The following is a 57,671-nucleotide window of genomic DNA, read 5'->3' as shown; positions in this document are numbered from 1 at the left end:
TCATTTTCAACCTCGTTAGTATCCCAAGCTCAGAAAATCACATAAATACGCAGACCTTCTGGACTACCTGATACAGCTTCCCAGTAATCACTGCCACCGTTCGCTGGGTCATTAATTAATAAACAGTCTTCCCCACTATCATAGAAAACCCAATATCCAGCACAAGCTCGGCAATGATTTGAAGTGGAACTAGCAAAAGGTCTATTATAGTCAATTTCACTCATCGCTTTAGTAAAAGATAAAGTAGTAGTTTTGTATGACCTCGTTGCCCCTAATCCTCCATTACTACTAGACAATTTATACCAAGATAATGCCGCAGTAGGACCAATTCCAGTAGTGTTACCATTTGTCCCACCCATTTTTTTGGTATATGTAATCTTGGGTAAAAGAATAGCCATGCCATGCCGCAATCATTTTAGCAGTTGCCGGAACACAGTAAAATCTTTTTTCTTGACCATCTATGGGAACATCAAGTAGTACTTGTGTTGAGGTATCTGTAGCACGAAGTAATGCTTCTGTTGAGGTATTTGTTGTGAGCATTACTGTTGAGTTTTGTGGTGATGATATCACTTTTGAAATGGTGTTTAGTTTGTTACTTAATTTTTTTATATTTTCTTCAGTAATTGGCTCACTGATATCAATTCCTATTTCATTTACTTCCTGTTCTAATTTATTAGTAAACTGTTCACTCTTTTACCAATCTTTTATATTCTCGTTTATTTCATCCTTCGATACATGTTCATACATCGACCAAACTCCAAGTTCGGATTCAGTTGCAGGTTTGTCTTGTATCTCTTCAAGGGTGTATGTATCTATAAATATCCGGTGTTCAACTCCAGTAGTCTTATCTTTTACTAAGGTCATTGCCCCTACGCTAGGATAGTCATATACAACCATATTCGTTGATACGATTTCTCCGGTTGGATATTTTGTTTTGGCGATTTCTATTGACTTCTCCATGGTTTCAGCCATGTTATAGGGTTCAGGATTAATTTCGATTAGTCTGAGTGCACTTCCCAGCGTTTTATTAGCACCAATGTCGATTCTGCTTATCAGGGTATTTTCTTTATACACTGAAAATTCGTAATACAATTTTTGACCGTTTATATCATAAAGCTCCGATGGTTCGGGATCAATAGATGCTCCTTCCCATTTCTCAGAGTCGTTTTCGGTTGCTATTAACACCATCATGCGCGTATTTGCATGTTTAAACGCTTCCTCAGAAGTTACAGAATATTTATCCTCTTCCTCTGCATTCACAGCTGGTATCAACACCATCCCGACCAGCATTACTAAAAGAAGTATACTTATTGTAATTTTGTTTCTACTCATTTGTCTAACTCCTAGTTATTTTTTCCCAGGAGGAAAAATCAGGCAAGCTTAAATACACGCAAAGCTAACATAATCACTGCCTCTTAGGGCGTGTTTATGGAGTTCGGGTGACATTGGGAAACTACATTTGAACTCCATAAATTCCTCTTACCTAACTCCTTATAAGTTTTCTGTCCATTCCATCAAACTATCTGTTTTTCACGCTTGTTATGAATCTAAAATTAATTCTTAATATGTGATTGTTTGATGGTCTGGAGAGAGACTATATATATGAGCATATTGACCCACTCATATTCAAAGGTTTATATAATAGCTCAAGTGTAACACAAGAAAAAAATATAAGTCGATTTTTATGTTAGTCTTATTAAGTTTAGACCTGATTGCTGTAAAAACACTTAATAAAGCACAATTAACATTCAACAAAGCATTATTGAATGAAGAACTCAAAAAACCATTAAGGAATGGTTGAAATATGACTTCAAGTTTTCACTTTGGTAATGGCCCTATAATTGCACTCCCCAATATCGTTAATGGCAATATAGGGCATAAGTGTTTGAAATTAAATTTTCACCATTACTAAATTGTATTCAACAGCGTGCTATTTTTATATTATTTTTAGATGAGAGTTTATCCCATCCTTCTGCTTGAGGCCACTTTTTCGGAGGAATTATGTCTACAGACAGGATCATGTCTTGAAGCATCTCTGGAATTGCAATGCTTACCAGAGATTTCATCGGGCCATGTTCCATTCTAAAGGAAGTGGTCAGCACCCCTATCCCTGAACTGGTTTTGCTCTTCTTAACCAGGTTTTGCCTGATGCCGTCTCTAAAATTGAGGACTGCTCTTCCTTTTTCATGCACCCAGGGCTGGTAATAACCTTTTGCAGGCTCTATATTTATCATGAACGAATAATCTCTGTATTTTTCGGGGACAGAGATTTTTACGATGCAATTCATTCTTTAAACAAGATCCAAAATAAGTTCATAAAAAGATAAGGAATAGCAAAAATTTCTTTTAGTGTGAGACTTCACTTAGTGTGAGACGCAGTTTTTTCATTACTGTAGTATTGTCTCTACTCTTAAACAAAAATCCCATCTCAAAAGTATAAATAGAATCTCGTACAAAAGTTGTATAAAAGGTTAAGACATAATATAATAATACCCAAAGAAATACCTGAAGTGGAGAATAAACTACATAGAGAACAACAGAGGAGAAAATGATGACAAAAAACGCTGAAAAACCAGATACTCTGACAGCCGGACTATACGTACTGGGCTATATAGTAGCCGGATACTTTATTGTAAAAGCCGTTCTGGCATTATAATTTTACTTTTTTAGATACAGATTAATTCTCTGGAGCCCTCTGTGCCTGAGTGTAGAATCCGGAGCAGATTCAAAAATTCAATTATCTGAGGTCCTGGATTTTTACTTAAATCAGGGTTCTTCTTTTACAATTTCGCCTGAGCTCTTCTTTTCCAATCTTTTTTTAGACCAGTATAACACCAGAAAAATTCCTGTTAAGACCCCTGTTACCACTACCATAATTTCTGTAATATGGCTTGAGAAGAACTCAATGTGGAAAGATTTCACAAACATTTTCATTAAATGTTCCATTCCAACGTAATCCCTTGAGCCTCTGGGAAAACTCCATCCAAACAGGGGCCAGAAGAAAATCCGGGGATAAGATGGAATCAGGTCCTCAAAAAGGTGTAAAAAGGAACCCGATGTAAGGGAAAAACCCCGGATATCTCTTTTTCTTTCATACATGTACAAACTTATCGCAAAGAGAAGAAGGGAAAAAATCAGAGTATGAGCTATAATTCGCCCATTTGCAAAAGTTGAAGCAAAGATAACTTCACCTATTGGTTTGTCTATAAAATCAGGCAGAAGAGCTCCAACTGCAAGATATCGTGGATCTATAACTTTCTTTAATCGGGGTACAAAAATCCCAAGCCCAAAAAATATCCCGAGCGTAATGCCCAGATGTCCAAAGAGAAGCATTGAAAACTAAACTGTCCTTTTATATTAAAATATTATCGGATACTATATAAACTTTATTTTAAAGACTCGCAAATATATGCCTCACAAAATAAAAGAAAAATCAGAACTCAAACATATTTCAGTTCCGGATTGATAGGTTGAAACTGTTCAGATTCAGAATATCCCTGACGGAAAATATATCTCAGAGAATGCTGTTTTTGAGTTCAGAAATCCTATTTGAATTCACACGTACATACAGGATGCTCCAGCCGGCCGATTGGATTACTTTTGAAAAATAGAGGGAAAATAAGGCTGAAAGGAAAATGTTGAAGATAAATACTTTTCTAAAAAATTTAGCAGACCGTTTACCCTTTGAATAATTCAACATTTACTTTCTGGTTTTTCAGTGGTATTTCATGTTGCTATATCATCCTTTTCTCTTCATTTTTAGAAAAAGCCACTCTTCTTCGTTTAGCATGAAAAAAAGGTAAAAATAAGAATAAAGGTGAATAGGGGTGTTTATTTAAAAAGGGATTCCCCAGAGAGGATACCATTTTTCTACATTCTTTTCGACAGGCATTTCCTTTTCCATTTCTGCCCTTAACCTGAATTCAAATGGGCTGTCCCTCTGCCTGCCAGAAAGAGGAATAAAGGGATAATAAGTTCCCTGCTTAAAGTTGTAGATCCAGTAAACTGCTACTCCACCAGCCGCCTTCCCCCGGGCTTTCTCTTTGGCTACCCGTGCTTCGGGTTCGCTGTCAAACCTGTAAATGGCACAGAGGATCTGCTCGCCAAAGCCCCTGTCTTCAAGGGTCTGGCTTACAAGATGAATGTTTGCAACGAGATCTTCGAAATTTGGATCTTTAAAAATAGCCCAGAGAAAATTGAATTCGTCTTTTTCCATTCTGAATTCGGTCTCCGTCTCCTTTGAGCTGAATTCCAGAAGCTCTTCTATCTCCTTTTGGGCAGATTCGTAAGATGTTGCCCCTAAAGGCTTAAAACAAATTCCTGCAGATCCTGAAGGTTTCAGGCCAAGGCTGCCTTCCAGAGTAATGCTTGCCGTAGATATTGCAAACAGCCTGTCACTTTTTGCCTTTGGAAGCCTGCTCCTTCCGAGAACTGCGTCCATAAAATTCCGGAAACCCATTCAGCCTATCTCCTTGGTTATCACGTTTTTTAACCTGCCGTTCTTATTAACTCACTTCTTTAACTCATTTCCTGCTGCATCTTCTCAAGTTTGGCTATTCTTTTTTCCACTGACGGATGGGTGGAAAAGATATCCATTATCGAAGAGCCTGAGAGTGCAGGTATAATGAAAAAGGCGTTCATCCCTTCTACTTTTCGGAGGTCATCGCGTGGCACTCTATCCATAATTCCACTTATTTTCATAAGGGCAGATGCAAGATTTGCAGGCTGCCCGGTGATAATGGCCGCTCCCCTGTCCGCAGAGAATTCCCTGTAGCGGGAAAGGGCACGGATCAGCAGAAAGCTGACAATCCATACCACAATGGAAACAAGCCAGACAAGCATAATACCTCCGCCTTCTCTCCTCCGGTCTCCTCCCATATTCCCAAAGTAAAGGCTGTAGCGGACAATGTAGAAAGCCACTGTTGAGAGAAAACTTGCAATCGTCAGGACTGCCATATCTCTGTTCTTGACATGAGTCAGTTCATGGGCAAGTACTGCTTCAAGTTCGGCAGGAGAGAGTTTGTCCATAATCCCTGTCGTAACCGCAACAACAGCTTTATTCTGGCTCCTGCCTGTTGCAAAGGCGTTTGGGACCTGCGTCCTTACAATTGCAACCTGAGGTTTAGGGAGGTCAGCTATTGCACAGAGCCTTGTAACCATACCGTGCAGCTGCGGTGCCTCACTTTCTGAAACAATCTGTGCCCCTGTTGTCCAGAGCACCATTTTATCTGAATAAAAATACTGGACGGCCATGAAAAGACCGATAAACAAAATCATGAAAATCTGAGATGTCCCATAGTACGAAAGGAATGCCAGGAAAGAAAGGTAAACTACTGCCAGAAGAAACATCGTGAAAAGCATTCGTCCTTGAAGTCCCAGGTCTCGTTCCCATTTTCTATTCATATCTTATTGCTCCCGCGTGTAATATATGAAGTTATATTGCAGGTTGATGACAAGTTGGCTTTTTGTTAGTAGACGGTTTTTGACAGATTGAACTGAATACAGAGAAAGAATTGATGAATCAACTAATAGTGTCACAGGTAAGGCATAAGCAATTGAACTCTGGTAAATTCATAAGTGTCCCTGTGATTATAAACACCTGTTATGTCTTATATAGACCATAAACTAAACGATAAATATCTGCTGGATTCCCGAGTAATGTAAACAGGCCCTGAATCAAACAAACAAGTTCAGAGAAATAATATTCAAATATCAATGAATAGCAGTGGAAAGGCTCTGGTCGCGGTCTTTAAAACCTGAAAGCCAGCCTCTATCGTATTCAATAAAACATTTATTCCAGGATTTAAATCCTTTCCTTCTTAAAAAACAAAAGTGAGTTCAGAAAAAGGTATTAAAAACAGAATATAGCAGAAACTATCGAGGTAATGTCAAAAAATTGTATATGAACAGATTATTTGGATAACAGATTGTTTGGATTGCAGGTTATTTATATATATGGCTCGGGAACTGATGTGTTATTAAGATAACAGAGTTTATAAACAATGTCTTCATTTCAGTAGCAGAAAGATATATTCTTTGTAATTATTGTTCTTTATAAATATTCGATTTAGCTGCTCAGTCAATAAGGAGCAGGATATTTTTAACTTGAAATACTTAAACTAATTTTCCCTTATTGAAAAAAAAGAATTTCAGGTCCTCTCATGCAAAACATACTCTCAGTTAAATCTCTAACAAAAAAATTCGAGAATTTTACCGCAGTAAAAGGAATCAGTTTTGATGTAGAAACAGGTTCCATCTTTGCTTTCCTCGGGCCTAATGGGGCAGGCAAGTCCACAACTATCAAAATGCTTACAACAGTCCTGAAACCCACATCGGGAGAAATCTGGATTAATGGCTTCAACGCTCTTAAAGAACAGGACGAAGCAAGGGCTTCTTTTGGAATAGTGTTTCAGGACCCCAGCCTTGATGAAGAGCTTACCGCCTACGAAAATATGGTATACCATGCCGTGATCTATAAGGTTCCCAGAAAGGAAAGGGAGGACAGGATCCGGCAGGCCCTTGAGATTGTGGGGCTCTGGGACAGGCGGAAAGATTACGTAAAGAAGTATTCAGGCGGGATGAAGCGCAGGCTTGAGATTGCAAGGGCTCTTGTCCACTACCCTAAAATCCTTTTCCTGGATGAGCCCACTGTAGGGCTTGACCCACAGACGCGAAAGTCCATCTGGACCCATATAAAGAACCTGAACGAAGAAAGAGGCATGACGATTTTTCTGACGACTCACTACATGGACGAAGCTGAAGAGATAGCAGACGAAATAGCAATTATTGACCACGGAAAAATCATAGAATCCGGCACCCTGGAAAAAATAAAAGCAAATACAGGCACCGATTCCTTAGAAGAAGCCTTCCTCAAACTGACCGGGAGGGATATAAGGGACGAAAATGGTGGAGGAGGCAAATTGAAGTTCATGAGAGGTATGGGAAGGAGGAGAAGGAATTGATAGAAGTAATCTACATCCGCTGGCTCAGGCAGCTCAAACACTACTGGCGTTCAAAATCTCGACTTATAGGGTCTTTAGGGCAGCCGCTTCTTTTCATGGTCGCCTTCGGCTTCGGATTCGGGCCAATGTATACGAAAGCGAGCGGAGGAGCAAACTATATGGACTTTCTCGCACCCGGGATTGTATCGATGTCAATTCTCTTTACAGCCATTTTTTCAGGACTGGAAGTTATCTGGGACAGGCAGTTTGGTTTTCTCAAAGAAACCCTTGTGGCACCTATTTCAAGGACGGAAATAATGGTCGGAAAAACACTTGGAGGAGCAACCATAGCAATGATCCAGGGCCTGATCGTGCTGTGCCTGACCTATCTTCTCGGGTTCAGAGTTCCGGGCCTTGAAAGCCTTGCCCTCGGGCTTGTATTCATGCTCTTGATCGCGATTTTCTTCTCAGGCCTGGGGCTTGCCATAGCCTCAAAGATGAAAGATATGCAGGGTTTCCAGTTGATCATGAACTTCCTTATCATGCCTACCTTCTTCCTCTCAGGAGCCCTTTTCCCTCTGGAAAACCTTCCTCCTGCAATCTATTTCATAAGCAGGATCGACCCTCTCACATATGGTGTGGACGGCATGAGAGGAGCCCTTGCAGGCATGAGCGTGTTTGGAGTTTATAGCGACTTTGCAACACTGTTTACATTATCTGTCCTTGTCTGTTTAATAGGGGCATTTCTATTTTCGAAAGTAGAGGCGTAAATGCCTCATTTTTTTCAAAATTGTATTGTTTACTGCTTTGAAGTAGTGAACTATAGCATTATTGTATAGTTATATACAATTAGTTTCATGTCAATTACGTAAAAAATGAGGCATCATATATGTCAGGTCTTATTGAATATTTAGCTATGGGAGCTTTTCTTGGCCTTGCTGCCGGTACATCTCCGGGTCCTCTCCTTGCTGTAACCATTTCTGAAACCCTGTAGCACGGAAAGTGGGAAGGAATAAAGGTTGCAGTATCTCCTCTTATAACAGACCTCCCGATAATTTTTGTCGTACTGTTTGTTCTGTCACACCTGACAAGTTCCGATCTTTTTGTCGGAATTATTGCTTTTTTGGGAGCCTCATATCTGATATATTCAGGAATCGAATCTTTAAAAATCAAAAAGGATAGCATTGAATTAAATGCAGGAAAGAAAGACGCCCTAAAAAAAGGAGTGATTGTAAATTTCGGAAATCCACACCCATATGTATTCTGGTTATCGATAGGCGGACCAATAATCTTTAAGAGCTTTAGCGTTCATATCTGGGCTACAATACTGTTCATAACAGGTTTCTATCTACTACTTGTGGGGTCAAAGGTAATTGTTGCGTTAATTGTAGAAAAGTCAAAGTATTTCATCAACAGTAAATATTATTTTTCGATCATTCGCACTCTCGGAATTGCCCAGATTTTGTTTGGGTTGACTTTTATTAAGGTGGGTCTGGATTCACTGTACTGAACCTTTCTTGTCCCGCTCGACGAAGAAGTGCCCGAAAATAGTTTTAGATTATATTTTTTAAGTCTTTTTTCTTGATCCTTTCTGCTTTCTGGGCAGGGCCGCCAGAAAAGCTGGCGGAGGCTATGATACAGTGTGAATTTGACATTCCTGCCCGTTATCCGTAAAGGCTGAAGCTACAAAACCACATCAGATGTCACCTGATGGATATGCTTAGCGTAGCCCCAGCTACTTTGAGAAATAGGTAAAAATCAAAGCTATGTCTGTCTTAAAGAGCCAGACACTGGAAATATTCAGATACCTGGAATATTCCGGGCATCATGGCGTAAAGTGAAAAATAAAAGGGACAGAAGAATAAAGCCAATGATTACCAGGGTAAGGAAGCATCCAAAAGCCGCATCCTGAGAGATTTGTTCACTAATTGCTTCAGCGTTACCAACCAGTGAAGACATACTATATTATTAATATTCAAGATATAAATAAATTTCCAAATCATTGGAAAATAAAAATAAAAGCTTTTTCAGGCTTTTTTCAAAACAGACCGGACCCAGAGATAAAGGTAAATGTGAACCTTAATAGAGCCAGAATCCTGTTATATGATCAGGATTAACAAGGATGGACAAAAAAGGTAATATTTCAAACATTAGCTTAGAAGTGATGGCAGAGGCCGAGTCCCTATTCTCAGTCTCTACCTGCGATCCAACCCAAAGATTAAGAGTAAACCCTGTTGCTCTTAATCTGCACATCTATAAAGATCAGGTAATATATATTATATTTGATAGAAAAAATAGTTTATATTTTTAAATATTAATATAATTATTTAAAAATATTTCTTTAAAATTATTAATGTTAATGAAACTAATAAAAACTGTATAATCGAAACAGTGTAATAAAAACTGTATGATAAAAAAGATATAGTAAATTTGAAATATTTTGCGCCAAATTATTTTTCCTTTGAAAACAATTTTTTGTATAAATAATTTAAAATAATTTAGCTTCAAATTATATATAGGAGTTTGGGAGTTAGGCGGGGTAACGTCTACCAAATAAAAAAATCACCTGGGGGCCGCGATCCTTTCTTCGAATCAATTTGTCTGCAGGAGGCATAGACAAGATTTGAAGAAGCTGTATTGGGGGATACAGTACGGATCAAACGCCTCTGAGTTTCTTCTTAACCAATTCTTTCTGATTTTTCCTGTTACTCTCCTTTTTATTTTTCCTTTAACTTTTCGTGCTTTCTTTAACTTTTTTCCCGTTTTTTGGAAAAGACGCCAGACAAGCTGGCGGGATTTCCAATACCAGAGGAATTTAAAAGCTCTTTTTGGACACAGGATATATTTTCTAACTTGCAAAACCTTATTTTTGCTGAATCATCCTCATCAAACTCAATAAAAGAGAGCAGCCTGTCCCTGAATACAAAAGAAGAAAAACAAGAATATGAAAACAAAAATAAGCCGCAAAAAACTGCAAAGTAAATGGGGAAGGCTTAAAAATTTTTCGTTCAAGCCTCAAGGTTCTTTTTAAAGCTTTTATGAAAATTATCACTTCAAATGGCATATTATGTCTGCTAATTATGGAGTTAATTATATATATTTTAAGGATTCTAAAAACTGCGGGGGGAAGACCGATTATCTTTCTTCCTTAATAAACATGGGGATGAGACATGGAATTAATACTCTGAATAAAATGACAGAAATCTCAGAGAAGTTGAATTTCATAAATTTCATAAGTTTCATAAATAATAGTCTTACATATCATAAATGTAAGTTTTCAAATCTGCTTTTGATAATTGGAGAAGGGTGGAATGGGAAAAATATTGAGAAATTCTGGTATTGATATTATTGGAAAGGTTCCATGGGGAGCTCACTTCTGCCAATTTTACCGGACAAAAGAAGACTTGATGGGTATTCTTGTCCCTTATTTTAAAGCAGGGCTGGAAAATAACGAATTTTGCATATGGGTTACTTCACAGACTCTGGAAGTAGAGGAAGCAAAAGAAGGCCTGAAAAAGGCTGTTCCTGGTTTTGAGACTTATCTGGAGAGAGGACAGATAGAAATTGTTCCTGAAACCCACTGCTGCATAAATGAGGGTATTTTAGACTCTGAAATCGCTGGATGGGGGGAAAAACTAAATCGGGCTCTTGAAAGTGGCTATGAAGGTCTGAGGATAACAGGAAATACCGGCTGGCTGGATAAAGAAGGCTTGAATGGATTTGTTACTTATGAGAATAAAATAGATTCTTTTATTGAAAAACGCCAGATAATGGCTCTGTGCCCGTATAATCTTGAGATATGCAGTGCAGCTGAAATTCTTGAAATAGCTTTTAGCCATCAGTTTTCCCTTATCAAAAAGGCAGGAAACTGGGAGCTAATAGAAAATTCCGGGAGGAAAAAAGTAGAAAATGCTGTTTTTAAGGCTGTAAATGATTGGAAACAAGCTTTTAACAGTTTGCCAGACCTCGTAGCCATAATTGACAATGAATACAGGATTGTTCATGCAAACAGAGCCATGGCAGCAAAGCTGGGAACAACACCAGAAGAGTGCGCGGGATTAAAATGTTATAATGTTATGCACGGGACGAATGAACCGCACTCATCCTGCCCTCACAGGCATGCGATTGAGAATAGACATGAATACATTACAGAAGTTCACGAAGATATTCTGGGTGAGGATTTCGAATTAAGTATCTCACCGGTATACGATTCGGATGGAAAAGTTGCCGGGTGCGTACACGTTGCCCGCGACATCACAGAACGCAAAAAAGTTGAAGAGGCATTGCAGGAGAGTGAAGAAAAGTACCGTACTATTGTAGAGACTGCAAATGAAGGAATCTGCGTTGTAGACTCCGAAGCCAGAATTACTTACGTTAATAAAAAAATTGCTGAGATGTTAGGATATGAAAGAGAAGAATTTGCTGGCAGATTTGCATGGGACTTCGCTGATGAAGAAAATAAAGACATCTTAAAAAAGAATATAATAAAGAGACCGCTGAGCACCAGTGAAAGCTACGAAATGAAGCTGAAATGTAAGGACGGATCACCGTTATGGGCATTCATAAGTGCTAAAGCATTTTTTAATAAGGAAAAAAGGTTTACGGGCTCCATAAGCATGCTCACTGATATCACCAGGCGCAAAGAAGCAGAAGAAGCACTTATCAGGAGCGAAAATGAATTCCGTACACTGGCTGAAAATTCTCCAGATTTGATTTCCCGCTTTGATAGGCAGGATCGCCATATATACGTTAATCCTGCAACTGCGGAAATTTACGGTTATTCTTATAAAGAAATCATTGGCAAAACTCATGCCGAACTTGGTCTGGACCCTGAAAAGGCAAAGTTCTGGAACGAATACGGCCAGAAAGTTTTTAACACAGGAAAACCCGAAACAATAGAATTCAGTTATGTAATACCTCAGGGAAAAAAACACTATTTTAACACACGAATTGTACCGGAGTTCGTAAATGGCAAAGTTGTCTCTGTTCTTGCCATTTCCCGTGATATTACGGATATAAAAGAAACAGAATTCAAGCTTAAAGAAATACTCGATAATTTAGAAGAACTGGTTGAAGAACGCACTGCAGAACTTGAAAACGCCTATAAATCTTTGAAAGAAAGCGAAAGAAAACTTTCCGAAGCTCAAAGTATGGCCCACATTGGAAACTGGGAGTGGGATCTTGCTACCAAAAAAACATACCTGTCTGATGAAATGTATCATATTTTCGGACTTGATCCTCAAAAATCCAATGTACCTTACGATGAAATTCTAAACTATATACACCCAGATGATAGAGACTATGTTAAAAATGCCGTTAAAAAAGCTTTAAAGGAGGGGTCTGGCAGCATTGGCGGCAGGATTATCTCAGCTAATGGAGAAGAGCGAGCGTTCCATGCGCAAACTGAAATTGTTTATGATGTAAAGAATAATCCTGTTCGAATGAGAGGAACATTTCAGGACATTACTGATCTTAAGAGGGCTGAAGAAAAAATCCTGACCCTGGCAAATGCTGTAGAATCATCTAATGATGCTATTGTAACCGAATCTCTTGACGGTATTATTACCAGCTGGAATAAGGCAGCAGAGCAGATTTACGGTTATTCAGCTGAGGAAATTGTGGGAAAAAACGTATCGATACTTGAACCGGATAACATTAAAGGGGAAATAAAATATTTTTCTGAAATGATCAAAAAGGGAAAAAAGGTCCATCATTATGAAACTTTGCGGCTAAAAAAAGATGGCAGTATTATAAATATTTCAGTAACTCTTTCCCCGATACTTAACTCATATGGAGAGCTTGTAGCGATCTCAGCTATTGTAAGGGATGTTACTGAGCGTAAACGCGAGGAGAAAACATTAAGGGAAAGCGAGGCGCGCCTGCGCCGTTTTTATGAGTCAGATATGTTCGGCGTTATTTATTACAATCTGGACGGTTCGATTACCGACGCCAATGATAAGTTTCTGGAAATAGTCGGTTACACGCGCGAAGACCTGCAGGCCGGACAGGTTAACTGGGACAGGATTACTCCACCTGAGTACCGTTTTCTGGACGAGCAAAGCATCAAGGAACTGAAAACCACAGGAGGTTTGACTGAACCCCGTGAGAAGGAATACATACGCAAAGATGGTTCACGAGTACCTGTCATGATTGGAGCAGCTACCTTCGACCGCGATCGCTGTGAAGGCATAGCTTTTGCAATAGATATTACTGAAAGAAAAAAAGCAGAAAAAGCCCTGGCTGAAATTGAAAAGATCCGCATAAAAGAAATTCACCACAGAATAAAAAACAATCTGCAGGTAATATATTCTCTGCTGGATCTGCAGGCTGAAAAGTTCAGGGATAAAGATGTACTTGAAGCTTTCAAAGAAAGCCAGAACCGCGTAATCTCAATGTCTCTTATCCATGAAGAACTCTATAAAGGAGGTGGAGCAGATACCCTGAACTTTTCTGCATACCTTCAAAAGCTAGCTGAGAGACTTTTTAAGACTTACAGTCTGAGTAGAAGAAATATACGTCTGTCTATGGATCTGGAAAAAAGTGCATTTTTTGATATGGACACTGCAGTTCCGCTTGGTATAATTGTCAATGAGCTTGTTTCCAATTCTCTCAAACACGCATTTCCTGACCTGGAAGGAGAAATTAGAATCCAGCTTCGAAAGGAAAAGGAGCAAAATGAAGCAAATACATCCCTTTTCAGCCTGATAGTTTCAGATAATGGAATAGGAATTCCGAAAGACGTAGAATTAAGAAATTTTGAATCGCTGGGAATGAACCTGGTAAACACTCTTGTTGATCAGCTTAATGGAAAAATAGAGCTTATACGGGAGCATGGAACGGAATTCAGAATCACCTTCAGCGTAGAAGAAAGGTTACAAATCTCAAGGGTCGAGTAAAGGAAGTTAAAAAACAAAATTTTGACTCCTAAAACGATATTAACCTCTTAAGAGGTATGTTTAGATGCACTCCGAGGATGAAACGTGATAAAAGCGGAAACAATTATCATAAAATGCCCTGCCATATAAAGAAAAAGAAAAATAACAGTATTATGATCAAAAAAGCAAAATTAAAAGTTATTAAACAGATACGGATCTTTCAGTTACCTTTTAGCCACCTTTTCCTCTTTCAGTACCTTTTTGGCGATCAAAAAGACCACAAATGCAATAATGATGAAATTTATCAGTTCACCAAGAAAAGCACCCCATCCGAGTACAATCGGCCCTATTTCAAGCGTCGCTGTCTTCCATGCCCCTCCAGGAATAAAAGGTGTTATGATAGGCATAACGATATTGTCCACAAAAGATTTTATGAAAGCTGTGGATGCGATACCCATAATCAAAGCAATTGCCAGTGGAATTACCTTGTATTCATAAAGAAATTCTTTAAATTCGCCAATAAGACCCAATATAATTCCTCCCATACTTTTTAAGACTTAAATTTACAAAGATCAATTAATTAGTTTATTATGTAGATTAAATTAATTACATTATTATCTTATTAAGATAAATACTCTTTGTACATCTCTTTTAACCCTCAAAACCTTATTTTAACAAGGGATTATACTCTGAAAACCTGTTATTGGAGTTTAAATCTTAAATATAGAATATTAATGCCTTAAAAATAAAAATAGAGAGAAATTATCCCGAGATCTCTCATAAAAATTTAGATAAATAGCTTATTTTATTTCCGGAAAAAATCATGTTAAAGCCGTGGGAAAAAGAATACTCACAATAATAATCAAAAGTTGAAGATTTAAGCTCATATGAAACTTTAATCCGAAAAAAGAAAAAAAACTGAGAAGGAATCACGAGTTCCGAAAGACCTGATTGTCTATATTTTTTAAGAGCTTTAGAAGGAAAGAAACAGGGCAAAAGCTCAGGGAGTGTGAGGAAGTTCAGGCATAAAAAGACATCGATCGGGGCGCATCCAAAGATGACAAGTAATAGGGGTGAGAATAATAATTAATGGGGGAATTGATACAGATGCAGACCAGAGTTCTTGTGGCTTATGCTTCCAAATATGGTTCAACGCAGGAAGTAGCGGAGGCAATTGCAGATACTTTGCGCGAAAATGGGCTTTCGGCAGATCTTGAGCCCATGAGGGAATTAAAATCCCTGGAAGAATACACCGCTGTTGTTCTTGGTGCACCACTCTACATGGTCCACTGGCACAAAGACGCACATAAATTTCTTTCCTGGCACCGTGAAGCCCTTACAAATCTGCCAGTTGCAGTTTTTGCTCTCGGCCCGCTGGATGATAAAGAAGAAGAATGGAAGGAGGTACGCTCCCAGCTTGAGAAAGAGCTTGCGAAGTTTTCCTGGCTCAAACCTGTTCTGCGATGAAAAATAGAGAGACGAAAGAGAGCGGCCTGTCTCGAAAAAAAGAAGATACAGGTCCTGACCCTCTTCCGACTTACCCATGGAATTCATTACTGCTCCTTTTTGCAGCAGGACCCGGCACAGGATGTCCGTCCTCTTTGCTTTTTCCGCCATTCTTTCGGCTTTATCAAGTTTTTCGAGGGTTTTTTGTACCTCTCCTTTTCAAATAGAGAAGATGCATCCTTTAAAGTCCTAACCAGTAAATCCTCAGCTTGTCTGGACATGGAAACAAATTGGAACTCAGACTATTTGGAATTAAGTGATAATGGAAAAACAGGCTCTCGATTTACTCTAATTACTCGAATTACCTGATAGTAACTTTGCACAACATTTAACTGTAAGCGGCTTAACTTTGTCGCTGAAAATCAGATTCTTGTGTCTAGAAAATTTAGTTCTGAGTCCTCAGAATTAAGAAAGAGACTACGGATGAAGTATTGTATAAGTATTAACGCCCATTAATTAAATTTTCATGACACTAGCTATATATTTATTTTTTTACCTGGAAATTGTAAGTAAGCAATTGTTTTCATCCCACTCGAAACAGCGACGAGCCGTCTTCTTCATTTATATCGCCGGTATATTCGCGGTATACTACGTATTTGCCGTTTGCTTTCTTTACGCATCTGGCTCCTAGCCCGCTCTTTTTTATCATGGCTTTTCTTTTCTCGGCATCTGGTTTATCAAGCCCGAAATAGCTCATCTCGTCGAGCATATACATTTTGCCGTTAAATTCTCTGAAGGTTTTGTGCATGACATCACAGTTTATTGTGTTCTAAAATCTCATTTTTTATTTATGGGGTAATTTGAAGGATTTGTTAAACAGTGAACTTAAAATTCAAGCTCAAGCCCTACCGGACAGTGGTCCGAACCCATAATGTCAGGATAAATAAGGGCAGACTTCAAGTTTTCCCTGAGGTTTTCGCTGACGAAGAAGTAATCCAGACGCCAGCCAACATTTCTTTCTCGAGCCCGGGTTCGCATCGACCACCACGAATAATTTCCGCCTTCCTGATTGAACATGCGGAAAGTATCAAGGTATCCGGCTGCAAGGAATTTGTCCATCCACGCCCTCTCTTCAGGGAGAAATCCGGATATTGTTTCATTTTGCTTTGGGTGGGCAAGGTCAATCTCTTTATGGGCAGTATTCACATCCCCGCAGATGACAAGCTTTTTGCCTTCGGCTTTCAGGGCGTTTGCGTAATCCAGAAAAGCGTCATAAAAAGCCATTTTATATTCCAGGCGTTCCTGCGAGGCTTTGCCGTTAGGGAAGTAGATGTTCATCAGGATGAAATCTTCGAAGTCGGCTCTGAGAAAGCGGCCTTCTCTGTCAAAGGTCTCGATACCCATACCTTTTTCGAGGTTCAGGGGTTTTTTCTTTGAGAATGTTCCGACCCCGCTGTAGCCATTCCGCTCTGCAGAAACAAAATAATTATAGTAACCCTGAATATTCTTGACTTCACGCGGGAGCTTATCCTGAGAAGCTTTTGTCTCCTGCACACAAACGATATCAAAATCATACCCAAGCAAAAGGTCAAGAAAGCCTTTTTTGACAGCAGCCCTGAGGCCGTTTACGTTCCAGGAAATAAGGTTATAATGCTCCGGCATTTTTACCCCTTTTTGCATCCTTTGTTTCTTATTTACTTTATCCAGTTTTCCCGGGATTTTCAGGACAAAATCGATATAAAGTTATTCAGGTTCGAATATAGGGTTTAGAGTTTAAAAAGTAATGGATTTATAAAGAAGTTATTGGTTCGTAAACCATACGTATACAAGACATCCGAATTCAAAAAAACATCAGGAGTTTGGGAAATATAAGTTTCTTAAAACAACTTCCGGCATGAACATAGTGAAAAAATAAAATAATACTTCGCATAATTATTACAACTATATATTTCAGGATATTCTGACAATAGCTCTTCAAACATCGAATAATAATCCAATAAAATAAGGAAGTCATATGGATTTAATAAAAATTATATGTGGAATGCTTGCAGTTGCCCTTTTTCTGGGCATCCTTACCTGCGGAGCCCAGGACGACAGGGCACCCCTTGCAGAAGAACCCGATGATAAAACAGTAAGGGACTCTGCTTCAGGAGTTACCGGAGAAGCTATGGCTGAAGTAGAAAATGAAGAAGCTATGGCTGAAGTAGAAAATGAAGAAGCTATGGCTGAAGTAGAAAATGAAGAAGCTATGGCGGAAGTAAAAAATACAACCACAGAACAGGTTGCCCTGAAACCTGCACCTCCGAACTCCACGGTTCTTGCAAAAGGGGGGAGTGAAATGGCAACTGAAAGGAGAGAGATCGAAAATAAGGTAAGAGCTACAGTCAGGCTGCTTGAAGCACAGGGAGAAGGGTATTTTCCCAAATTAGTAGAACCGGAATCTCCCTGGAATAGCAGTGACTTCAATGTTTTTGTCTGGACAATAAACGGGACTCAACTGGTCTGCCCTCAGGACAGGAAGAATGAGGGAAAGGACATGAAAGGACTTCTGGACGCTGACGGCAAACCCATAGGGGAGCTCTTCATAGAAGCAGCTAAAAGTGTAAGCGGAGAGGGCTGGATAGACTACAACTGGCAGGAATCAGGAAGTTCCGAACCCTCCCGCATGCTTACTTTCGTCAGGAAAGCCACTTATGGAGAAAAGTCTTACATCGTAGGGTCAAGCTTCTATGTGGATGATCACATAATATGCAGGAAGCTCAGCGACTGTACTTCTTCCGAAGAATCTGGAAATATCCTTGTTGCGGAACTGCTGAATCCTGAGAACATTGATAGAGGCATTGACCTGAACTACAGTGTAACCCACTCAATTATAGAGCCCGGAGAAAATATTGCCCCTCACATGATGAAAAACCCCGAAGTGCAATATATCCTTGAAGGGGAAGGTATCCTATATATCGACGGGATCCCGGTCGAACTGCGTCAGGACCAGATAGTATACATCCCTGCAGGCGCTATTCAAACCACATACAACACCGGAAACAGGACCCTCAAATTCCTTGCCATAAACCAGCCTGGATGGTCAAAGGAAAATACTGAAGTCTTTGAATAAAAGGCAGGAAACATCTGAATAAAAATTATGGATTATAGAAGTGAGCTGGGCTCAAGAGTACTCACTTTACTGAGTCTATCCTTAAAGAAATTCCGGATCGCTCTCGTATATAATACCTAGCCCCCAGCTGTTCAGGCTTCCTTCATCACCTTCTTCCAGGTCTGCAACCTTCAGGGTCCAGATCCCTCTCATTTCTTTGTTTAAAACAGGATGCAGGAGTTCGTCAGATTCGGTGCTGAACGTTTTTATGAGATCCTGCGTATCATAGCCACCCCTGTCATGAAGTACCAGTTCTTCTCCGGAAGGAATTATGAGTGTAACTTTCAGGTCACCTGTTGAAGGGTGGGAAATCTCCACGGATAAGCTTAAACCTGCGATTTTTCCGCATCTTTCGATATCTATCTGGCTTTCTAAGCCTGAAGGATTGTTATCCGGAATTGCAAGCAAGGGAAAAAGCTCCCTTTTAATTTCCTCTTTTTCGGCAGCCTGTACCAGAAACTTAACTCCCCAGCTGAGAAGAGAACCCACATTCTCCTTTGAAAGATCGAAAACTGCAAGAGTCCATTTTCCCCATACTCTTTCTCCAATGCAGTCTTTGAGGTCCGGAACGGAACCGGGGTTATATGTCCTGATAAGGCTCCTGTCTTTTCGGCCAAGCCGGTCATGCAAAACTACACTCTTTCCCGCAGGTGTAAACAGGATAACCCTGAGATCCCTTAGATAGGAGTGCTCAATATTTACACTTACCCTGATGTTCTTTATAAGCCCGTCTTCCTCGACATAAATGGAACTCAGGACTCCTTCAGGATATATATCAGGGATAAGGATTTCGGGAGAGACTTTCTTTTCAACCAGAAACAGGCCTTCCGGGCTTTCTGCCGGTTTTCCGAGGCCTACTGAAGCCCAGGCATTTTTGATTGCAGTGTACTCAGGTCCTATATCTCCATACAGCTGGCGGCAGGCGTTCAGGAGGGCATATCTGGCTTCCCGAAAAGTCCACCTGCAAAGGGTTGCACTGTAGAGGTATGCTGTAAGGGCAAGGTAATAGATCTTTTCAGCTTTTGTTCTGGAAATCCCTCTGACCTTTATTCCATAATGGGTCCCGCCCTCAACGGTCAGGTAAGCAGCCTTGTTAGGGATTCCGCTGTTCTGATGGATATACCCTGCCTGATTTTTTTGCAGGTCAGGGAGCTCTCCTGGAGCAAGCCGAATGTAATTGTCGATGTGGTCAGGCTGCCCGAACCTGGGAGGGTCGGAAAGGTCTCGCAGGGCGTCACCAGCATGGTAGGGGGTGTAAACTCCTTCTCCTATTTCCCAGCTTGTTATCCTTTCTTTATTTGAGATAAAAATAGAGAAAATATCGGCAAAGGACTCATCAAGAGCTCCTGCTTCTTCGCTGTAAACAAACCTGGCTGTATGGGCTGCAATTGCATGGGTCAGTTCATGAGCTACAATATCGAGCGCAAAAGCCATTGGTTTCCAGCGATAACCGTCTCCGTCCCCGAAAACAAGCTGTTTGTGGTAGTCGCTCCAGAAGGAATTGTTATAGTTCTGCAGAAAGTGAACCGTAGATACGAGAGGAGCACCCCTGTTGTCATAGCTATCCCTCCCAAAATTGTTTTTGAAATAGTCGTACACTATGCCCATATTCTCATGGGCTGCCAGAGCTACCTTATCCTCAGAAGTCTGATTGTTTTCAAGCACAAGTTCCCCTGGAAGGATGGATTTGGTTTTAGCAGTGTATGTCCTTCTGGAAAGTATGGACCTGATCTGGTAAAATTTGTAAAGCTGCTCGCCTGTATGGGCATCAATGAAACTGAATTTTCCTGCAAAACCCTCGGAATATACAGACTCAATCTGCCAGACAAGGCGAATTCTTTTCCTTCTGTCTCGATAAAGCATTAATTGTGATCCAGGAATTGTAACAGCCTGATCTGGACCTATGTCCTGAAGGACAATTTCAATAGCTTCTTCCTTTTTAATTTTTGGTTCAGGGGAAACAGAAAGCTCTGCTATGCGGAAGTCCCTGTATGCGACAACCTCCCCGGCAGGGTTTATATGGATCTGGACAGAACCTTCAAACACCGGGATGCCTTTTATGTGCTGGAGAAAAATAACGTGGTGAAACCCGGAAAAATCGGTTTCTGCAGTGCAAAGCTCAAGGTCTTCATCAAGCCTTGGCTGCATGTCCAGAAGTTCCCTGCAGTCTTCCAGAAATTTTCTTGCTATTGCCTCAGGGCCCTCAGTTGAGGGCTTCGAAAGGATGCCTTTGATGAATTCGGGAATCCTCATCCCGGAATCCCAGAAAATTTCAGATTCAGGATCTATTTCCTTTAATCTCTGGACAGCTTTTGCCTGCTTTTCACTGAGTCCCCTCATTTTTGCCACATATCTTAATTTTCCTTCTCAATATATTTTCTTTTCATCCTGAACTTATTCGTAAGCTAATCCCGAAATTCACAAAAAGTGTTGAGGAAGATTAACAAATTATGACCGCAGCATTTCAGATATTTTATAAATGTTGGGCACATAAAGGTTACAAATGGAATTGATGAACTGCGATAAAAACGATTTTGATCAGATAGTTACAAACATCAAGGAATTCTGGGGCAGTGACCGAACCTTACACCTGCATCATCCCATCCTGATAAATGAATTTGGCAATACGGCTTTTGTTTTTAAAGAAACTGATACGGTTTGCGCTTATCTATTCGGTTTTTACTCCCAGACCGAGCCCGCAGCTTATGTGCATTTGATTGCAGTAAGGAATAATTACAGGAGGCTTGGACTCGGCAGAAAGCTGTACGAGCATTTCATTAACTGTGCCAGGGAAAAAAATTGCTCAAAGGTAAAAGCCATAACAAAACCAGTAAACCTTGAATCTATAGCATTTCATAAAAGCATAGGCATGGAATTGATTGGAAACGGCATCATTGACGGAATACCTGTTGTTTTCGATTACAGCGGGCCGGGAGAGCACAGGGTTGTTTTTATGAAAGAGATTTGAGGGCTCTGCGGTATTTTACAAATTCAATAATATATTTTAAAAGTTAGACAGCAAAAAAGTAACTTATTATGCCCCAGGAGGTTATATCCCTCAATTTCATCTGATGATCTGAGCTTGCTATGGAGATGGATTTTTCAGCAACTCCTCCAGTATCAAGGAGCTTAGAATCAAAACATAAAGCAAAAACTAGAAGTGGCAGTTTTTAGAATTTTTTAAAGATGTAGCTTTTAGAATTTTTTAAGGATTTTCTTTCTTACAGCTCAACATTTAAACGCTGTCGGGTATTTCAAATTCTGCAATCACAGGTGCATGGTCAGATTCCGGAAATTTGTCCTCTGTCGCAAAGGCAATCGATTCGTCGTGTATTAATTCATTGTGCACCTCAGAACTCTTATAGTGTGCCAGCATATTCCTGCACACAAGCAGGTGATCCAGCATATTTCCTTTTCCCTGATGGTAAAGAGAAAAACGTGCAGATTCAGGGATGCTAATCTCACAGGGCTGCATGACATATTTTGCCAGTCCGCCGAATAATCCACAGTAAAGATAATAATCAGGCTAATCAGGAATATGAAAAATTCAGCTATATTTTACACCCTGCAGTTTATTTTTCTGCAGAACTTAAAAAATACAGGGCAACTATTCAAAGAATAAAAATATGCTTTAAGATCCACAGCCTAAACTGGTCATAGGAGTTTTCATCGCCCTGTTGCTCGCTCCAGACAGCCAGATATTCTATGTCCCCATAAAGGATACTTCACAGACTGAATTATGTGCACACTCTGACTATTTATGTTTTATTATTTGTTTTTATTTTTAATATGTAAATGGCACTTTGTTCCAGATATTTTTATTTTAGCCGGCAGATAAGCTACAGAAGATTTCAACGCAAAACATTAATCCCATGCACGCTATCCATCATTCCAATGTATAGAGCAATCCGGATTCCGCCTGAAAAAGGAGAAGAAATCAGAGAAAAAGCAATTGTTGGTAAATTTCTGGACACTACAAGAAAAATCAGAAAAGTTCAGACAAAAAAAGGTGCTTTTCTCGAAATCCCAGTAACCTGGGATGCAGGCGAAACGATTGAAGGGTTTCCTGTAATTGAACAGGAAGATATCGAATTCTTGAAGCCTCCACAGCCTCTCAAAGAATACCTGAAAGGCTCGCTCTCCGAAACCGAACTTGCCCTGGTCCCTTCGGGCTGGCATGTACTCGGAGACATAATAATAGTTAGAATCCCTGATGAACTGGATAAGAAAAAAAACCTGATAGCCAGAGCTCTCCTTTCCATGTACCCTAAGTGCAGAAGCATTGTCCGGGACTTCGGAATCGAAGGGCAGTTCCGTCAGCCAAAAAGGGAGCTCCTTCTGGGCAGCGGTACCGAAACCATCCATAAAGAGCACGGCTGCCTTTTCAAGCAGGACGTAACCAAAGTGATGTATTCCAGGGGCAACCTTGAAGAGAGGAAAAGAATGAGCAGGCTCGGGAAAGGGGAAGTCGTGGTGGATATGTTTGCGGGAATAGGATACTTTTCAATTCCCATGGCTGCCCATGGAAAGCCGGAAAAAATAATCTCGATCGAAATAAATCCTGAATCCTTTGCCTACCTGAAGGAAAATATCAGGCTGAACCATGTGGAGGATATTGTTACCCCGGTTCTGGGAGACTGCTCACAGTCTGCTCCTGAAGGCGAGGCAGACAGGGTTATTATGGGCTATGTGGGAACAACACACCATTATCTGAAACCGGCTATAAAAGCTCTGAAAAAAAGCGGAGGAATCCTGCATTACCACGAAACAGTGCCCGAAAGTCTCGCAAAAACGAGGCCTGAAGAAAGAATAAAGAAAGCTGCCGGATCCCTTGGAAAAAAAGTTGAGGTTCTGGAAACCCGAAGGATTAAGAAGTATTCTCCTGGTGTCCTTCATGTCGTTGTGGATGCGCGGATCTTCGAATGAAAGGCTACTGGAAAAATTCCGGATCATCAGTCCTCAGCTGGCTTTTTTTCGGCAGGAAACGGGGGTCTGTCAGTTTTACCTTGCTGGGGGAGCCGGCTATGATATTTATGTCCATGCTGAGAATTTTCCTGTAAATCTTTCTTTTTTGCACAATAGGCCACCAGCCATAGAGGAAAACGTTAATAGGTTCCCACATAGCAACCCAGCCAATGATAGTAAACCCTTCGGAAAGCATGGTATTTATCAGCCCTCCTTTAAGGGTTGATAGAAGCTGGATTATCAGCAGGCAGAAAAAAAGGAAGACGGTTGCAATAGTCATATTTCTTCTTCCGCGCTGAAGAAGCCTTCTCAGCTCTATGTCCATGAGAACTTTTTTGTAAGAAAAATGATTCCTGATTGCTTCTTTAAGAGTGCGTTCCGTTTCGCTATCAACTTCGGAAGGAGGAATGTATATAATAATTCCAAGCGGCTTTTTTAGAGGGAACTCTCCAACGGTATTATAAATATACTCTTCCGCTTCTGGATCAAGTTCTTTTTCATGAAAAGGGGCGGGGTCAAAGGAATTGAAAATCTGCATTGCAGTGCGCAGCTCAAGTTCAATCATGAGTTTTCCATTCAGTTTCCTGTAAAGACCATCTGTGCCCTTAGGGAAAATATCTATCCCCCAGACCATTTTTTATCTACCTTCTCTGGAACTGTTTTTAAGATCATTATTACATACTTTAAACTGTTAGTATGTTCTATATAAGGCTTTACTTCAGGTTTGGAATATCGTCCTATTCAGGGCTCTTCTGGCGTAAAGCGGTGTTCTGAAGCTTTTTCCCCTGCTGGAGTCACGATCCCGATGCACACATCCATCTTTACAATTTTTTCGTAAATATTGCGTTTGTGGACAATCGGCCACCAGCCGTAAAGGAAAATATGTACAGGCTCCCACATAGCGACCCAGCCGATAATAAGGAGCCCCTCAGAAAGGAGAGTGTTCAGGAGGCTTTCTTCAAAAGTCGAAAGCAGCCGGATCATGAGCAGGCAGAGAAAAAGGAAGGTAAGGGCTATTATAAAGTTTCTTCTTCCCTGGTGAAGCAGCCTTTTAAGTTCTATATCGGTAAGAAGCTTTTTGTAAGAAAAGTGGTTCTTTATAGCTTCTTTAAGGTCAGCTTCGATTTCTGCACTGACCTCGGAAGGAGGAAGATGTATCATAATTTCAAGGGGCTTTCTAAGAGGGAATTCATCTACAGCGTTATAGAGGTATTCTTCTGCATCCAGATTAAGCTCTTTTTCGTGAAAAGGGGCAGGGTCAAAAGAGTCAAAGAGCTGCAGCAGGCTTTTGAGTTCGAGTTCGATCACAGGCTTTCCTGCGTGCTCTCTGTAAAGAGCTTCCGTACCTTCACCTGCAATACTTTTCTTTATGCCTGCCCTGGCGCCTGCTTTGATGCACTTCCCCCCATATCGATATTGCGAAGCATGTATTTTCTTGAAAAAAAGCATGTATTTTCATTGAAAAAAAAACAGCATCTTCCTGAAAGCTTCCCCTTATTATCTGCCCGAAATTACAGATTAATATAGAGCTGGCAGGATATAAACCCTGAGATATTCAGGAGAAAATTTTTGGAAAAAATTGTTATGATAAAGAAATCAGGAGCCTGCTACGGCAGACATAATTGCCTGATGCAGTTCATCAGGATTCTTAGAGCTGATTACCACTTTTTTCCCTGTTATGAGCTTCAGGATTACAACGAAATTCGCTCTCCTTGACGGAGGCTTATCCAGATAATCCTTCCCGGTGAAGGGTTCATAAGCTTGAATTTTGCATTCTTCAACAACATAAATAGGGATTTTCTTGAATGAAGGATTCAGAGGTACCAGGCGTATATAGATACCATCTTTTCGAACTTCTGTGATATGTTTGGTACAGTAGAATAAAAGGGGAAAAAATACTCCGAAAACAAACCAGAGAGCGAGTAAATAAAGGTCAGGAACGTTTTGAACTCCTGCGGGTTTTCCTAAAACAAGGCTGTGGATTTCTACGTACCAGAGCAGAAGGGCAGGATAAAGGATCGAGACAAGAAAAACATTGCTGTGCAGATCCTGTACTTCTCTAAAAATCAAACCGGTTTCCGGGTGTTCCGTTATAATCTCTCCCTTATCAAATGGTCTGGACATTCACCCTGATCAACAGATCTTTACAATCCTTATCAGGCAAATGCCTTTATTACTCAAGGCACTTATATTTCCCTGAAAGGCTTCACAATAAGTGCGTGTTATGCCTCATTTATAATGCCTTTTAAAGAAAATGATGAATAAGTTAGTGCCTGCTTCTGAAAACGACTTAACTTGAAAGGTAAGTTAGTTGAAAATCTGTCTATTTTTCTCTATTAGAACAGGGTAGATAAATATTCCGAAAAAAAATGAAAATTATATATTACATTTAATTTAAAAATCCAGGTGTATTCTGGAAAATGAACTGTAGTAATTAAAACAGATACGAAAATACAGAAAAAAATATAGAGCATAAATCAGGCATGGATCATTGTAGAAAAATTAATAAATAAGAAAAATTAGGCAGTTTTGCTGCAGACTGAACTTGAGGAAAATATATTGAAAATAAATATAAAAATAGATGTTTGAAAATCAGGCAGAATAAAAAATTATCTTCAACAAGTAGCTGCATATAGGCGCCATACCATAAGAATACCACCGGAACCCCGATAACGAGCCTGAACCACAGATGATCCTTCTTCTGGAATTATAAAAAATAGCTGATTTAAACAAATATTACAAAAAGGTAGAGAGGAAAGGCTTTTTAATAGCCCATTCTCTCCATTTCTTTCAGTACTGCTGCACTGAAATCCGTAAAATTCTGAATACCTCCAGTCCATGCAGCCATCATCATTGCGTCTGAAATTTCGGCTTTTGTGGCTCCGAATTTATGAAGCCTTTCCAGGATCTTGACTGCACTTTCTATATTGTTGTTGGAGCAGGCAATAGCAAAAACCATCAGGTGCTTGTGCTTCATGGAAAGCCCGCCTTCCCTTTCAGCCCAGATGGACTTATAAAAACCTGCAAGCCCTTCGCCAAAATCCTCATTAATCTTTTCAGCGTACACAACAGACCTGGGCAAAAAGCCCTTAACTTCTTTAATTTCTTGGATATTCTTCCCCATAATTATCGATATGTTATAGGCAAGGATCAAATATAACAGTATCTCTTGACATTATCCCTTAAGTCGATGAAATCAATGAGGCAAAAAGATGCTATACCGCAAATTGGGAAAGACGGGCGAGAAGGTTTCCATCCTTGGTTACGGCTGCATGAGGCTTCCGACTCTTGAAGGGGCACCCGAAAAGATAGACGAAAAAAAAGCAATAGAGCTGCTTCGCTATGCCATTGACCACGGGATAAATTATGTTGACTCGGCATATTCCTATCACGGCGGAATGGGCGAAATTTTTCTGGGAAAAGCCCTTTCAGACGGCTACCGGAAAAAAGTCCTTCTGGCAACAAAGCTTTCCTGCAAGCGAGTAAACTGCAAAGAAGACATGGACCGCTTCTTAAACGAACAGCTAGAAAAACTCCGGACGGACTGCATAGACTTCTACCTCCTGCACGCCGTTAAAAAAAGTTACTGGGAGAAAATGAAGAAATTTGGGGTTATAGACTTTCTGGATAGAGCTCGAGCAGCCGGAAAAATAAGATACACAGGTTTTTCTTTCCACGACGAACCTGACGTTTTTAAGGAAGTCATTGACGCCTACCCCTGGGACCTCTGCCAGATCCAGTTCAATTATCTGGACGAAAACTTCCAGGCAGGAATCGAAGGTCTGAAATACGCGGCTGAAAAGGGGCTTGCAGTCGTTATCATGGAGCCGCTGCGCGGTGGAAACCTGGCAAAGGTCCCGGAAGAAGCCGGGAAGGTATGGGACCGAGCGAATATTAAAAGAACCCCTGCAGAATGGGCTTTCCGCTACCTCTGGAACTATCCCGAAATCAGTGTTGTCCTGAGCGGCATGTCAGAAATGGTGCACCTGAAAGAAAACCTGAGATTTGCAGAAGAAGGGCAACCCAATTCACTTTCAGCCGACGAAAAAAGCCTGATCTTTGAAGTGAGTGAAATCTACAGGTCCAGGATAAAAGTCAACTGCACAAACTGCAAGTACTGTATGCCCTGCCCAATGGGTGTAAATATTCCTCGTAATCTCAGTTATCTGAATGATGTTTTTATGCTTGACGACGTGGAGAATGCAAAGTTCCAGTATGGGGTTCTTCTGTTGCCGGAAGAAAAGGCAGGGAACTGTGTTGAGTGCGGGAAGTGTGAGGATGTCTGCCCGCAGAATATTAAGATAAGGGAGATGCTGAAAGAAGTAAGGGAAAACTTCGAGTGACTTTGACGTTTAGGAGTTTATGTTGTATCCTGAAATGATTCCGCAGATTCAAAACCATTCGAAAGTTCGATGCCCAATAAAACAGCATGCGACTCAAAAGGTGAAAAGTATCACAGCAGGACAAATTTTCAAAGAATACCCTGAGATAAAGAAACAGTTATGGGGTGGTGAATTCTGGATTGATGGGGGTTACACTGGAACTGTAGGAGATGGAACAACTTCTGATGTTATAAAAAATCATGTTTAAAATCAGGGAAACAAGGAAGAAATAGAAGAATATAAGCAAATGAAATATTCGATTTTTAATAACCATTAAAACGATTTTAAGTCCAAAGTGAAGAGAATTATCGAGTAAAATCCAAAAAGCAAAAACGTCCGATGAAACCAGGATAAACTAATAGAAAAAGAGAAAAACAGAAACCGTAAAATAAAGATTTTAAGAATGAAAAGAGCGCAAATAAAAAAAGTGTCCTGCCTGAAAAATACTCTTTCATCTTCTTTAAGTTCTTTTTCAGCTCATTTTTTGAATAACCAGTTTTCTCACAACTTTTTTCTTTTCTCCTTCCTCAGAAGTTCCTTTTTCCATAGTTTCGAAAAGCTCAGTCCATACCTTGAAACAGTAATCGTTTCCAGCTCCAAGATCCCTGATCCTTATCTCAAAGGGCTTTTCTCTCGTAGCTTCTTTATTCCCAGCGAATTTCTGATGAAATGTTTTTGCTGCAGCTTTTTCCGGGGACGGGGCTGAGACAATTCCGATCATTCCCCCATTTTCATTTGTGGCAATGAAGGTTTTTTCCTTCTTCTCCTGCCCTGCCTGAGATTCCTGTTTTATGGTTTCCCGCCTGAGCTGCCTTCTGACCCTGTCAAGGGCACTTCTCTCATCCTTTTTTTGTTGCGGACACGGCTGGAGAGCTCTGGCTTCAGAAAGATGCTTTTCTTTCTTTTCGGGAGGGATGTAAGGATCCTTTCCCAGAAGTTCATGCAGGAGCATGATTGCCGCATGTTTGTCAAGAGGCTCGTTGTTGTTCCCGCACTTGGGGGACTGGATGCAGCCAGGGCAGCCGCTTTCGCAGGGGCAGCTTTCGATAGCTTTCAGGGTGCCTTCCAGGACTTCTTCTATCAGGTCATAGCCTTTTTCGGCATACCCAACTCCTCCCCTGTGCCCGTCGTAGATGAAAATCCCGCTTTTGCCCCCAAGGTCGGGATGGGATGGAGTTGAAACCCCCCCCACATCACTCCTGTCCACAAGCAGGTGCAGAGGATACATGGAAATCATTGCATGCTCAACAGCATGGATCCCGCCTGCAAAATCCAGCTTATGGTCCCCGATCAGCTCCTGCAGCCTGTCAGGAAGTTTAAGCCAGAGCGCAACCGTCTGGAGGGTTATAGGAGGCATTTCAATATCATGAGCACTCATTGTCTCGTCGCTGTGTGTCCGGATTTTTCTGTAGCCTACTATCCTGTCCGTCACCTCTACTTCCCCAAGCCCCACCTCCACCTCTGGAGCATGAAGCAGGGGTTTCACTGCATAAGACTCCTGCACCACGACTGACGAATCTATCATGGGTTTTGTGTAATAGCTGTCATGTGTTTTTATAGCATGTATTTCTCTTTTCTCATGGTCGATCCTGTTTATGTAAAAAGGCTCTCCCCGGTGTATGTATACTGCACCCGGATGGCACTCACGGAAAGCCAGAGTCTCTTCAATATCTTTTTCGATAGGAAAGCTCTTTTCCCCTTCAAAAGCAAGAAGAGAGTAAGTATTGTTATCTATCCCCCGAAGAGATACCTGCTTATAGGGAAATGGATCTGTGGAATATTTCAGGTCGCTTCCAGCAAGCAGCCCTTCTTCTTCAAGGAGCTCCACAACTCTTGAATACCCTTTGCCAAAGTATTTTTCATCCGATTCTCTGAGAGGGATTTCTTTTGCTGCGCAGAGCAGGTGCCCTGCAAGGATATAGGGATTTTTGGGGTTAAGTACCGCGTTTTCGCTGCTTCTTGTAAAGAAATCGGCAGGGTTTCTCATATAATACTGATCAAGAGCATTTGTCCCGGCTACCATAAGGACAAGGCTTTCATTCCCGCTCCTGCCTGCCCTTCCTGCCTGCTGCCTTGCACTCATAACCGTGCCTGGATAGCCGTCAAGGATACAGGCATCAAGTCCTCCTATATCTATCCCGAGTTCGAGGGCATTTGTGGAAATTACACCCCTGAGCTCTCCAGAATTCATTTTCTTTTCGATTTCTTCTCTTTCCCTGTCAAAATAGCCGCTCCTGTACGGGCAGACTGCAGAAGAGAGCCCGCATTCCCTTAAAAGGTCCCTGCAGCTCCTGTACATCCTCTCCACCCCCTGCCTTGACCGTGTAAAAACAAGGGTCTGGAGCCCGGCCTTGACTGCCCTGGTAAAAAGAGCCGAGGTTTCGGAAAAGCTGCTTTTCCTGACAGTGTTCCCTCTTCCGTTCAGGTAAAGAGGCGGATTCCAGAACACAAATTTCTGGGGCCCCTGAGAGGACCCATTATTCTCAACCACCTCAGCTTCCCTTCCAATCAGGGTTTCGGTATGCTCCTTCGGGTTTCCTATGGTTGCCGAACAGCAGATAAACTGCGGGGAAGCTCCATAATATTCTGCAACTCTGAGAAGCCTTCTGAGCACGTTTGCCATATTGCTCCCTATGACCCCTCTGTAGTAATGGCTCTCGTCAACAACAATGAATTTGAGGTTTGAAAAAAAGCGCCTCCAGAGGTGGTGCCAGGCAAGAAAACTCATGTGCACCATCTCAGGGTTTGTAAAAACAATATTTGTCTGCCCTTCCCTTATCTTCCTCTTCTGGTCTGCACTCAGAGCGCCGGTATAACGGGCTATACCTGCACCAGAATTCAGTGCCCCTTCAAATTCAAGGAAAGCTTTTAACTGGTCATTAACAAGGGCGTTCAAAGGAGAAATATAAAGAGCAGTAGCCTCAGGGTCTTTCAGGACAGCTTCAAAAATAGGGACCATGTAAGTAAGGGTTTTTCCGCTCGCTGTGCTTGTACAGAGCACAAGGTTTTTTCTTTCCCTGACCTTTTCTATCGCCTCAGCCTGATGGGAGTATAGTGCTTCAATCCCGATTCCTGAAAGGGCCGCTTTTACCTTTACCTCCAGTTCAAGAGCTGCATAAAGGGCGTCCCTTGCAGGGGTTTCTTCAATATGGACGATCTGGTTCTCGTAACGGCTTGAAGCTTTAATTTCATTTAACAGGCGGGAAATTTCCATTTTACTACTCCATTTTTGTTAAACTTCTGTTACAGATCATATTCTGCTGGTCCAGACAGGGGTTGATTTTTGGAGCATTATTTATTTAATTTTTCAGGTGCGCATAAAGGTTATGATTAGCTTAATCCCGACCCGATAGCTCGAGCGCGGCAGTGTGGAATAAAATTTACAAAATGCAATTCATACGACTTGCCCTTGAGTATTATTAATCTATTGATTTCCCGAGTTTTGCCTCACCCGAGTTGCGCCTCGGGAGTACGCGGTCCTTTTCGTCCCGAATTGCGATTCGGGAGCCCGCCGTCCTTTTCTTCCCGAATTGCGATTCGGGAGCCCGCCGTCCTTTTCACTCGCTCCGCTCGCTCAAGAGGACTACTTTAGAAGTTACAGGGTAGGCTGTGAATCCGGGACTAATTTATGGTTATTTAAGTGAGCTTTGATCCAGGGACTAATTGAAGAAAAAGCTGCAAATCTTCTGAATCATGCAACATCATTAGCTATACCGGGTCATTCTTTTCCAGGATTATGTAAATTAAAAAGCCCTTTTTGGGTGGACAGGAAATTGTTTTTTCCGGATTTACAGTCATATTCTCCATACGGTCTATTCCAGCGGCAGTATCAGAACTCAACTTTCGGCGTTTCTCTTTCTCCTTCCAGGGTTTCAAATAAGTCTTTTTTCGTGAATCCAGTGAGAGATGCGACAATGTTTTTAGGAATTGTCTGAATGCTGATGTTGTACTTCATAACCGTGTCATTATAAAACTGCCTTGAATAGGCTATTTTGTTTTCGGTTTCCATAAGGTCTTTCTGAAGCTGCATAAAGTTCTGGTTGGCTTTCAGTTCAGGATAATTTTCTGCAACTGCAAACAGGGACTTGAGGGTTGAGGACAGGTAGTTTGATGCTTCTGCGGTTTCATTGACATTATGTGCAGACATTACCGCAGCCCTTGCTTTTGTAATGTTTTCAAAAAGAGTCTTTTCGTGTTTTGCATATCCTTTGACGGTTTCCACAAGGTTGGGTATAAGGTCATAACGCCTTTTAAGCTGGACTTCTATCTGGGACCAGGCATTTTCTACCCTGTTTCTCTGTTTTATGAGGTCATTATACATTATAACGAAAAGCAAACCCAGAATTACTATAATTATTATCGAGATCTCTACTAACAATAAATCACCATCCGTTTATTGAAAATAATTTACGTTTATTGGAAATAGTTTAGCGGGCTCCCCCGCCTCCGCCGCCTGAGCCTCCTCCAACACCTCCAACGCCGCCGCCCCCACTTGAGGATGGAGCTGAGGATGAGTAAGCACTCCCAAAGCCTGAACCGAACTGGCTGAAATTGTGGTGCACATAGTAGAAATGGCTTGTTTTCATCTGCTCAGCAGGAACTACTAAAGACATGTTTTTAAGGACTTCTTCTGCAACTCCAAGAGCTGTTGCATAAACCAGATAAAAGTCCCAGATTTCAATCGATTCCGGGGGATGCTCTTTGAGTGCGGAAAAATCTGTAAGGTATTTTTTAAAATTGTTCCAGCGTTTATAATAAAGCCTTCCTTCAGGAGTCCAGCGTCCAAGCACCTTTTCAAATGCTGCTGAGAAAATTATCATAATTATTCCAGAGGATGCGACCAGAGCCACCAGCAAATTCACATTTGATGCCAGGGGATATGCATCCGAAGGAAAATTGTTGGAGAGTACTATGAAATAAATAACTGCCGCAATTACAACTGCAACACCGAAAATACTCATGTATGTATTTCCTGTTGACCGGAAGAGTTTCTCAACTACAATATGCCTTTCAACCTTTTTGTTCCAGGCAAGCACAAAATCATAGAAGGCAGTCCCTTTTCCAAGTTCTTTTTTCAGTTTAGCCCATGAGATTTTGTTTCCAGAAGCATGTTTTTTTAATAAATCGAACACGTCTTCCTCATAATCTTCCAGTTTTGCGAGTTTTCCTTCACCTTTTGCATCCGGTTCCGGGCTGGCAAGCTCTATTAAAATGTCTTCGGATTCGGACTTAAACAAACCAAATGCTTTGCTTTCTTCTGATGTTATAGTGCGAAGAGAAATATAACCAAGGTTAGCAAGGTTCATAACCGTAGCAGTAAACCCGTCCATCGCAGGAGTGCCTATTTTCCCCTGCATTATGGCATTTACCACTGCAGGTCTGGAATCTGTGGGAGGTTCTCTTTCATATACTGCCTCATAATCTATTTTAGGTTCTCTTCCATACCTGAAATAGATGAAGAACGGTACTGCCAGAGAAAGGAGGGCGAAAAGAACCGTCAGCCCGTAAAGACCTTTTAAGATCGAGCCTTTTTGCTGATATTCATTCTCAATAGCCAGTATTTTTTCAAGCCCTTCTGAGTTATCTATCTGAACAATGCTGGAATTGGGAGATTCTATCCTTGGAAAAACAACCCTGATTTCATACCACTGGTAAGAGGGAATTTCATCTGTCCTTAAATTGAGAACATTCTTTTCCACGTCAGCGGTCTGGGTATAGCCGGCTGGGTGTATCCAGTACTGAAGTTCATTCTCTTTTTCAACAGGAAGTGTAATGCTTCCTTTCAAGCTTCCAAGAGGCTTCTCCCATTCCTCTCCCCAGAGTTTATAGTGAAATTCGGAAACATCGTTATGGACTTTAACCGCACCATAATGGTCATAGGAAATAAAAAAAGTCACTTTTTCCGGAGTTGGGGTGGGGAGTTCACCTATTAACTCGTATCCTTCGGAAGTCTCTTCTACTCTGAAAGTACATGCTTCATCCGAACAGTATCCCTGGATATTCTGAATGGATTCTCCGGGAGACACTTCAAGAACTCTAAATACTTCACTGTAGTCTCCGTCAAAGCTGTATGAAATCGATTCCTCAACATGAGCCAGGCCTGTGGCGTCTATAGTTATATTCGTTGTTGCTTTTTCCAGAGTGTAGTCTCTTGCACTGGCTGAGGGCATCAGACAGAGAAGCACCAGCAGAGTAACAGTTATAATAGCTATTTTCAGAGATGCAGAATTAGTGCTTATTGCAGAATTAGTGCTTACTTCTCTTACAGGTTTAAGAGAACCTTTAAAAAAACGCAACCAATACCTCCAGCTCTATATTAATTCCAGTGTATTAATATTTTACTGAAGTTTTATCAAGTAATAAAACTCCTGCTTCCAAAACTGAAATTTCTGTCCGCAAAAACGATATTTCCTTTTTTCCTCTTTTCTGGTCATTCCCTCCCTTTTGGAGTTTTTTTCTTCCAGAGAGCTTTTGATGGGGCAAAGCTTTAAATCGAATGATTCAGTTGTATCGCATGTTTCATTTTCGGGATTAGGTCCCGTTGGGATGTGGTCCTGCTGGCAGGGCTGAACCGTGAAACATAAGTGAAACTTGGTGTTTAAATTGGTAAAATCTTTTTATGAATATGTGCGCGATGCATGGAAAAACCCTGATGAGACCTATGTGAACGAACTCCGCTGGGAGCGCTTGCAGGTCTGGAGAAAACAGGGATCCGTGACCAGAATTGAAAGACCCACAAGAATCGACAGAGCACGCTCCCTTGGATACAAAGCCAAGCAGGGTATTGTTGTCGTCAGGGTCAAGGTACGCCGCGGAGGGCTTGGTAAGACAAGGTTCAACCGTGGAAGAAGGACCCAGAAGATGGGTAAGAACAAAATCACAGGCGGAATGAGCATCCAGAGGATCGCTGAAGCCCGTGCTGACCGCAAATACCCTAACCTTGAAGTCCTTAACTCCTACTGGGTAGGGGAAGACGGAAAGAACAAGTGGTTTGAAGTCATCCTTGTAGACCCGCATCACCCTGTAATAAAGAGTGACAAGAACCTGAACTGGGTCTGCGACCCGTCCATCAGGGGCAGAGCTACCAGGGGCAAGACCAGTGCAGGTCGGAAAGGCAGAGGCATGTCCACACGCGGCAAGGGTACTGAAAAGACCAGGCCGAGCATCCGTGTACACAAGAGTCGAGGCAAGTGATTCACCACATAACAATGCGTGTGATCGCCCACGCAACCGAAGACACATCCAGAGTCCGGAAGGCTCTGGATTTTTTTTTATCCGGTGCCGGCGTAAAGGAAGGGAGCAAGCTCATAGAAGAACTCCAGGCTGAAGGGCACCATGGAAATCCTATTACTATCCTTAGCGTGCAGCTTAAGAAGAAGGCTGAATGCCTGAACTTTGCCCATTTTGTCCGGGGAAACTTTTCCGAAGAAGACGTGGACATGCTCAGGGAAGAAATGCCTGAAAGGCTGGACGATGACATGGTTTTTCACCTCCGCTTCGACAAGCAGGCAGCATACCTGCAGCAGGTAAAACTGACCAGCTCCTCGGATGCGATTATTGCAAAGGTAAAGATAGAGACCTATCCGAAGAACAGGGAAAAAGCCGGAGCCATAGTGGAGGAATTATTTGGGTAAACCGAAATTTTATGATTTTTGCGTTCATGCAGCTCCGGATGGGGATAATACTATAGAGGAACTTTCTTCCCTTGCCCGGCACTTCGGGTACAGCGGGATTGCCCTTGCCAACCATTCCGACAAGCTACCTGATAAAAAGCCTGCACTGCCTTCAATCGAGGGTTTTGAAGTTTTCAGGGGAATTGAGCTTGTTGAAGAAAACCCTTCGAAACTGCACAGTTTAATAGGAAAATTCAGGAGCTCTACTGATGTCCTGATCGTGCACGGTGGCTCCGAATCAATAAACAGGGCTGCACTTGAAAATCCCAGGGTAGATATTCTTAATCATCCGGCTTTTGACAAAAGCAGCGGATTAAATCAGGTTCTGGCAAAAGCAGCTGCTGAAAACGGGGTTGCAATAGGCATACCCCTCAGGCCTCTTTTACACTCCAGGGGTTCAAGGCGCATCCGCATGCTGTCTGACTTTAAGGCAAACCTTGAGCTTGCAAGAAAATACGATGTTTCTCTTGTACTCTGCAGTGATGCTATGTCCTGTTATGATCTTCGCTCCCCTATGGAGACTCTTGCTTTTGCTGAGGTATGCGGGCTTGAAGAAGATGAGGCACTTGATGCCATAAGCACCGTCCCTGAAAAAATTATAAAAAAGAACCGCCCTGGCCCTGGATATGTAAGGGAAGGGATTGAAGTCCTTGAAGGGGAGGATATTTTTTGAAACGCCTGCTTCCTTCACTCCGAGCCAAAAAGCGCTATCTTGCTTTTGAGCTGATCTCGGAAGAGCCTGCAAGCAGAGGTGACATTGTTAAAGAAGTTATTTCATCTGCTTCCTCACTGCTAGGAGACATTACAACCAGCGACTGTGATATTAAGGTGCTTGGATTTGAAAACGGAAAAGGAATTATCCAGTGCTCTCACGCAAAGGTTAAGGAAACAAGAGCTTCTATGGCTGCTCTGACCCGGATTAACGGAAAGAGGGCAACTCTTCACGTTCTGGGAACTTCCGGTACTGTTAAAAGGGCTACGGAAAAGTTTCTGCAGGCTGAAAATTAATTCAGCTCTTGAAGCCAGTGATAAGGTTTCTGAATAGCTGGTTCAGGATCTGGATAACGTGGAAAACCTGGCCTGAAGCCTTGAGAATTCAGACATTGAGTCGGGTTTTCAGAGTTCCAGGTTTGTACTCAAAATGTTACTCTGGATATTTCCCGCACTCTCTCTGATCACTCTCTCTGATATATGTGGAATGGTCCTATCAGGAATAATTATACAAACATAATTACATTTATTGGGAAACGCATGTCCTTTTCTGCCTGATAGTTGATTAAAAATCAGTATTCTGATTAGTTGATTAAAAATACAGTATTCTGTATTCTTTACATACGATAGACATAAACTGGCTCATAGGGTTTATATGTTGCCTTGCTTATATCCGGTCTTGTTTATACGAAAAAACCCGGAAAATCTACATTAAAGCAGGGCAGAAATCTGCAGGCATACAATCAACCAGTATCGAGTAATTATTTAATGTAATTATTTTAAATAGTAATTTAAACCAGTTATCTACTAAAGAATTTCAGATTGAAACTCCTCAGGGCTGAAAACTGCAGAAGTTGTCGTATAAGCTGTCTAATATATACTACAATGAATGAGTATTAGTGTAACAAAGTATAATATTGATTGGTAGAACTGATTGACAGAAGAGCGATTGTGCAGGAACTCCTGGCAGTTTATGCTTGAGTGGTCTGAGGGTCTGGATAATAGTTATCCGGTATTATGGTTTAGAGAACTGAAGGGAAAATTCTCCCTTACAGGTTTCAAATCTGCATTAATAGCCAGAAAAGCCCCGGACTCTCATAAGCATTATAACTGAGTAAATACACTTTATTACGGACATAGTTAACATTGGAATGGACCTTCAGACTCTGTAATTAGTTTAAAGAACTAATCTATGTGCGTAAATCCGGGTTATATCTGGAAAACGTGCTTTACAGGGTAAAAGTGCCTTTAAACTCCCTGTAACCGGGGTATTTTCCTCTGGTTTCGTCCAAATAATAGGTTCAGGATAGAAAGTCCAGCATAAAATGCTAAAAACTCTAATAAAGAAGAAATACGTTATAGGGAATCAAAAGTCGGTTTCCTTACCTGAACACTGGGTCTGGGACTTTCTGTACTGAACTTTCAGGAAATCCGCACAGATATATCGCTTACTGACCAAAGCCTTTTTTGGGCATGCGGTGATTATGTTCACGATTCTGCGGATTTGAGATCCCTGAGGAAAAGTGACCGGTTTCTGGCCGGGAAAAATTGAAACAATATAGAACATAAATTAAGGCAAGGAGATACGGAATATGCAGATGGCACCACAGATGGGTTATGACAGGGCAATTACGGTTTTTAGCCCTGACGGAAGACTTTTCCAGGTAGAATATGCCCGCGAGGCGGTCAAAAGGGGAACAACAGCCGTGGGAATCAAGGCAGCCGATGGGGTAGTGCTGCTGGTCGACAAGCGAATAACAAGCAGGCTTGTGGAAGCTGAATCAATCGAAAAAATATTCCAGATTGACGACCACATAGGAGCCGCAACCTCAGGGCTTGTGGCAGATGCCCGCTCTCTTGTTGACAGGGCCCGTGTAGAAGCCCAGGTAAACAGGGTTTCATATGACGAACCCATAGGTGTTGAGGTTATCTCCAAGAAAATCTGCGACCACAAGCAGACATATACTCAGTATGGAGGAGTTCGCCCATACGGAACTGCACTCCTGATCGCAGGTGTGGATGACAACAAGCCAAGGCTTTTTGAGACTGACCCGAGCGGGGCTCTTCTTGAGTACAAGGCAACAGCCATAGGCGCAGGCAGAAATGCAGTTGTTGAGGTTTTTGAGGCAGACTACAGGGAAGATATGAACATCGATGATGCTATCCTCCTTGGAATGGATGCGCTCTATAAAGCTGCTGAAGGCAAGTTCGATGCCGGAACCCTTGAAGTGGGTGTTGTGTCCCTTGAGGATAAGAAATTCAGGAAACTGGTTCCTGAAGAAGTTGAGAGCTATGTTCAGCAGATCCTTGAGAAACACAAGGGAACTGAAAACAAAGAATAAAACCTATAAATATTCAGAAAATGAGTAGTCAGAGAATTCTGATTCTCAAACTTATGTTTTAGAGAAGGTATTCGAAAATGGTGTCCCTGGACGAGGCAGTGACTGCCCGGCTCAAAAGAGGCAGCAAACATTTCGAAGTCCTGGTCGAGCCCGAAGGGGCTCTGGCCTATAAGCGAGGCGAAGAAGTAAGCCTCGAAGACATTCTGGCAGTTGAAACTATCTTCGAAGATGCAAACCGAGGGGATCGGGCAGCAGAGTCTGATATTCTTAACTCTTTTGAAACAACCGACCCCTTTGAGATTGCTGCCGTGATCCTGAAGAGCGGAGAGCTTCAGCTTACCGCCGAGCAGAGAAAACGAATGCTTGAAGAGAAAAAGAAAAAGGTTATCTATACCATTTCCAGAAATGCTATAAACCCTCAGACTAGAGCACCTCACCCTCCCGCAAGGATAGAAAGAGCGATGGAAGAGGCAAAGGTGCATATAGACCCCTTAAAAAGCGTGGATCAGCTGGTAGCCATAACAATGAAAGCCATTCGTCCGCTTATCCCGATACGCTTTGAAGAAATTAGTATTGCTGTAAAAATCCCTCCCGAATATGCCCCCAAGGCATACGGAGATATTTCCAAAGCCGGAACCATTACAAAGGAAGAATGGCAGCGTGACGGCTCATGGATTGCAGTGGTAAGGATTCCTGCGGGAGTCCAGACTGATTTTTACGCTCTTATAAATCATCTCACGAAGGGAGAGGCTCAGACTAAACTTTTATAAGAGGATGTTGGATGGATAAAAAAATAGTGATCCCCGGTGACCTGTTATCCGAGAATACAAAAAAGTCCGGATACGGGACGTATGTCAGGAACGGCAAAATCTATTCTTCGCTTTGCGGTATTGAAAGCCTCAAAGAGGATAAAGTTGGAGTGATCCCACTTGCGGGAGCGTATATCCCTTCAGTGAACGATGTGGTGATAGGGATCGTTATTGTGGTTACTCCATCCAACTGGATACTGGATATCGCAGCTCCTTATGATGGTCTGCTTCACGTATCTGAGTATCCGAGAAGAGTCGAATCCCGAGAAATGCCTGAAATTCTGGACGTAGGCGACTCTGTTATTCTCAGGGTAAAAGATGTTGACAGCTCCATGAAAATAGAGCTTGCCCTGAGAGATCCGAACCTTCATAAACTTAAAACAGGCCAGATTGTTGAAGTAGAGCCTGTAAAAGTTCCCCGTGTAATAGGACACGGCGGTTCCATGATCTCCATGCTGAAGAAAGAGACAAACTGCAGCATTTTCGTAGGTCAGAACGGCAGAATATGGATTGACGGGAAGGATGAGGATATAGAGCTTTTGAGCAAGGCTCTCCGGAAAATAGAAGCTGAAGCTCAGCGTTCCGGGTTGACAGACCGGATCTACAATTTTTTGAAAACTGAAAGGGTGAAACAGAGAGAGTCCAGGTCAGTTAAATTTTTTAAAAATGAGACTAAAGACGTGAATGCGGCAAGTGAAGGTCATTCCGAGGATATCTACCGGAAGATCGATGTGTTGCTGGACCCCAAGAATTGAGTTCCGGATAGAGTCAGGAGAATTTTAGGTAAGCTTCTCTAGAGTATTTGGTTTAGGAGTTGTTTGGAGATTTAAGTATGAGTAATAAACCTGAAAATTTAACATTAATCACTGACGATGGGCTGCGCCTTGACGGGAGACGTGCGGATGAGATAAGGCCCATGAAAATTGAGATCGGTGTACTTTCTAGAGCCGACGGTTCATGTTATCTTGAATGGGGCAGAAATAAGATCCTTGTAGGCGTTTTTGGCCCCAGGGAAGCTCATCCCCGCCGCAGCCAGCGCGCAGATTCGGCAGTTATCCGCTATAGATATAATATGGCATCATTCTCCGTAGAAGACCGCGCCCGCCCGGGCCCCAGCAGGCGGAGCATTGAAATTTCAAAGGTCTCCAGGGAAGCTTTCGAGCCTGTGATTATGGCTGAGCTGTTCCCTAAAACAGCAATTGATATTTTTGTTGAAGTGCTTCAGGCAGATGCAGGGACAAGGACCGCAGCAATCAATGCTTCAAGCATAGCCCTTGCAGATGCCGGAATTCCCATGAAGGGACTTATCACTTCCTGCGCTTTTGGAAAGGTCGACGGGCAGATTGTTCTTGACCTCAACAAGGAAGAGGACAATTATGGAGAAGCTGACTTCCCTGTAGCAATGACTCAGGACGGAGAGATTACCCTTGTCCAGATGGACGGGAACCTTACTCCTGAAGAAATTAAGAAGGGCCTGGAACTTGTAAAGAAAGGCTGCAAGGAAATCCTGGCAATTCAGCAGGCAGTCCTGAGAAAGAAGTTCGAAACCCCTGTTGAAGAGGTCTCTGAAGAACCAGCCGGTGAAAAGGCAGCCGAAGCAGAAGAAGAGCCGGAATTTATTGCTCCTGAAGCCGCTGTTATTGTCGGAGAAGCTCTCGAAGCAGCCGAAGAGCTTGGACCGGAAATCCTTGAGGAATCTGTTGAAGCCGAAGTCCTTGCGAGTGAAGTAATCCCTGACTTTGAAGAGGAGCTCGAAGAGGAAGCTGAAGAAGAGCTTGAAGAAGAGTTCGAAACCGAAGAAGAGGAATTTGAAGAGGAAGCTTTTGAGGAAGAAGCTGAACCTGAAGAAGACATTGAGGAAGATTTAGAGGAAGATCTAGAGGAAGATCTGGGAAAAGAACTCGAAGAAGAGGAGTTTGAAGAGGAAGCTCTTGAAGAAGAAGCTGAATTTGAAGCTTCTTTTGAAGGTGCCCCTGAATTGAAAGAGTTTGACGAAATTGAATCCAGGCTCGAAAGGGAAGATGCTTCAGAAGAAGCCGAAGAAGAAGCTGAACCTGAAGAAGAAGCCGAAGAAGAAGCCGAAGAAGAAGCTGAACCTGAAGAAGAAGCTGAACCTGAAGAAGAAGCTGAACCTGAAGAAGAGCTCGAAGAAGAAGAGGAAGCTGAACCTGAAGAAGAAAGTGTCGAGCCAGAAGCAGAGGTAGCAGTAGAGGAAATTTCCACTGAAGAAGAGCCTGAAGAGGAAAAATCCGAAGGTCCCTGGAAGGTAGTAAAAGACCCCTCTGAAGCCGGAACCAGAGGTGAAAAAGATGAGTGAAATCATAGCCACACTTAAGAAGGACTATATTTACAACCTGATGATCAAAGAAAAACGCCAGGACGGGCGCAGCTTTAAAGATTTCAGGGACATCAAGGTCGAAACAAATGTTATCTCCAAAGCAGAGGGTTCTGCAAAGGTCACCCTCGGGAACACGCAGGTGCTCGTTGGTGTGAAACTTCAGACAGGAACTCCTTTCCCGGATTCCCAGGACGAAGGCGTGATCATTACCAACCTAGAACTCAATCCTATAGCCTCTCCTGAGTTTGAGCCCGGACCTCCGAGAGAAGAAGCAATCGAAATGGCAAGGGTCGTTGACAGGGGAATCAGAGAATCAGGCGCAATTGATATAAAGAAGCTCTGCATAACGGTTGGAGAATCCGTCTGGATTGTCTTTATAGATGTCCACATCCTGAACGATGACGGAAATATCATTGACGCATCCTGTCTTGCTGCAATTGCAGCCCTCATGACCACCATGGTCCCTAACGAACAGCAGGGACTGGGCGAGAACGTGCCCCTTGCAATGAAAGAGATGCCTGTTGGCATTACCCTTGCCAAGATCGGCTCTAAACTTATGGTTGACCCCTCTCTTGACGAGGAAGCAGTTTGCGAAACAAAACTGACCATTGTTTCCAGTTCGGACGGGTCTGTTGCAGGAATGCAGAAAATGGGCCCTGCCCCTCTTAGCGAGGAAGAGCTCTTCGAAGCAATAAATATGGCAATCGAAAAGGCAGCCGAACTCAGATCTCTCTATCTTGAAGGGCTTGCAAAAAGTGAATAAATCGGGCAGGATTAATTAAATATAAATATTAAATGCCTGTATTACGGTCTAAGTGCACGTCTATAAGGTGATAAAGGAACCCCTGTCTCAGGGCGGGTCGGCCCGCAGAGAAATCGGTTCTATCCCTTCTGACTTAACATTACATTTAAGGAGTTATAACGATGGCAAAAAAGTTCACTAAGAAAGGAAGAATTTCCAGATCTGCAGGCAGGTTTGGTCCCAGGTATGGGAGAAAAGACAGAAAGCTTGTCGCAGACCTGGAAGAACGCATGCGAGCCCCGCATGTATGCACCAAATGTGCCCGTCCGACAGTGGGAAGGATTGGAACTGGAATCTGGAAATGCAGCAAGTGCGGACACACCTTCGCAGGCGGGACTTACATCCCCTACACAAGCGTTGGGCAGACCCTGCTGCGCACAATGAAGAACGTTGCTGAGGCAAAGTAAACAAACACTTTTCAGGTACGTGAGGTTGTATGGGATATAAGTGCACTCGGTGTAAACAGAAAGTGGAAATTGACTACGAGTACACAGGTATAAGGTGCCCGTACTGCGGACACAGAATCCTGGTAAAAGAGCGTCCTACAACCATCAAACGCATCAAGGCAGAGTAAGGAGTATGTTAGTTACTCCTCTTGCCAGATAAGATGCAAAACATGGTTATGTGGATATAAAATCTGTTTTCAAGTACTTGGACGGACAAAAACAGATGTTTCCTGTCCGGACAGTACATATCTCAATTTCCGTTATTTCTATTATTCCAGGTTATTTTTCTACCTTCTTAAAATCTGGAAGCTTTCCTGGCGGTTTTAAATACTGTTTTTGACGCATCCTCTGCTGCTGATGAGAAGAGATACGAAACTTCATCCTTCAGTGAAATGCGGGAAAGATAAAAGCAGCCTTAGTCTTCAGGCTCCTTTATCTTATAACCTCGTAATATTTTTGACACTACACCTAAAAATTTTTCACCTCCTCATAAATTTAAGATACATTTATAAGTACAAATATCTATAGAAAAATTGAGGCATGATTAAACCAGAAAAACAATTTTTAGAAAAAATAGTAATTACATAAACCAATATTGAAATTAAAAATCATGCCTGTAGCAGACACATATATATCGTGATTGAATGGAGTTTATCCCAGAACTATATTCCACTCCTTGATATGGGATGAACAAAGTCTCCCTTCCCAATCACAATTTTTTATTTGGGATCAATTTTAATATGACGCAGGCATTACATGCAGGTGCCTTCCTATTTCCTCCTTCTTTTTGATTTGCGGGAGATTGATCCTGCTTATTTCTCTTTGTATTAGCCTGGTAGTTTCTACTATATTGCCGAAAAAGTCTATGGAACTAAAATTAAATATTAGAAAAGTTTTATTAGTAACACTCGCAATATAATTACTAAAAATTACAAATGTGGTTCGAGATTATATGCTTGTAGTGCCTCTTCTGGAAAAATATAAAAAGTACCTTACGTGGTCTTACCGTACCCTGGGGTTCTTTCAAACAGCCGGAAAATTTGTGTTTTTATTCTTACTGATGATCCTGTTCAATCTGTATGAACTCGCTTACTATGTCCCGGGCGTGGATGAGCTGAGCAGTTCACAGACCTATCTGAACACTTACTGGTTTAATCTCTGTTTAATGGCTGCAGGGGCGCTCGTGCTGACTCTTCTTATCAGCTTAATTTACAGGTTATTTGGCAGAAGAAACAGGTTTAACCTGATAAACCTCCTTGAAACCAGTTTTCCGGAATTCAGGACTAGACTGAGTACTGCATATGATAACAGCCAGAATATCAACATAGTTACAAAGAAACTGCTTGAGGAAGTGCACAGCCAGCTTGCAGCCATCAAAATAAGAAAAATAGTCCCTAAAAACCAGATTTTCAGGTCTTTTGTCGTATTCCTCCTTTTTTCGGGAGCAGTCACTTTCTGCATATATGAGGGCTTCAGCTTCAATATCTCTCCAAATAAGCTAATTGGTAATCTTCAGGACAATCTTCATAATATGAATGCCAGAGCTGCTTACGACGAAAGTGAAGATGTTGTTCCGGATTCCAGGTACAGGATAGAAGCTACCATCATAAAGAATGGAGAGCAGGTTGAAATGGAAATCAACCCCACCATGGGGCTTGGATTCACAAGCCAGATAGATGCGGATACTGAACAGAGATTTAACGAAAGTTCAGGCCGTTATAATGGAAATTTCAAATATAGCCAGACTTACTCTGAAAACCTGCCAGAAGAGTATGAGCCTCTGATCAAACAGTATTTTGAGGAGCTTTCATCGGAATAAACGTCCTTAATCCGGTCTGTCCAGATTCACAGCAGATTCATGATTCACCTAAAAACAGCGGAGTGGAAATATGCAACAAATACAGGAAATCCAGCTTGAAAATTCAGAACTCAACCTGAGACCTACTTATGAAAAATCCCCCCAGATATTTGAAGTTATTTTTAGAGAAATTGGAAATTCAATTGTCGGCCAGAAAGAAATGATCCGGCAGATTATCATAGCCATGCTGTGTGAAGGGCATGTCCTTGTTGAAAGCAATCCCGGGCTTGGCAAAACCCTTACCATATCCACTATTTCCCAGATCATGAGCATGAGGTTCAGCAGAATCCAGTGTACGCCTGACCTTATGCCTGCGGATATCACGGGAACCGACATTATAGAAGAAGATGAAAGAGGCTCAAAGCACTTCAAATTCAAGCAGGGACCGGTTTTTGCAAACATAGTTCTTGCAGATGAAATTAACCGTGCCTCCCCGAAAACCCAGTCTGCCCTGCTTGAAGCAATGCAGGAAAAACAGGTTACTGTGGCAAATACTACATACGCGCTTGACAAACCTTTCTTTATCCTTGCAACTCAGAACCCTATAGAAATGGAAGGAACCTATGCCCTTCCCGAAGCCCAGCTTGACCGGTTTTTAATGAAGATCCGCCTGGACTATCCTGACCCCGATGAAGAGTTTGAGATAGTAAACCGTTATGCAGAAGCTTTCAGGCCAGCTGTAAGGAGATGCATAGAAAAGCAGACCTTCATAGAGCTGCAGCAGATAACCCGAAGGATTCCGATCTCAAATCAACTCAAAAAATATGCAATTGATATAGTGAATCAGACTCGAAAAATGCCTGATATGATAGAAGCAGGGGCTTCTCCGCGTGCTTCAATTGCACTTATTCTCTGCGCAAAGGCAAATGCGTTTCTTGACGGCAGAGGGTATGTTGATAAAAGGGACATTGATTCCATGGCTCTTCCTGTCCTTCGCCACAGGGTGATTCTATCTTTTGATGCTGCAAGAAACAATATTACGAGCGACAAAATCATTCAAAAAATCCTGGATAACAGAAAAACAACTATTTGACTCAGCCAGCAGTAAAATGGCTGGAGGCAATGATCAGACATGGCTGGCGCAAAACATACCATCGACACGTCCTTCCTGACCCAACTTGACAGATATGCAATCCCGCTCAGCAGGAGAGTTACAGCAGTTCATACGGGCAGCCACCAGTCAACAAGGACAGGGGCAGGGCTTGATATTATAGACCATAGAAAATACAATCAGGGAGACTCTTTAAAAAGAATTGACTGGAATCTCTATGCCCGCACGGAAAAGCTCTACATCCGCAGGTTTGAAGAAGACAAAAACCTGAACATGGTCATACTGCTTGACGCCAGCAGCAGCATGCTTTTTCCTGACAGTACACCGAACAAGTTTGAGTATGCAGCAACGGTAGCCGCAGGAGTTTCTTACATTGTAATGAAACACAACGATGTGTATACGATTACAACGTTTGCAGACGATGTGGATTACGCAAAAGCGCATAAAGGAAGGGATGATTTCCTGCGGACAATAGATGCCCTGACTCAGATTTCGGTCAGCGGGAGCACAAAGCTTGCAGATTGTGCAGATTCTATTTACCCGAGAATAAAATCGAAATCAATGGTTCTCATAATTTCGGATTTCCTGGATAACCTTGATTCTGTCCGCAATGCGGTTAACAGGCTGTCAAGGCACGAGCTTATACTCGTACACATTTATGATGAAAACGAGATGAACCTGCCTGAAACCGTGGATGGAACAATAAAGTTTATTGACAGTGAGACAAACGAAGAAATCAGTTTTACAGTGGGACCAAACTTTAAAAAAGAATATGCTAACGAATACGCAAAGCATATAGCTGAACTGGAGAAAATAGCATACGATTTTAAAATCCCTTATTTTCGCGTCAGCATAAAAAATGAGCCGCTTGATACTGTTCTCAAAATCATAGGTGAAGGGTGATCCTGCCTATGGACTTTGAATTCACCAGTGGGCTCATCGCACTTGCAGGGATAATCCCCCTTACAATAATATACCTGTTAAGGCCCCGCCCGAAAAACATCATCCTGCCTTCCCTCATGTTTGTTCGAAGGATAAGCCAGAATCTGCTTGATTCCAGGCGCACTCTCAGTAAAAGGATAACAGACCCTCTATTTTATCTGCAGCTGCTGGCTCTTATTCTCCTTTCGATAGCATTAGCTGGTCCTCTCATAGATGATTTTAAAGAAGATGCTCAAAAGGTAATCATTATAATGGACTCGTCTGCAAGCATGACCGCTCCAGACCGTACCAGAGAAGCCAGGTCAATAGCAATAGACAGCCTGGGTCAGGAGAATACAATTACTGCTGCAGAAAGCATTCCTGTGGTGATTGCAAAAGGCCTTGATGCAAAAGATGCGGAAAAAATAATCAATAGCATGGAGGCTAGAAACACCCCTTCGGATATTCCCAGAGCTATTTTGACTGCCATAAATGAAAAGGAGAATGAGTACGGGAAAATTGTAGTCATATCAGATTTCGAAACCTGGGATGGCAGGGCTCCTGAAACATACATAAGAATCGCAAACACGAAAAATATGGAGCTTGAGTTCAGGCAGGTGGGCAATAAAACTGCAAACTATGCAATTGTAGACGGTTATTTGAAAGACAGCAATGACGGGACCTATGAATACACCTGCACTATCAGAAATTTTAATAATAAAAGCGCAACGCTTGACGTGCAGCTGGAGAGCAATCCTGATACGGCTTCCAGCTCAAAGGTTAGGAACTCCGTGCAGCTTGAAGAGTACGGGTCACAGCAGATAAAGTTTTCAAATATCCCTCAGGGCATATCAACCGTGAAAATTCTCAACGAGGATGCAATACCATGCGACAATATTGCCTGTATTTCAATCCCTGAAGTCAAACCCAAAAAAATCCTTGTATTAACTGACATTGATAAGGCTGCCAGCAAGTCACCCCTGGTAACGGCAATATCCCTGCTTCCCGATGTTGGTGTTGATGTACGGAAGGATCTTCCTGACAACGCCACAGAATACGATACTATAATTGTAAATTCAAAAAATAAGCCCCTTTCAACTAACGATGCCCTGAAAATTGCAGCTTATGCAAAGAATGGAAAAGACCTGATAGTTATAGGAAATGAGTGCCTGCATGATTCATTACAGATGCACGGGCTTTATTCAATTCTTCCGGTAGATATACAATCAGTAGCTAAAGAAGGCAGTTACACAATAGAGACTGTGGGAAGTGGAACAAATATCTTTGACGATGTTTCGTTCGGTGAGGTCTATCTTCGCAAACTCCTTGTCACCCTCCCGAAAGAGGATGCTGCTGTCCTTGTAGATGCCGGGGAAGCCGGACCTCTGGTCTGCATGCAGAATATAAACGAAGGGACAGTAACCTACATTGGGTTCAGTGACACTACTGAAGCCGACGGATGGAACAATTTCGCCACCACTCCTACTTATCCTGTCTTCTGGGCAAAACTCCTCAGGTACATGTGGGGAATCGAGGATATAAGCGAAACAAATGTGAACACGGGCAGGTACCAGGCATTTGATCAGACCCTCAAAATCAAAACACCAACTGAAAGTGTCAGCAGCGATTTTGTCTATTATGACGAATGCGGGCTGTACGAGCTTAACCAGAAAACCATTGCTGTCAACCTGTATGATTCCGGTGAATCAAATACTTTTACGGAGAGAAGGCTGAACCTGACAGGCGAGAATGGAGCTATCCAGAAAGAGGATCTCCGCACAGTATCACCTGATAAGCCCAGGAAATACCTTATTTACGCCTTACTGCTGCTTCTCATGGTCGAGAGTGCGGTTATGTTAAGGAGGAGGATCATATGACCTTTGATTTTCCTTATGGTTTTAATTTTTCACACATAAGCGAACTGATGCTGCTTGTCCCTCTGGCTTTTGTTGTGCTTTTAGGGCTCTGGAGAAAGGTAAATCGAAGACATCTATTTATCCATTCCCTTGTGATCTTTCTTCTTATTCTGGCTCTTGCCGCGCCTTATTCTGTGGATATGAGCTCTCCGAAGACCAACCAGTCGAGGATAACCATAATTTCTGATGAAAGTGCCAGCATGGATCTGCTGCAAAAAGGGGTGTCCAAAGAGCTTGCAGATGAGCTCAATACAAAAGTTCCTGTTACGGTTACAACGGTTTCAGGGATACATACCTCTCTTGGGGATGCCATCATTCAGCAGGCTTCCCCCGATAACTATGTGCTTGTGGTATCGGACGGGCAGAGCAATTCAGGGACGCCGGTTGAGGAGGCTCTCTCTTATTGTTACAGGAACAATTTCCCTGTTTCGGCTCTTATCCCCAGAACCGTTGAAGAAGATCTGAGTGTGGAGATTGAAGGGGAAAACGAAGCTGTAATCGATAACGAGGCATTTTTTAAGGTCAATGTAAGGAAATCAGTTGAAGACAAAATGAGTTATCAGGTAAGGGTTACTGTTGACAGCCAGAAAGTACTGGAAAGGGAAATTACCCAGACTGATAGAATAGAAAGTATAGAATTCAATCATACGTTTGAAACGCTTGGGCCTCACACCGTAAAGGCAACTCTTCATCCGGCAAGCATTACTGTTAAAAACCTGGATTATTTTGAGGTCAATAACCAGTATATGAAAAGTGTGTATGTAACACCCAAACCAAAAGTCCTTCTTGTTACAGACGAGCCCGACTCTCCCCTTGCAAATACGATGAAGGAGATCTACGACGTAAGAGTAGCCAAATCATTCGTTTCTCTTAACAGTACGGATGCTGTAATAGTTGACAACCAGGCTGCATCAACGATCTCCGATACGGAAGCCAGAGCCCTCAAAGATTATATCATTAACGGGGGAGGCATGGTAGTGGTTGGGGGCGACTCTTCTTTTGATTATCCTGCAGAGGATACATATCAGGATACTAAATTTGAGGAACTCCTTCCTGTTACCTCCAAGCCCTCTAACTGGAGAGGAGGCAGAAATGTTGTTCTCATGCTTGATGCTTCACCCAGCATCATGGAGAACAATGGAGTTGGAGGGAGGGTTATTGACGATATCCTGTCAAATGCAATTGTCCTTCTCGAAAGCGACCTCCTTAAAGATGCAAGGGTTGATGTGATCACATTCGGGAGCAGAGGACAGGACATAACAAATGGATTTGTGGATATGTCAAAAGAGTCCAACAGACTCTGGCTTGAAGGTGAAATCAGCAAAATATCGCCCGCAGGAGATTCCACATCTCTTGAAAGGGGACTCATGACTGCAAGGGCTCTGCTTAACGGCCAGGAAAATAGTTCAGAAGCTGAAATCATAATCGTGTCCGACGGCGGAATAGGCAATGTAGCTGAGGGGGACCTCAGGTTCGAACGTGCAGTCCAGTGTGCGGAAAATCTTCACGAAAACAGCGGTATTGGCATTCATTTCGTCCATATACACGCTCCGAAAACCACCCGCCAGGTCACTCCCAAAGGGAAATATTATGCGGAACTTTTAATGAACAAAATAGGCCTGTCAGAAAATTACAATAGAATAGAGCCTGGTCAGAGGATTAAAGTAAGCTTTTCTGAGGACCCTGAGGAGTCCGAAGACCAGGAAAACGAATATTCGAGCGGGTCAATTGTTGTTTATGACCCAAAGCATTTCATTACCCGCAACATTTCCGACATACAGCATGAAATTTACGGGTATAATGAGGTTACTCCGAAACCCGAAGCAAACCGCCTTGTTATAACAAGGCTGGGAAAACCGATAATTTCGGTCTGGAGGCTGGGGCTGGGCAGGGTTGCTGCTATTACAACAGACAACGGTAAAGGGAATGGAGTCCCCTGGGCTGCATCCCTGTACTCGGGAAATGACAGCCTGATTATTACCAGAACCCTGAACTGGGCAGTTGCGGATACGGATATGTCTGACGGCATTCAGCTGGAGGTTCCTGACCTTAAGATGAGTCAGCCGGGAAGAATCCTTATTACCACAGGAAAAGAGGGTACGCCTGAACTTTATTTTGACAAAAAGCCGATGGAAATCACGTCCATCGGAAATAACATGTACGAATCGTATGTTACAGCCGATACCTTTGGGCTTCACAAAATCTCTGAAACTCCTCTTGAAGCAAACCTGACCGAGGAGCTGATGTCTGAAACTTCTGGAGCTAAGAACGTATCCTGGAGACCTGCTGCCGTAAACCGCCCGGACGAATATACGTACGTTGGAGAAAATACACTTTTTAGAACAGCAGTACTTGAAAACGGAGGGAAAATCTATACTAAAGGGGATGTCTGCTCAAGGATAATAGAAGACGCTTCAACCAGTACGCAGAAAAAAATCCTGACAAGGGTCTTTTATACAAAATATTTCCTTGCCCTTGCTTTCCTTGTATACCTTCTCTATACCCTTCACCACACATACAATACACGCATGAAATGAAATTATCCGGAATTGGTTTTGACCGATACAGTATAAGGATACGAAAGTATGGTACTATTGCCTGCGGACCTGAGACCTCCAGCTTGGAGATATCTGACGCCAGCAGCTCAGAGTATAAGTAATTCTCAGTTCAGTAGTTTGCAGTTGATACTTTGTTACATAAGTGCTACTGTTATAAGTTCCACATTATTAGTTTAATGATCTAATATTAGACTAATGAACTAAAATTAGAGAGATGGTTTAAGAAATAGGGCAATAACATAATATTAAGTGTTAAAAATATTATATATGATGAAGGTCTAGTATAAATTGCGTTCTCATCTCTGAACACCCAATAGCAACATCTACTCCAAAACCTACTCCACAGTAAAGAGATGAACTAAAACACAACCCACAAATACCTCAAACCTCTTCCAAACTAAAAGTCTCTCAGTAACATTCGGAACTTCCAGATATTTTCAGATGGGAACGCAGCCTCATTTTAAAAACTATGTTTGTTTCAGGGTTTTTGAACTTACAAAAGATAGCTGGTATTAATCCTGCTCTTTTTTAAATAATATGTAAGTACCGAAAAGTAACATTCAGTAGAGTGGATAAAGGTGTTTTGTTGAAAGAAGGAGAATAGCCAAAAAAGGAAAAAACGGAATTCTGTGTTTCCGTATTGGGCTTATAATGAATCCAAAAAGGGTTGCACGGATTATTCCAGATTCCGGTACTCAGGTTCCCCTGATTAGTATTGTGCTTATCTTTGCCAAAAAACAGGCACCCGTTCTCAGGACAGGTCATTTTAAATGATTCGGTCAGTGATTGTGTATAGTTGTCTCCTGTGTAATTTTCGAGGCTTAATAATAGGGGATCTTCTGTAAGATAGGGGCCTGCTGGGTATGTCAGCACACCTCCTTTTATTATAGTTCCCTGCGGTGCGGCACTGGAAGAACTTGTTGTTATCACTAGAAAAATAGTCAACATCAATATAATATTAAGCTTATTTATTCCTCTCCCTCCGTGTTTTGAACAATACTGAACTAAATAGCAACTTTTTCCTTCAGGTCTTATAGAAGAAATGGATTAGGTAATATATATTATTTTTTAAAAATCCAAATTAATATATTTCTACTGATAGCGCCGTAATTGGCTGGATTATGTGCAATATATCTGTGATATAAGGTTATATTAATGATGAAAAGTTATATCTCTAAACTAACAAATATATAAGTAGTATGATATTAGTTGTTGAAAATATTATATACAGTAAGTGCATAGTATAACTTGCGTTCTCATCTCAACACCTAACCAGAAAGACCTATTCCAAAAGACCTACTTCAACATCCACTCCGAAAAACTATCCCACAAGTAAAGAGATAATACAGCACTCACAGCCTATGAGTCAAGTACCTCAAACCTCTTCCCAAAAACAAAAAGCATCTCTTAAATGTTCGGAACTTCCAAGATCCAGGTGGGAACGCAACCTTTTTTAAAAAAAAGTTATGATAGCCAGTTAAGTGTCAATTTAAACTCACAGTCACAATGCAGTACTTAACTGTGATCATTTCCATGTCTCATTTAACTCATCAGCTTTTACTTCATTATTGCCATGGGTTAATTTCCGGAACGAACATATGGTCACTGGAGGCATCAACTGATCTTTCAGCCAACCTATCAATCGAATTACCAGTTGATTTCTCTGCAGTTTTTTCTTTAGTTGAGCTTACATCCAGGTTTTCCGTCTGAACGTGGGAAGTCCCGATTATTTTTTTCGTCCTGAAGACTGCAAGCAAAAAGCCGTATGTGAGGGGGCCTATGATAATGCCTATAGGGCCGATAACGAAGACCGGAGCTGCAAAAGCTATGAGTGTAATTGCCGGGTGGATTGCAGCTCTGCTTCTGGCAAGCTTTGGTCTTATGACAAAATCCGGGACAAGGTTAAGGAAAATGATTCCCAGGAAAACCAGTGCTCCTGCTGTGAAATAGTCCTGTATGAGGGCATAGTAAAGTGCAAGGAGACCGTAAACCGTACCCGCTCCAACAACTGGCAGCAGAGCCATTATAAAGGTTATGATTCCCCATATCAGGGGATAAGGTACTCCAAGCACCCAGTAAAGTACTCCACCTATTACACCGGTAACGAGACAGGTGAGGAAATAAACTACGAAAAGGTTCTGGTAAATGTGATTCAACTCCCCAAGGAACACAATTCCCAGTTTCCTGTCCGGGAAGAGACCGGGAAGTTCGGCTGCGATAGTTTCGCTTTCCACAAGAAGGTAATAAGTCAGAACAACAATTACTATCAGCTCTATAGTCAGGATCGAAAGGTCGGTTGAGATCTGGACGATATTATTCTGGATATCAGGTAAGTAATCCGTAACAAGGGTGTTCAGATACTCGCCTATGCTTTCGGTAAGTTTCCCTGGATGGGTCTGAATAAACGGTTCGAATAGCCCGACTATCTCTCTGAGATCCATATTTGCAAACCCGTTGAGGGTATTGGGGATTTCTAAAATTCTTGAGACCTCATTCATTAAGGCTTTCACCATCATAACGCCTGAGGACGCTATTAGAAGAAAGACTGCACCAAGAGGGATCATAGCGCAAATCTGCTTGCTCTTTATGAATCTCTGACAGAATAAGTAAACCGGGTGAATAACGTAAGCAAAAAGAGCACTGAGAACAATAACGTAAAAAAAAGAGGATGTTATATATAAGGCAAATAAAGAAACCAGTAGAATTATAACCGCATAAGTGGCTTTAACAGGATCATAATTTTTCATATACTTAAAATACTGAAGAAGTAAATAAATAACTTACTGCCATTATCATGGAGTCCATTTCTACACGTATTAAATTCCGTTTAATGAGAACAGGCTATTTGTCTTGAAAATGTCAGCGTGTTTTTAAAAATTAATAAGGAAAAATACATTTAAAAATGGAGAAGATTAAGAGAATATTTCGATTATTTTAAGAGAATATTTCGATTATTCAGGTATGATTTCTTTCTTCTCCCTTTTAAAAATCGCTGTTATTGTTCCCTCATCATCCATGTCGTCTTTTAAGAGAACCAGTTCCCACCCTTCATTTCCAATTCTTTCAAGATCGCTCATCTGCTGTGGCATGTGCACACCATGAATTCTGCGAGAATCATACTCCCATAGCTTCATCATTATCACCCCTTCTGTTAACGATTAAGAGAAACTTTATACTTAATATTGTGATGAAACTATAAATAACCCGGACAAATAAAAAATATGGCTGGACTTTTGACTCTGGTTTCGCATCGCTTGTACATAATTACCGCAAATGGAAAGTAACAGATCAATTCATTGCTCGTTGTGGTCAGAAAGCCCCGGAACTGCAGCCCGATAAAGTACCCCATTTTCATATTTTATCCTGCGGATTCTTTCTCGTGTCATAAAATCAAACACCAGCTCGATATCTTCAGGGTATCTGGCGCTGGGTAAGGGCATAAGGGGTTCTGAGTTTTGCCCTGAGACATAGAACATGTTTTCGCCGAAATAAGCAATGTATTCCAGCTGGTACTTTTCGAATACCAGGCGGATGAACTTTTTTGAGAGAGGGAGTTTTGAGAATTCAAAATCCTCTTCCGTTAATTCGATGCCTGCCCCATACATAAAAGAAGAACTGGCAGGATAGAATATAAATTGCAGGTAAACTTGAGAGTGAAGATAGCTTATCTTCCTGAATCTCTTGAAAACATTTTAACTTCAGGGATCATGCTTATAATTCTGCCAGCCAGTCTGTAGCGTTCGAGAAGGTCTTGCTCCTTCCTGATTTCTTCAAGCTTCTCAAAAATATGCTTGTTTTCTGGAATATAAGGAATCTGAACTGCAACTATATTAAGCAGGGATTCAAGCTGCTTTTCCAGTTTTTTTCTATCTTTATCAATATCCTGGAAACTCCATTCCCTGACTTTTTGACTAACGGTACACGTGATTTTTTCCGAAGGTTTGCCTTTTGCCTTCAGGCAGGCTGTCCTTGCTTTATATCGGATTCCGGAAAGGGTCTCTTTCAGCTTCTGTTCCACAACTACTTTTCCAGTTTTCTGGTATTCTTTATTGAAGGTTTTTTGCGCAAGAATAGAATCTTCCTCTACAGCCTCAAAAAGTCCTGAAGCCCTGTCAAAAGCCTCAATACAGGACTCAAGAAGTTTTTTCTGGGCAGGCAGGTCCCCGGAAGTCAGGTTCCCTGCAGCTTGAAGAAGCCCTGAGAATTCTTCCAGAGTTTCAAGAAACTTTCTGTTTTCTTCCAGATCCCCTGTTCCACGGGTTACCCCTGAGAGATATCGTTCACTTTCAAGTTTTGAAGATCTTTCCCCGAAAAGGATCTGTAAGAGAGCCTCATAAAAGGGATGGTAAAATTCGGGAACAAAAGTACCGATAGAGGTTTCAGCCGCCTCTTTAAAGTATTTGACTGCTTCTTTAAGTCCGAAAAGGTAGGCAGCTTCGTTTTCCGCCTTAAGAGCTCTCCAGAGGGAAGCCCTTCCGAGGGAGCGGAGTGCATACCTGCGGACGTAGATGTATGGGTTATTAACAAGAACCTGCAGGTCTCTCCATGCCAGTGTTTTATCCGGGACATAAAAAAAAGCAGGTCCAAGAGCTCTTGTTGCTGCTCTCTGAACAAAGCTGTCACTGTGAGTTGAAAGCCTGACGAGGTCGCTCCAGACTTTTGCTTTATCAGGAACTTCTGGATAACCCGATGAAATGGCAATTACCGCCCCTTTCCGGACCTCCCTGTCCTCAGATGACGCAAGTCTCAAAAGGTCATCCCATGCTCTTTTTTTATCTGCCGAGTATTTAAATGAGACTGCAAGAAGCTCTGCAGCTCTCTTCCTGAGCTGGGCATCCTGGCTTTCAGTAAGCCTGACAAGGTCATAAAAAACTGTAGATTTTTCCTCAGCCGTCGGAAAGACATGCGAAAGCATTTCTGCAGTGCCCTTTCTGACACCTGCATACTCATCTTCAGTCATTTTGAGGAGTTCGTGCCAGATGTCCTGTATTTTGCCTGATCTTCTCGAATAAACAGCAAGTAGAGACTCAATCGCACCTCTTCTCATCTGAGGATCAGGATCCGAACTGAGTCTCAGAAGCTCTTCTATAATTTCATCTTTATCAGGAAGCTCGGAGTACGTTCTTGCAAAAGATTCTACTGCATTTTTTCTCACATACCGGTCTCTGTCCCCTGTCAGCCTCAGGATATCAAAAGCGGGCTTCTTGCTTTCTTTCCCTTTAACATGCTCGTTTTCGAGCTTATCTTCCTCACCCATTTCTCTTTCCCCAATTATTTCTTTTTCTTTCCCTTTCTCTCGTTCTTTATACAAGTGAGAATTGATAGAAGCAAGAGTATTGATAACCTCTTTGAGCACGTAACCTTCCTTCTTTTCAGCCAGATTTACAAGATCAGAGTATGCTTTATCTTTGTCCGGGGCATACAGATAAATATCTGTCAAATTTTTTGCTATATGTTCTCTAACCTTTATATCCCTGGGTTTCTCTGCCAGTTCAAGAAGATTTTCCCATGCTTTGCCTTTCTTTTCCTCAGGCAGCTTCGGAAAAACCATACTTAAATACGAAATCGCCCTCTCCCGAATATAGAAGTCGTCTGATGTTGTCATTTCCAGCAGATCCTTCCAGACCTGTTCCTCATCCTGAAATCCAGAAATGGCATCTGGAAGCGAGTGAATAATTCCCCTGCGGACGTCCTCAAGGCTTGATTTTGAGTTTATCAGATCAATAAGGTCTTTCCATGCTCTGTTTTTATCAGGCATCAGAGGAAAAACCGCGATAAGAGAGTTAACTGCTGTTTTCATAATCTGTTCTACAGGATAAGCCGTCAGGTTTACAAACCTCTCCCAGACCAGTTCCTTTTCTGGCACATTGGGAAAAACCTTTGTAAGAGAATTAATAGCCTCTTCTCTGACCTCGTTATCTCTATCGGAGCAGAGCCTTAAAAGATCTTCAAAAGCCTGCTTTCGATCCGGAAAAGCCTCAAAAAGATCCCCCAGCTGCTTTGCAGCTTTTATTCTCTCATCCGGCACCTGACTGAAAGTTTTATCATGTATTCCTGGCTGGTCACTCAAGAATTCCCACCAACTGCTGCTCCAGTTCCTTCCTGTTATGATATATTCCAGTTTGGCAGGTTTCTTTATTATATGTATTGATTTCGAATTTTATCTGGCAGTAAAAAAAGTTTTAACTTAAGCTATTTGAATAGAAAATCAAACAAACTTTATTAAATAATTACAAAATTATGATACTTAGATCTATTACAGTTTTACTTCACTATTTCTTCCATCATATTGACTATAAACAGGTTAATACTGATCTTTTTTAAGGATCTATCAAAGTATTAATCTGTTACATATTTATCCCATTACAGGTATTACATTTACTGATACCACTTTATTCTGGAACTATTATAAAGAGAACATAATGTATTGCAAATGAAGGATGAAATAATGCGGCAACAGGATTTAATAATCATACAGACGGCACA

The 57,671-nt window shown here is 41.8% G+C and carries 49 protein-coding genes and 2 pseudogenes; 27 read left to right on the top strand and 24 right to left on the bottom strand.

Going from position 1 to position 57,671, the window contains the following annotated elements; translation table 11 throughout:
- Positions 1 to 29 precede the first annotated feature (29 nt).
- The 7 genes from PLL47_RS04350 to htpX all read right to left on the bottom strand — a co-directional run bounded on the left by PLL47_RS04350 (position 30) and on the right by htpX (position 5,403).
- On the bottom strand, positions 30 to 359 hold the full coding sequence (locus PLL47_RS04350; protein WP_324444975.1) for a hypothetical protein: 330 nt from the start codon (positions 357 to 359) through the stop codon (positions 30 to 32).
- Positions 340 to 570: a hypothetical protein gene (locus PLL47_RS04345; protein WP_324444974.1), complete on the bottom strand. Its 231-nt coding sequence runs from the start codon at positions 568 to 570 to the stop codon at positions 340 to 342. Before PLL47_RS04345 ends, PLL47_RS04350 begins: the two co-directional genes overlap by 20 nt.
- A 123-nt stretch (positions 571 to 693) precedes the next feature.
- Positions 694 to 1,332 carry a hypothetical protein gene (locus tag PLL47_RS04340; RefSeq protein WP_324444973.1) on the bottom strand — a complete coding sequence of 213 codons (639 nt, stop codon included), beginning with the start codon at positions 1,330 to 1,332 and terminating at the stop codon, positions 694 to 696.
- Between the two features lie 587 nt (positions 1,333 to 1,919).
- Complete coding sequence (locus PLL47_RS04335) at positions 1,920 to 2,234, bottom strand: hypothetical protein (RefSeq protein ID WP_324444972.1); 315 nt, start codon at positions 2,232 to 2,234, stop codon at positions 1,920 to 1,922.
- Positions 2,235 to 2,766: 532 nt separating this feature from the next.
- Positions 2,767 to 3,333 carry a metal-dependent hydrolase gene (locus PLL47_RS04330; protein ID WP_324444971.1) on the bottom strand — a complete coding sequence of 189 codons (567 nt, stop codon included), beginning with the start codon at positions 3,331 to 3,333 and terminating at the stop codon, positions 2,767 to 2,769.
- Between the two features lie 502 nt (positions 3,334 to 3,835).
- Positions 3,836 to 4,459, bottom strand: coding sequence for a PspA-associated protein PspAB (pspAB, locus tag PLL47_RS04325; protein WP_324444970.1), 624 nt, complete (start codon positions 4,457 to 4,459; stop codon positions 3,836 to 3,838).
- Positions 4,460 to 4,518: 59 nt separating this feature from the next.
- Entirely contained in the window at positions 4,519 to 5,403 is an 885-nt protein-coding gene (htpX, locus tag PLL47_RS04320) for a zinc metalloprotease HtpX (RefSeq protein WP_324444969.1), read from the bottom strand.
- Between the two features lie 758 nt (positions 5,404 to 6,161).
- Between htpX and PLL47_RS04315 the strand changes: the two genes are divergently transcribed.
- The 3 genes and pseudogenes from PLL47_RS04315 to PLL47_RS04305 all read left to right on the top strand — a co-directional run.
- Positions 6,162 to 6,962, top strand: coding sequence for an ABC transporter ATP-binding protein (locus PLL47_RS04315; RefSeq protein WP_324444968.1), 801 nt, complete (start codon positions 6,162 to 6,164; stop codon positions 6,960 to 6,962).
- Positions 6,959 to 7,711, top strand: coding sequence for an ABC transporter permease (locus PLL47_RS04310; RefSeq protein WP_324444967.1), 753 nt, complete (start codon positions 6,959 to 6,961; stop codon positions 7,709 to 7,711). The genes PLL47_RS04315 and PLL47_RS04310 overlap by 4 nt, the downstream gene beginning before the upstream one ends.
- A 239-nt stretch (positions 7,712 to 7,950) precedes the next feature.
- Positions 7,951 to 8,451 (top strand): annotated as a pseudogene (locus tag PLL47_RS04305) (LysE family transporter); the annotation flags it as partial.
- A 290-nt stretch (positions 8,452 to 8,741) separates the two neighbouring features.
- On the opposite strand, the gene PLL47_RS04300 reads toward PLL47_RS04305, so the two are convergent.
- Positions 8,742 to 8,900, bottom strand: coding sequence for a hypothetical protein (locus PLL47_RS04300; RefSeq protein ID WP_324444966.1), 159 nt, complete (start codon positions 8,898 to 8,900; stop codon positions 8,742 to 8,744).
- An 807-nt stretch (positions 8,901 to 9,707) separates the two neighbouring features.
- Between PLL47_RS04300 and PLL47_RS04295 the strand changes: the two genes are divergently transcribed.
- Entirely contained in the window at positions 9,708 to 9,923 is a 216-nt protein-coding gene (locus PLL47_RS04295; protein WP_324444965.1) for a hypothetical protein, read from the top strand.
- 329 nt (positions 9,924 to 10,252) lie between these two features.
- On the top strand, positions 10,253 to 13,837 hold the full coding sequence (locus PLL47_RS04290) for a PAS domain S-box protein (RefSeq protein WP_324444964.1): 3,585 nt from the start codon (positions 10,253 to 10,255) through the stop codon (positions 13,835 to 13,837).
- A 203-nt stretch (positions 13,838 to 14,040) separates the two neighbouring features.
- On the opposite strand, the gene PLL47_RS04285 is transcribed toward PLL47_RS04290, so the two are convergent.
- Positions 14,041 to 14,346, bottom strand: a complete 306-nt coding sequence (locus PLL47_RS04285) for a large conductance mechanosensitive channel protein MscL (protein WP_324444963.1) — start codon at positions 14,344 to 14,346, stop codon at positions 14,041 to 14,043.
- Positions 14,347 to 14,923: 577 nt separating this feature from the next.
- Here PLL47_RS04285 and PLL47_RS04280 point away from each other — a divergent pair.
- On the top strand, positions 14,924 to 15,283 hold the full coding sequence (locus tag PLL47_RS04280) for a flavodoxin domain-containing protein (protein WP_324444962.1): 360 nt from the start codon (positions 14,924 to 14,926) through the stop codon (positions 15,281 to 15,283).
- Between the two features lie 562 nt (positions 15,284 to 15,845).
- Here PLL47_RS04280 and PLL47_RS04275 read toward each other — a convergent pair.
- Positions 15,846 to 16,070, bottom strand: coding sequence for a hypothetical protein (locus PLL47_RS04275; RefSeq protein WP_324444961.1), 225 nt, complete (start codon positions 16,068 to 16,070; stop codon positions 15,846 to 15,848).
- A gap of 77 nt (positions 16,071 to 16,147) precedes the next feature.
- Positions 16,148 to 16,924 (bottom strand): exodeoxyribonuclease III, encoded by a 777-nt coding sequence (locus PLL47_RS04270; RefSeq protein ID WP_324444978.1) that lies wholly within the window; start codon positions 16,922 to 16,924, stop codon positions 16,148 to 16,150.
- Positions 16,925 to 17,276: 352 nt separating this feature from the next.
- Between PLL47_RS04270 and PLL47_RS04265 the strand changes: the two genes are divergently transcribed.
- Positions 17,277 to 18,374: a cupin domain-containing protein gene (locus tag PLL47_RS04265; RefSeq protein WP_324444960.1), complete on the top strand. Its 1,098-nt coding sequence runs from the start codon at positions 17,277 to 17,279 to the stop codon at positions 18,372 to 18,374.
- An 81-nt stretch (positions 18,375 to 18,455) separates the two neighbouring features.
- Here PLL47_RS04265 and PLL47_RS04260 read toward each other — a convergent pair whose 3' ends face one another.
- Entirely contained in the window at positions 18,456 to 20,753 is a 2,298-nt protein-coding gene (locus PLL47_RS04260; protein WP_324444977.1) for a M4 family metallopeptidase, read from the bottom strand.
- 163 nt (positions 20,754 to 20,916) lie between these two features.
- On the opposite strand from PLL47_RS04260, the gene PLL47_RS04255 reads away from it, so the two are divergent.
- Positions 20,917 to 21,381, top strand: a complete 465-nt coding sequence (locus PLL47_RS04255) for a GNAT family N-acetyltransferase (RefSeq protein WP_324444959.1) — start codon at positions 20,917 to 20,919, stop codon at positions 21,379 to 21,381.
- Between the two features lie 267 nt (positions 21,382 to 21,648).
- Here the strand turns inward: PLL47_RS04255 and PLL47_RS04250 are convergent, their stop codons facing one another.
- Positions 21,649 to 21,888, bottom strand: a complete 240-nt coding sequence (locus PLL47_RS04250; protein ID WP_324444958.1) for a hypothetical protein — start codon at positions 21,886 to 21,888, stop codon at positions 21,649 to 21,651.
- Positions 21,889 to 22,307: 419 nt separating this feature from the next.
- On the opposite strand from PLL47_RS04250, the gene PLL47_RS04245 reads away from it, so the two are divergent.
- The gene (locus tag PLL47_RS04245; RefSeq protein WP_324444957.1) at positions 22,308 to 23,339 is read left to right on the top strand and encodes a class I SAM-dependent methyltransferase; all 1,032 of its coding nucleotides are present in this window, start codon (positions 22,308 to 22,310) and stop codon (positions 23,337 to 23,339) included.
- Between the two features lie 4 nt (positions 23,340 to 23,343).
- On the opposite strand, the gene PLL47_RS04240 is transcribed toward PLL47_RS04245, so the two are convergent.
- The 4 genes from PLL47_RS04240 to PLL47_RS04225 form a co-directional block, all read right to left on the bottom strand.
- Positions 23,344 to 24,012 (bottom strand): hypothetical protein, encoded by a 669-nt coding sequence (locus PLL47_RS04240; RefSeq protein WP_324444956.1) that lies wholly within the window; start codon positions 24,010 to 24,012, stop codon positions 23,344 to 23,346.
- Positions 24,013 to 24,119: 107 nt separating this feature from the next.
- Positions 24,120 to 24,827: a hypothetical protein gene (locus PLL47_RS04235; RefSeq protein ID WP_324444955.1), complete on the bottom strand. Its 708-nt coding sequence runs from the start codon at positions 24,825 to 24,827 to the stop codon at positions 24,120 to 24,122.
- 147 nt (positions 24,828 to 24,974) lie between these two features.
- A complete protein-coding gene (locus PLL47_RS04230; RefSeq protein WP_324444954.1) occupies positions 24,975 to 25,502 on the bottom strand; it encodes a DUF6141 family protein in 528 nt (175 codons plus the stop codon).
- A gap of 640 nt (positions 25,503 to 26,142) precedes the next feature.
- Entirely contained in the window at positions 26,143 to 26,502 is a 360-nt protein-coding gene (locus tag PLL47_RS04225; protein WP_324444953.1) for a carboxymuconolactone decarboxylase family protein, read from the bottom strand.
- Positions 26,503 to 26,590: 88 nt separating this feature from the next.
- Here PLL47_RS04225 and PLL47_RS04220 point away from each other — a divergent pair, with 88 nt between their 5' ends.
- Entirely contained in the window at positions 26,591 to 27,721 is a 1,131-nt protein-coding gene (locus PLL47_RS04220; protein WP_324444952.1) for an aldo/keto reductase, read from the top strand.
- 94 nt (positions 27,722 to 27,815) lie between these two features.
- A pseudogene (locus PLL47_RS04215) lies at positions 27,816 to 27,965 on the top strand (transposase); the annotation flags it as partial.
- Between the two features lie 267 nt (positions 27,966 to 28,232).
- Here the strand turns inward: PLL47_RS04215 and PLL47_RS04210 are convergent.
- The 3 genes from PLL47_RS04210 to PLL47_RS04200 all read right to left on the bottom strand — a co-directional run bounded on the left by PLL47_RS04210 (position 28,233) and on the right by PLL47_RS04200 (position 34,056).
- Positions 28,233 to 30,974: a DEAD/DEAH box helicase gene (locus PLL47_RS04210; protein ID WP_324444951.1), complete on the bottom strand. Its 2,742-nt coding sequence runs from the start codon at positions 30,972 to 30,974 to the stop codon at positions 28,233 to 28,235.
- A 615-nt stretch (positions 30,975 to 31,589) separates the two neighbouring features.
- Positions 31,590 to 32,138, bottom strand: coding sequence for a LemA family protein (locus PLL47_RS04205; RefSeq protein WP_324444950.1), 549 nt, complete (start codon positions 32,136 to 32,138; stop codon positions 31,590 to 31,592).
- Between the two features lie 49 nt (positions 32,139 to 32,187).
- Positions 32,188 to 34,056 carry a DUF2207 domain-containing protein gene (locus PLL47_RS04200; RefSeq protein WP_324444949.1) on the bottom strand — a complete coding sequence of 623 codons (1,869 nt, stop codon included), beginning with the start codon at positions 34,054 to 34,056 and terminating at the stop codon, positions 32,188 to 32,190.
- A gap of 307 nt (positions 34,057 to 34,363) precedes the next feature.
- On the opposite strand from PLL47_RS04200, the gene PLL47_RS04195 reads away from it, so the two are divergent.
- The 16 genes from PLL47_RS04195 (at position 34,364) to PLL47_RS04120 (ending at position 51,164) form a co-directional block, all read left to right on the top strand.
- Positions 34,364 to 34,954: a 50S ribosomal protein L15e gene (locus tag PLL47_RS04195; protein WP_324444948.1), complete on the top strand. Its 591-nt coding sequence runs from the start codon at positions 34,364 to 34,366 to the stop codon at positions 34,952 to 34,954.
- Positions 34,951 to 35,394: an RNA-binding protein gene (locus PLL47_RS04190; RefSeq protein WP_324444947.1), complete on the top strand. Its 444-nt coding sequence runs from the start codon at positions 34,951 to 34,953 to the stop codon at positions 35,392 to 35,394. The genes PLL47_RS04195 and PLL47_RS04190 overlap by 4 nt, the downstream gene beginning before the upstream one ends.
- Complete coding sequence (gene rnp3, locus PLL47_RS04185; RefSeq protein WP_324444946.1) at positions 35,387 to 36,106, top strand: ribonuclease P protein component 3; 720 nt, start codon at positions 35,387 to 35,389, stop codon at positions 36,104 to 36,106. The genes PLL47_RS04190 and rnp3 overlap by 8 nt, the downstream gene beginning before the upstream one ends.
- Entirely contained in the window at positions 36,103 to 36,441 is a 339-nt protein-coding gene (locus tag PLL47_RS04180; RefSeq protein ID WP_324444945.1) for an Rpp14/Pop5 family protein, read from the top strand. The genes rnp3 and PLL47_RS04180 overlap by 4 nt, the downstream gene beginning before the upstream one ends.
- Before the next feature lie 1,295 nt (positions 36,442 to 37,736).
- Positions 37,737 to 38,486: an archaeal proteasome endopeptidase complex subunit alpha gene (gene psmA, locus PLL47_RS04175; RefSeq protein ID WP_324444944.1), complete on the top strand. Its 750-nt coding sequence runs from the start codon at positions 37,737 to 37,739 to the stop codon at positions 38,484 to 38,486.
- Between the two features lie 77 nt (positions 38,487 to 38,563).
- A complete protein-coding gene (locus tag PLL47_RS04170) occupies positions 38,564 to 39,256 on the top strand; it encodes a ribosome assembly factor SBDS (protein WP_324444943.1) in 693 nt (230 codons plus the stop codon).
- A gap of 11 nt (positions 39,257 to 39,267) precedes the next feature.
- Complete coding sequence (rrp4, locus tag PLL47_RS04165; RefSeq protein WP_324444942.1) at positions 39,268 to 40,050, top strand: exosome complex RNA-binding protein Rrp4; 783 nt, start codon at positions 39,268 to 39,270, stop codon at positions 40,048 to 40,050.
- A gap of 77 nt (positions 40,051 to 40,127) precedes the next feature.
- The gene (gene rrp41, locus PLL47_RS04160) at positions 40,128 to 41,612 is read left to right on the top strand and encodes an exosome complex exonuclease Rrp41 (RefSeq protein ID WP_324444941.1); all 1,485 of its coding nucleotides are present in this window, start codon (positions 40,128 to 40,130) and stop codon (positions 41,610 to 41,612) included.
- Positions 41,596 to 42,396, top strand: coding sequence for an exosome complex protein Rrp42 (gene rrp42 / locus PLL47_RS04155; protein ID WP_324444940.1), 801 nt, complete (start codon positions 41,596 to 41,598; stop codon positions 42,394 to 42,396). Before rrp41 ends, rrp42 begins: the two co-directional genes overlap by 17 nt.
- Positions 42,397 to 42,557: 161 nt before the next feature.
- Positions 42,558 to 42,842: a 50S ribosomal protein L37ae gene (locus PLL47_RS04150; RefSeq protein ID WP_011034538.1), complete on the top strand. Its 285-nt coding sequence runs from the start codon at positions 42,558 to 42,560 to the stop codon at positions 42,840 to 42,842.
- Between the two features lie 29 nt (positions 42,843 to 42,871).
- Positions 42,872 to 43,009: a DNA-directed RNA polymerase subunit P gene (locus PLL47_RS04145; protein WP_011021777.1), complete on the top strand. Its 138-nt coding sequence runs from the start codon at positions 42,872 to 42,874 to the stop codon at positions 43,007 to 43,009.
- A gap of 809 nt (positions 43,010 to 43,818) precedes the next feature.
- Positions 43,819 to 44,700, top strand: coding sequence for a DUF7502 family protein (locus PLL47_RS04140; RefSeq protein ID WP_324444939.1), 882 nt, complete (start codon positions 43,819 to 43,821; stop codon positions 44,698 to 44,700).
- 70 nt (positions 44,701 to 44,770) lie between these two features.
- The gene (locus tag PLL47_RS04135; protein WP_324444938.1) at positions 44,771 to 45,772 is read left to right on the top strand and encodes an AAA family ATPase; all 1,002 of its coding nucleotides are present in this window, start codon (positions 44,771 to 44,773) and stop codon (positions 45,770 to 45,772) included.
- Positions 45,773 to 45,811: 39 nt separating this feature from the next.
- Complete coding sequence (locus PLL47_RS04130; protein WP_324444937.1) at positions 45,812 to 46,693, top strand: DUF58 domain-containing protein; 882 nt, start codon at positions 45,812 to 45,814, stop codon at positions 46,691 to 46,693.
- 8 nt (positions 46,694 to 46,701) lie between these two features.
- On the top strand, positions 46,702 to 48,588 hold the full coding sequence (locus PLL47_RS04125; RefSeq protein WP_324444936.1) for a DUF7408 domain-containing protein: 1,887 nt from the start codon (positions 46,702 to 46,704) through the stop codon (positions 48,586 to 48,588).
- Entirely contained in the window at positions 48,585 to 51,164 is a 2,580-nt protein-coding gene (locus PLL47_RS04120) for a vWA domain-containing protein (RefSeq protein WP_324444935.1), read from the top strand. The genes PLL47_RS04125 and PLL47_RS04120 overlap by 4 nt, the downstream gene beginning before the upstream one ends.
- 1,586 nt (positions 51,165 to 52,750) lie before the next feature.
- On the opposite strand, the gene PLL47_RS04115 is transcribed toward PLL47_RS04120, so the two are convergent.
- From PLL47_RS04115 to PLL47_RS04100, 4 genes are all read right to left on the bottom strand, one after another.
- On the bottom strand, positions 52,751 to 53,932 hold the full coding sequence (locus PLL47_RS04115; protein ID WP_324444934.1) for an AI-2E family transporter: 1,182 nt from the start codon (positions 53,930 to 53,932) through the stop codon (positions 52,751 to 52,753).
- 204 nt (positions 53,933 to 54,136) lie between these two features.
- Positions 54,137 to 54,322, bottom strand: coding sequence for a Sp36 family protein (gene sp36, locus PLL47_RS04110; RefSeq protein ID WP_324444933.1), 186 nt, complete (start codon positions 54,320 to 54,322; stop codon positions 54,137 to 54,139).
- Between the two features lie 156 nt (positions 54,323 to 54,478).
- Positions 54,479 to 54,790, bottom strand: a complete 312-nt coding sequence (locus tag PLL47_RS04105; RefSeq protein WP_324444932.1) for a hypothetical protein — start codon at positions 54,788 to 54,790, stop codon at positions 54,479 to 54,481.
- Positions 54,791 to 54,849: 59 nt separating this feature from the next.
- Positions 54,850 to 57,255, bottom strand: a complete 2,406-nt coding sequence (locus PLL47_RS04100) for a HEAT repeat domain-containing protein (protein WP_324444931.1) — start codon at positions 57,253 to 57,255, stop codon at positions 54,850 to 54,852.
- Positions 57,256 to 57,671: the final 416 nt, after the last annotated feature.

The organism is Methanosarcina sp., assembly GCF_035390745.1.
Classification (GTDB): Archaea; Halobacteriota; Methanosarcinia; order Methanosarcinales; family Methanosarcinaceae; genus Methanosarcina.
The sequence above is the reverse complement of the archived record's forward strand: the minus strand, read 5'-3'. Positions and strand labels throughout refer to the sequence as shown.

Excerpts from the sequence above, each read along its gene's own strand:
- PLL47_RS04280 (WP_324444962.1), top strand. The coding sequence starts at position 14,924 with ATGCAGACCAGAGTTCTTGTGGCTTATGCTTCCAAATATGGTTCAACG.
- rrp41 (WP_324444941.1), top strand. The coding sequence starts at position 40,128 with ATGAGTAATAAACCTGAAAATTTAACATTAATCACTGACGATGGGCTG.
- PLL47_RS04330 (WP_324444971.1), bottom strand. The coding sequence starts at position 3,333 with ATGCTTCTCTTTGGACATCTGGGCATTACGCTCGGGATATTTTTTGGG.
- sp36 (WP_324444933.1), bottom strand. The coding sequence starts at position 54,322 with ATGATGAAGCTATGGGAGTATGATTCTCGCAGAATTCATGGTGTGCAC.
- PLL47_RS04245 (WP_324444957.1), top strand. The coding sequence starts at position 22,308 with ATGTATAGAGCAATCCGGATTCCGCCTGAAAAAGGAGAAGAAATCAGA.
- PLL47_RS04250 (WP_324444958.1), bottom strand. The coding sequence starts at position 21,888 with ATGCAGCCCTGTGAGATTAGCATCCCTGAATCTGCACGTTTTTCTCTT.
- psmA (WP_324444944.1), top strand. The coding sequence starts at position 37,737 with ATGCAGATGGCACCACAGATGGGTTATGACAGGGCAATTACGGTTTTT.
- htpX (WP_324444969.1), bottom strand. The coding sequence starts at position 5,403 with ATGAATAGAAAATGGGAACGAGACCTGGGACTTCAAGGACGAATGCTT.
- PLL47_RS04170 (WP_324444943.1), top strand. The coding sequence starts at position 38,564 with ATGGTGTCCCTGGACGAGGCAGTGACTGCCCGGCTCAAAAGAGGCAGC.
- pspAB (WP_324444970.1), bottom strand. The coding sequence starts at position 4,459 with ATGGGTTTCCGGAATTTTATGGACGCAGTTCTCGGAAGGAGCAGGCTT.
- PLL47_RS04105 (WP_324444932.1), bottom strand. The coding sequence starts at position 54,790 with ATGTATGGGGCAGGCATCGAATTAACGGAAGAGGATTTTGAATTCTCA.
- PLL47_RS04145 (WP_011021777.1), top strand. The coding sequence starts at position 42,872 with ATGGGATATAAGTGCACTCGGTGTAAACAGAAAGTGGAAATTGACTAC.
- PLL47_RS04265 (WP_324444960.1), top strand. The coding sequence starts at position 17,277 with ATGGATTTAATAAAAATTATATGTGGAATGCTTGCAGTTGCCCTTTTT.
- PLL47_RS04235 (WP_324444955.1), bottom strand. The coding sequence starts at position 24,827 with ATGCTTTTTTTCAAGAAAATACATGCTTCGCAATATCGATATGGGGGG.
- PLL47_RS04225 (WP_324444953.1), bottom strand. The coding sequence starts at position 26,502 with ATGGGGAAGAATATCCAAGAAATTAAAGAAGTTAAGGGCTTTTTGCCC.
- PLL47_RS04350 (WP_324444975.1), bottom strand. The coding sequence starts at position 359 with ATGGGTGGGACAAATGGTAACACTACTGGAATTGGTCCTACTGCGGCA.
- PLL47_RS04220 (WP_324444952.1), top strand. The coding sequence starts at position 26,591 with ATGCTATACCGCAAATTGGGAAAGACGGGCGAGAAGGTTTCCATCCTT.
- PLL47_RS04260 (WP_324444977.1), bottom strand. The coding sequence starts at position 20,753 with ATGAGGGGACTCAGTGAAAAGCAGGCAAAAGCTGTCCAGAGATTAAAG.
- PLL47_RS04240 (WP_324444956.1), bottom strand. The coding sequence starts at position 24,012 with ATGGTCTGGGGGATAGATATTTTCCCTAAGGGCACAGATGGTCTTTAC.
- PLL47_RS04210 (WP_324444951.1), bottom strand. The coding sequence starts at position 30,974 with ATGGAAATTTCCCGCCTGTTAAATGAAATTAAAGCTTCAAGCCGTTAC.
- PLL47_RS04270 (WP_324444978.1), bottom strand. The coding sequence starts at position 16,924 with ATGCCGGAGCATTATAACCTTATTTCCTGGAACGTAAACGGCCTCAGG.
- PLL47_RS04340 (WP_324444973.1), bottom strand. The coding sequence starts at position 1,332 with ATGAGTAGAAACAAAATTACAATAAGTATACTTCTTTTAGTAATGCTG.
- PLL47_RS04335 (WP_324444972.1), bottom strand. The coding sequence starts at position 2,234 with ATGATAAATATAGAGCCTGCAAAAGGTTATTACCAGCCCTGGGTGCAT.
- PLL47_RS04115 (WP_324444934.1), bottom strand. The coding sequence starts at position 53,932 with ATGAAAAATTATGATCCTGTTAAAGCCACTTATGCGGTTATAATTCTA.
- PLL47_RS04300 (WP_324444966.1), bottom strand. The coding sequence starts at position 8,900 with ATGTCTTCACTGGTTGGTAACGCTGAAGCAATTAGTGAACAAATCTCT.
- PLL47_RS04130 (WP_324444937.1), top strand. The coding sequence starts at position 45,812 with ATGGCTGGCGCAAAACATACCATCGACACGTCCTTCCTGACCCAACTT.
- PLL47_RS04150 (WP_011034538.1), top strand. The coding sequence starts at position 42,558 with ATGGCAAAAAAGTTCACTAAGAAAGGAAGAATTTCCAGATCTGCAGGC.
- PLL47_RS04290 (WP_324444964.1), top strand. The coding sequence starts at position 10,253 with ATGGGAAAAATATTGAGAAATTCTGGTATTGATATTATTGGAAAGGTT.
- PLL47_RS04275 (WP_324444961.1), bottom strand. The coding sequence starts at position 16,070 with ATGCACAAAACCTTCAGAGAATTTAACGGCAAAATGTATATGCTCGAC.
- PLL47_RS04255 (WP_324444959.1), top strand. The coding sequence starts at position 20,917 with ATGGAATTGATGAACTGCGATAAAAACGATTTTGATCAGATAGTTACA.
- PLL47_RS04125 (WP_324444936.1), top strand. The coding sequence starts at position 46,702 with ATGGACTTTGAATTCACCAGTGGGCTCATCGCACTTGCAGGGATAATC.
- PLL47_RS04230 (WP_324444954.1), bottom strand. The coding sequence starts at position 25,502 with ATGTCCAGACCATTTGATAAGGGAGAGATTATAACGGAACACCCGGAA.
- rrp4 (WP_324444942.1), top strand. The coding sequence starts at position 39,268 with ATGGATAAAAAAATAGTGATCCCCGGTGACCTGTTATCCGAGAATACA.
- PLL47_RS04315 (WP_324444968.1), top strand. The coding sequence starts at position 6,162 with ATGCAAAACATACTCTCAGTTAAATCTCTAACAAAAAAATTCGAGAAT.
- PLL47_RS04135 (WP_324444938.1), top strand. The coding sequence starts at position 44,771 with ATGCAACAAATACAGGAAATCCAGCTTGAAAATTCAGAACTCAACCTG.
- PLL47_RS04120 (WP_324444935.1), top strand. The coding sequence starts at position 48,585 with ATGACCTTTGATTTTCCTTATGGTTTTAATTTTTCACACATAAGCGAA.